General features: G+C 67.4%; 54 protein-coding genes (1 of these 54 cut by a window edge). 27 read left to right on the top strand and 27 right to left on the bottom strand.

Features of this window, described 5'->3' with window-relative positions; translation table 11 throughout:
- The 5 genes from WS61_RS30695 to WS61_RS30675 all read right to left on the bottom strand — a co-directional run.
- Window positions 1-1323, bottom strand: the 5' portion of a protein-coding gene (locus WS61_RS30695) for an NAD-dependent succinate-semialdehyde dehydrogenase (RefSeq protein WP_059506191.1). The gene continues 150 nt to the left of window position 1, outside the view; the window shows 1323 of its 1473 coding nt (coding positions 1-1323); its start codon is at window positions 1321-1323; its stop codon lies off the left edge, out of view.
- 109 nt (window positions 1324-1432) lie between these two features.
- Window positions 1433-1924 carry an Lrp/AsnC family transcriptional regulator gene (locus WS61_RS30690; RefSeq protein WP_006749694.1) on the bottom strand — a complete coding sequence of 164 codons (492 nt, stop codon included), beginning with the start codon at window positions 1922-1924 and terminating at the stop codon, window positions 1433-1435.
- A gap of 85 nt (window positions 1925-2009) precedes the next feature.
- On the bottom strand, window positions 2010-3410 hold the full coding sequence (locus WS61_RS30685; protein WP_059506189.1) for an aspartate aminotransferase family protein: 1401 nt from the start codon (window positions 3408-3410) through the stop codon (window positions 2010-2012).
- 161 nt (window positions 3411-3571) lie between these two features.
- Window positions 3572-4498 carry a glyoxylate/hydroxypyruvate reductase A gene (locus WS61_RS30680; protein ID WP_059506187.1) on the bottom strand — a complete coding sequence of 309 codons (927 nt, stop codon included), beginning with the start codon at window positions 4496-4498 and terminating at the stop codon, window positions 3572-3574.
- A 12-nt stretch (window positions 4499-4510) separates the two neighbouring features.
- Window positions 4511-5371 (bottom strand): GNAT family N-acetyltransferase, encoded by an 861-nt coding sequence (locus WS61_RS30675; RefSeq protein WP_059506186.1) that lies wholly within the window; start codon window positions 5369-5371, stop codon window positions 4511-4513.
- A gap of 465 nt (window positions 5372-5836) precedes the next feature.
- Here WS61_RS30675 and WS61_RS30670 point away from each other — a divergent pair, with 465 nt between their 5' ends.
- The 13 genes from WS61_RS30670 to WS61_RS30610 all read left to right on the top strand — a co-directional run bounded on the left by WS61_RS30670 (window position 5837) and on the right by WS61_RS30610 (window position 21732).
- A complete protein-coding gene (locus WS61_RS30670; RefSeq protein ID WP_059506184.1) occupies window positions 5837-6505 on the top strand; it encodes a haloacid dehalogenase type II in 669 nt (222 codons plus the stop codon).
- A gap of 429 nt (window positions 6506-6934) precedes the next feature.
- Window positions 6935-8518 (top strand): ABC transporter substrate-binding protein, encoded by a 1584-nt coding sequence (locus WS61_RS30665; protein WP_059506182.1) that lies wholly within the window; start codon window positions 6935-6937, stop codon window positions 8516-8518.
- A gap of 79 nt (window positions 8519-8597) precedes the next feature.
- Window positions 8598-9551, top strand: coding sequence for an ABC transporter permease (locus WS61_RS30660; RefSeq protein WP_059506180.1), 954 nt, complete (start codon window positions 8598-8600; stop codon window positions 9549-9551).
- A 31-nt stretch (window positions 9552-9582) separates the two neighbouring features.
- Complete coding sequence (locus WS61_RS30655; protein WP_059506177.1) at window positions 9583-10542, top strand: ABC transporter permease; 960 nt, start codon at window positions 9583-9585, stop codon at window positions 10540-10542.
- On the top strand, window positions 10542-12416 hold the full coding sequence (locus tag WS61_RS30650) for an ABC transporter ATP-binding protein (RefSeq protein ID WP_059506175.1): 1875 nt from the start codon (window positions 10542-10544) through the stop codon (window positions 12414-12416). The genes WS61_RS30655 and WS61_RS30650 overlap by 1 nt, the downstream gene beginning before the upstream one ends.
- 194 nt (window positions 12417-12610) lie before the next feature.
- On the top strand, window positions 12611-13888 hold the full coding sequence (locus WS61_RS30645) for an FAD-binding oxidoreductase (protein WP_059506173.1): 1278 nt from the start codon (window positions 12611-12613) through the stop codon (window positions 13886-13888).
- Between the two features lie 23 nt (window positions 13889-13911).
- On the top strand, window positions 13912-14343 hold the full coding sequence (locus WS61_RS30640; protein ID WP_059506171.1) for a helix-turn-helix domain-containing protein: 432 nt from the start codon (window positions 13912-13914) through the stop codon (window positions 14341-14343).
- Window positions 14344-14463: 120 nt separating this feature from the next.
- A complete protein-coding gene (locus WS61_RS30635) occupies window positions 14464-15198 on the top strand; it encodes a cupin domain-containing protein (RefSeq protein ID WP_059506169.1) in 735 nt (244 codons plus the stop codon).
- A 2-nt stretch (window positions 15199-15200) separates the two neighbouring features.
- A complete protein-coding gene (locus WS61_RS30630; RefSeq protein ID WP_059506167.1) occupies window positions 15201-16526 on the top strand; it encodes an FAD-binding oxidoreductase in 1326 nt (441 codons plus the stop codon).
- A gap of 123 nt (window positions 16527-16649) precedes the next feature.
- Window positions 16650-17927 carry an FAD-binding oxidoreductase gene (locus WS61_RS30625; protein ID WP_059506309.1) on the top strand — a complete coding sequence of 426 codons (1278 nt, stop codon included), beginning with the start codon at window positions 16650-16652 and terminating at the stop codon, window positions 17925-17927.
- Window positions 17924-19381, top strand: coding sequence for an aldehyde dehydrogenase family protein (locus tag WS61_RS30620; protein ID WP_059506165.1), 1458 nt, complete (start codon window positions 17924-17926; stop codon window positions 19379-19381). The genes WS61_RS30625 and WS61_RS30620 overlap by 4 nt, the downstream gene beginning before the upstream one ends.
- Before the next feature lie 65 nt (window positions 19382-19446).
- Entirely contained in the window at window positions 19447-20634 is a 1188-nt protein-coding gene (locus WS61_RS30615) for a M20 aminoacylase family protein (protein ID WP_095211871.1), read from the top strand.
- A 195-nt stretch (window positions 20635-20829) separates the two neighbouring features.
- Window positions 20830-21732 carry a GNAT family N-acetyltransferase gene (locus WS61_RS30610; protein WP_059506164.1) on the top strand — a complete coding sequence of 301 codons (903 nt, stop codon included), beginning with the start codon at window positions 20830-20832 and terminating at the stop codon, window positions 21730-21732.
- Window positions 21733-21809: 77 nt separating this feature from the next.
- On the opposite strand, the gene WS61_RS30605 is transcribed toward WS61_RS30610, so the two are convergent.
- Window positions 21810-22673 (bottom strand): SDR family oxidoreductase, encoded by an 864-nt coding sequence (locus WS61_RS30605; protein ID WP_059506305.1) that lies wholly within the window; start codon window positions 22671-22673, stop codon window positions 21810-21812.
- A 110-nt stretch (window positions 22674-22783) separates the two neighbouring features.
- Between WS61_RS30605 and WS61_RS30600 the strand changes: the two genes are divergently transcribed.
- Window positions 22784-23683: a LysR family transcriptional regulator gene (locus tag WS61_RS30600; protein WP_059506162.1), complete on the top strand. Its 900-nt coding sequence runs from the start codon at window positions 22784-22786 to the stop codon at window positions 23681-23683.
- 94 nt (window positions 23684-23777) lie between these two features.
- Here WS61_RS30600 and WS61_RS30595 read toward each other — a convergent pair whose 3' ends face one another.
- Complete coding sequence (locus WS61_RS30595; protein WP_059506303.1) at window positions 23778-25298, bottom strand: diguanylate cyclase; 1521 nt, start codon at window positions 25296-25298, stop codon at window positions 23778-23780.
- A gap of 324 nt (window positions 25299-25622) precedes the next feature.
- Between WS61_RS30595 and WS61_RS30590 the strand changes: the two genes are divergently transcribed.
- Together WS61_RS30590 and WS61_RS30585 are read left to right on the top strand one after the other, a co-directional pair.
- The gene (locus WS61_RS30590; RefSeq protein ID WP_059506160.1) at window positions 25623-26918 is read left to right on the top strand and encodes an MFS transporter; all 1296 of its coding nucleotides are present in this window, start codon (window positions 25623-25625) and stop codon (window positions 26916-26918) included.
- A 55-nt stretch (window positions 26919-26973) separates the two neighbouring features.
- Complete coding sequence (locus WS61_RS30585) at window positions 26974-27756, top strand: substrate-binding domain-containing protein (RefSeq protein WP_034209133.1); 783 nt, start codon at window positions 26974-26976, stop codon at window positions 27754-27756.
- Window positions 27757-27780: 24 nt separating this feature from the next.
- Here WS61_RS30585 and dctA read toward each other — a convergent pair whose 3' ends face one another.
- From dctA to WS61_RS30510, 15 genes are all read right to left on the bottom strand, one after another.
- Window positions 27781-29112: a C4-dicarboxylate transporter DctA gene (gene dctA / locus WS61_RS30580; RefSeq protein WP_059506158.1), complete on the bottom strand. Its 1332-nt coding sequence runs from the start codon at window positions 29110-29112 to the stop codon at window positions 27781-27783.
- A gap of 34 nt (window positions 29113-29146) precedes the next feature.
- Complete coding sequence (locus tag WS61_RS30575; protein WP_059506156.1) at window positions 29147-30070, bottom strand: LysR family transcriptional regulator; 924 nt, start codon at window positions 30068-30070, stop codon at window positions 29147-29149.
- Window positions 30071-30381: 311 nt separating this feature from the next.
- Entirely contained in the window at window positions 30382-30678 is a 297-nt protein-coding gene (locus tag WS61_RS30570) for a hypothetical protein (RefSeq protein ID WP_059506154.1), read from the bottom strand.
- 172 nt (window positions 30679-30850) lie between these two features.
- Window positions 30851-31276: an Hsp20/alpha crystallin family protein gene (locus WS61_RS30565; RefSeq protein ID WP_059506302.1), complete on the bottom strand. Its 426-nt coding sequence runs from the start codon at window positions 31274-31276 to the stop codon at window positions 30851-30853.
- A 36-nt stretch (window positions 31277-31312) separates the two neighbouring features.
- On the bottom strand, window positions 31313-31756 hold the full coding sequence (locus tag WS61_RS30560) for an Hsp20/alpha crystallin family protein (RefSeq protein WP_059506152.1): 444 nt from the start codon (window positions 31754-31756) through the stop codon (window positions 31313-31315).
- A 369-nt stretch (window positions 31757-32125) separates the two neighbouring features.
- Window positions 32126-33142, bottom strand: a complete 1017-nt coding sequence (gene rfbB / locus WS61_RS30555; protein ID WP_059506150.1) for a dTDP-glucose 4,6-dehydratase — start codon at window positions 33140-33142, stop codon at window positions 32126-32128.
- A complete protein-coding gene (gene rfbD, locus WS61_RS30550) occupies window positions 33139-34023 on the bottom strand; it encodes a dTDP-4-dehydrorhamnose reductase (RefSeq protein ID WP_059506148.1) in 885 nt (294 codons plus the stop codon). Before rfbD ends, rfbB begins: the two co-directional genes overlap by 4 nt.
- The gene (gene rfbC, locus WS61_RS30545) at window positions 34020-34601 is read right to left on the bottom strand and encodes a dTDP-4-dehydrorhamnose 3,5-epimerase (RefSeq protein ID WP_059506146.1); all 582 of its coding nucleotides are present in this window, start codon (window positions 34599-34601) and stop codon (window positions 34020-34022) included. The genes rfbD and rfbC overlap by 4 nt, the downstream gene beginning before the upstream one ends.
- Entirely contained in the window at window positions 34598-35494 is an 897-nt protein-coding gene (gene rfbA / locus WS61_RS30540) for a glucose-1-phosphate thymidylyltransferase RfbA (RefSeq protein ID WP_059506144.1), read from the bottom strand. The genes rfbC and rfbA overlap by 4 nt, the downstream gene beginning before the upstream one ends.
- A gap of 108 nt (window positions 35495-35602) precedes the next feature.
- A complete protein-coding gene (locus tag WS61_RS30535) occupies window positions 35603-37000 on the bottom strand; it encodes an MFS transporter (protein WP_059506143.1) in 1398 nt (465 codons plus the stop codon).
- Entirely contained in the window at window positions 36997-37716 is a 720-nt protein-coding gene (locus WS61_RS30530; RefSeq protein ID WP_059506141.1) for an ABC transporter ATP-binding protein, read from the bottom strand. The genes WS61_RS30535 and WS61_RS30530 overlap by 4 nt, the downstream gene beginning before the upstream one ends.
- On the bottom strand, window positions 37713-38498 hold the full coding sequence (locus WS61_RS30525; protein WP_059506140.1) for an ABC transporter ATP-binding protein: 786 nt from the start codon (window positions 38496-38498) through the stop codon (window positions 37713-37715). The genes WS61_RS30530 and WS61_RS30525 overlap by 4 nt, the downstream gene beginning before the upstream one ends.
- Complete coding sequence (locus WS61_RS30520) at window positions 38495-39382, bottom strand: branched-chain amino acid ABC transporter permease (protein WP_095211869.1); 888 nt, start codon at window positions 39380-39382, stop codon at window positions 38495-38497. Before WS61_RS30520 ends, WS61_RS30525 begins: the two co-directional genes overlap by 4 nt.
- Window positions 39375-40268 (bottom strand): branched-chain amino acid ABC transporter permease, encoded by an 894-nt coding sequence (locus WS61_RS30515; RefSeq protein ID WP_059506137.1) that lies wholly within the window; start codon window positions 40266-40268, stop codon window positions 39375-39377. Before WS61_RS30515 ends, WS61_RS30520 begins: the two co-directional genes overlap by 8 nt.
- 36 nt (window positions 40269-40304) lie before the next feature.
- Window positions 40305-41405, bottom strand: a complete 1101-nt coding sequence (locus tag WS61_RS30510) for an ABC transporter substrate-binding protein (protein WP_059506135.1) — start codon at window positions 41403-41405, stop codon at window positions 40305-40307.
- Window positions 41406-41723: 318 nt separating this feature from the next.
- Here WS61_RS30510 and WS61_RS30505 point away from each other — a divergent pair, with 318 nt between their 5' ends.
- The 10 genes from WS61_RS30505 (at window position 41724) to WS61_RS30460 (ending at window position 50464) form a co-directional block, all read left to right on the top strand.
- Window positions 41724-42074, top strand: coding sequence for a RidA family protein (locus WS61_RS30505; RefSeq protein WP_179949723.1), 351 nt, complete (start codon window positions 41724-41726; stop codon window positions 42072-42074).
- A 23-nt stretch (window positions 42075-42097) separates the two neighbouring features.
- Window positions 42098-43342 (top strand): D-amino acid dehydrogenase, encoded by a 1245-nt coding sequence (locus WS61_RS30500; RefSeq protein WP_059506133.1) that lies wholly within the window; start codon window positions 42098-42100, stop codon window positions 43340-43342.
- Entirely contained in the window at window positions 43339-44136 is a 798-nt protein-coding gene (locus tag WS61_RS30495; RefSeq protein ID WP_059506131.1) for an aspartate/glutamate racemase family protein, read from the top strand. Before WS61_RS30500 ends, WS61_RS30495 begins: the two co-directional genes overlap by 4 nt.
- 90 nt (window positions 44137-44226) lie before the next feature.
- Window positions 44227-44928, top strand: a complete 702-nt coding sequence (locus WS61_RS30490; RefSeq protein ID WP_059506129.1) for a GntR family transcriptional regulator — start codon at window positions 44227-44229, stop codon at window positions 44926-44928.
- 155 nt (window positions 44929-45083) lie between these two features.
- Window positions 45084-45968, top strand: coding sequence for a glycosyltransferase family 2 protein (locus WS61_RS30485; protein ID WP_059506127.1), 885 nt, complete (start codon window positions 45084-45086; stop codon window positions 45966-45968).
- A 78-nt stretch (window positions 45969-46046) separates the two neighbouring features.
- Window positions 46047-46982 (top strand): dihydrodipicolinate synthase family protein, encoded by a 936-nt coding sequence (locus WS61_RS30480; RefSeq protein WP_059506125.1) that lies wholly within the window; start codon window positions 46047-46049, stop codon window positions 46980-46982.
- Window positions 46983-47086: 104 nt separating this feature from the next.
- Window positions 47087-48265, top strand: a complete 1179-nt coding sequence (gene rhmD, locus WS61_RS30475; protein ID WP_059506123.1) for an L-rhamnonate dehydratase — start codon at window positions 47087-47089, stop codon at window positions 48263-48265.
- A gap of 93 nt (window positions 48266-48358) precedes the next feature.
- Window positions 48359-49147 (top strand): SDR family NAD(P)-dependent oxidoreductase, encoded by a 789-nt coding sequence (locus WS61_RS30470; RefSeq protein WP_059506121.1) that lies wholly within the window; start codon window positions 48359-48361, stop codon window positions 49145-49147.
- A 17-nt stretch (window positions 49148-49164) separates the two neighbouring features.
- Complete coding sequence (gene rhaM / locus WS61_RS30465) at window positions 49165-49479, top strand: L-rhamnose mutarotase (RefSeq protein ID WP_034209484.1); 315 nt, start codon at window positions 49165-49167, stop codon at window positions 49477-49479.
- An 88-nt stretch (window positions 49480-49567) separates the two neighbouring features.
- Window positions 49568-50464, top strand: coding sequence for an amidohydrolase (locus tag WS61_RS30460; protein WP_059506119.1), 897 nt, complete (start codon window positions 49568-49570; stop codon window positions 50462-50464).
- A gap of 209 nt (window positions 50465-50673) precedes the next feature.
- On the opposite strand, the gene WS61_RS30455 is transcribed toward WS61_RS30460, so the two are convergent.
- Entirely contained in the window at window positions 50674-51528 is an 855-nt protein-coding gene (locus WS61_RS30455) for an SDR family oxidoreductase (protein ID WP_059506117.1), read from the bottom strand.
- 139 nt (window positions 51529-51667) lie between these two features.
- On the opposite strand from WS61_RS30455, the gene WS61_RS30450 reads away from it, so the two are divergent.
- Window positions 51668-52003, top strand: coding sequence for a helix-turn-helix domain-containing protein (locus WS61_RS30450; RefSeq protein WP_257127382.1), 336 nt, complete (start codon window positions 51668-51670; stop codon window positions 52001-52003).
- Between the two features lie 376 nt (window positions 52004-52379).
- Here WS61_RS30450 and WS61_RS30445 read toward each other — a convergent pair whose 3' ends face one another.
- From WS61_RS30445 to WS61_RS30435, 4 genes are all read right to left on the bottom strand, one after another.
- On the bottom strand, window positions 52380-52694 hold the full coding sequence (locus WS61_RS30445) for a hypothetical protein (RefSeq protein ID WP_059506115.1): 315 nt from the start codon (window positions 52692-52694) through the stop codon (window positions 52380-52382).
- Window positions 52695-52826: 132 nt separating this feature from the next.
- Window positions 52827-54872 carry a transketolase gene (gene tkt, locus WS61_RS30440; RefSeq protein WP_059506113.1) on the bottom strand — a complete coding sequence of 682 codons (2046 nt, stop codon included), beginning with the start codon at window positions 54870-54872 and terminating at the stop codon, window positions 52827-52829.
- A 562-nt stretch (window positions 54873-55434) separates the two neighbouring features.
- Entirely contained in the window at window positions 55435-55818 is a 384-nt protein-coding gene (locus WS61_RS36130) for a PIN domain-containing protein (protein ID WP_095211868.1), read from the bottom strand.
- The gene (locus WS61_RS30435) at window positions 55815-56021 is read right to left on the bottom strand and encodes a DUF2191 domain-containing protein (RefSeq protein ID WP_059506299.1); all 207 of its coding nucleotides are present in this window, start codon (window positions 56019-56021) and stop codon (window positions 55815-55817) included. The genes WS61_RS36130 and WS61_RS30435 overlap by 4 nt, the downstream gene beginning before the upstream one ends.
- Window positions 56022-56902: the final 881 nt, after the last annotated feature.

Raw genomic sequence — 56902 nt, 5'->3', positions numbered from 1 at the left:
AGTCTCCAGCCGCGCCGACACGCGCGCGATGCGCCGCACGTCCTGCGTGTAGAAATACGCGGCGAGCCCGAACGGCGTGTCGTTCGCGGCGTCGACGGCTTCTTCCTCGGACGCGAAGCGAAACAGCGCGGCGACCGGGCCGAAGGTTTCCTCGCAGGTCAGCTGCATGTCGCGAGTGGCGTCGGCGAGCACCGTCGGCGCGTAATAGTTCGCGCCGAGTTCGCTCAGGCGCTTGCCGCCCGTCAGCACGCGTGCGCCGCGCTCGACGGCGTCGCCGACGTGACGCGCGATCTTGTCGACCGCACGCGCGTTGATCATCGGGCCGATCTGCGCGGCCGGGTCGGTCGCCGGCGCGACCTTCAGCGCGGCGACGCGCGCGGCGAGCTTCGCGGCGAACGCGTCGTAGACGCCGGCCTGCACGTACACGCGATTCGGCGACACGCACGTCTGCCCGCCGTTGCGGAACTTGGCGGCCATCAGCCCGTCGACCGCGGCATCGAGCTCGGCGTCGTCGAACACGATGAACGGCGCATTGCCGCCGAGTTCGAGCGACAGCTTCTTCAACGTCGCCGCCGATTCGCGCGCGAGCAGCTTGCCGACGGACGTCGAGCCGGTGAACGTGATCTTGCGCACGCGGCTGTCGGCGAGCCAGTCGGCCGCGGCGTCGATGCCGCGTTCGCGCGACGCGGTAATCAGGTTCAGCACGCCGGGCGGCACGCCGGCTTCCTGCGCGAGAAACGCGAGCGCGAGCGCGGTCAGCGGCGTGTCCTCAGCCGGCTTCGCCACGACCGTGCAGCCGGCCGCGAGCGCGGGCGCGATCTTGCGCGCGATCATCGCGAGCGGGAAATTCCACGGCGTGATCGCGGCGACGATGCCGATCGGCTCCTTCACCGCGCTCAGCCGCTTGCCGCGCTGCTGCTGCGGGATCAGGTCGCCGTACGTGCGCGTCGCTTCCTCCGCGAACCACAGCACGTACGACGCGCCGTACGCGACTTCGCCGCGCGCTTCGGCAAGCGGCTTGCCTTGTTCGCGCGAGATCAGCTTCGCCAGATCGTCGGTGTGCGCGACGATCGCCGCATGCCATGCACGCAGGATCGCGGCGCGTTCGCGCGCGGGCGTCGCGCGCCACGCGGGCAGCGCGCGTGCCGCGGCGTCGGTCGCCGCGCGGGCGTCGGCCGTGCCGCTGTCGGGTGCGTGGGCAACGGTCTCCAGCGTGGCCGGATCGGTGACGGCGAAGCGGCGGCCGTCGAGCGCATCGCGCCAGGCGCCGTCGATCAGGTTGGCGGTGCGAACGAGTTCGGTTCGGGACAGCGTAAGCGGCATGACAGTTCCTTGAATGAAGCGATTCGGCGACGCTGGCGGCGCGCGGCGGGCGCGACCCCGCCCACGCGGACAGCCGGCTGCCGCGTGACGGAGCGACGCACGCCGGTTGTCAGTGACGTTCGCCGAACAGCGATTCGAGCGGGTAGTGCCGTTTGACGAACGGCGACTTGATGATCACGTAACTGAAATACTTCTCGATGCCGATGTTCTGCTCGAGCAGCCCTTCGACGATCGTCTGGTAATGGCTCACGCTGCGCGTGATGAACTTCAGCAGATAGTCGTAGCCGCCGCTCGCGAGGTGGCATTCGACGATCTCGTCGACGTTGCGGATCGCCGCGACGAAGCGGTCGAAATCCTCGCGCCGATGGTCGGCCAGCGTGACCTCGGTAAACACGACCTGCACGTCGCCGAGTTTCTCGAGCTGGATGTGCGCGCCGTAGCCGCCGATGTAGCCGGCCTTCTCGAGCCGCTTCACGCGGATCAGGCATGGACTGGGCGACAGCCCGACCGCATCGGCCAACTCGACGTTGGTCATGCGGCCGCGCTTCTGCAACTGGGAGAGGATGCGCAGGTCGATGCGATCCAGCTTGCTGTCCGTCATGTTCACGTGAAAGGGCAAAAATGGAATGTCCGGTTACTTTAGAGTCGAACGATGGCGGCCACAAGCCCGGCTTTCCCTTGGCCTGTCAGGCCGGCTGCGCGTGCGCGGCGTCGAGCGCGCGCTGCACGCCCGCGTCGGCCAGCACGTCGTCGAGCGTCTTGCGCACGCGTTCGAACAGCAGGTCGAACTCGCCCGCGGTGAAGCTCAGTGCCGGCGCGAAGCCGAGCACGCCGTCGCCGAACGCGCGAAACACCACGCCGTTCGCGTACGCGGCGGCCGCGATCTTGTCCGGCACGTTCAGCGCCGCGTCGAAGCGCGTCTTGCGGGCCTTGTCGGTCACGAGTTCGAGTGCGCCGAGCAGGCCGACCGAGCGTGCGTCGCCGACGAGCGGATGCGCGCGCAGCGCGTCGAGCCCCGCGGCGAAGCGCGGCGCCATCGCCAGGCCGTTCGCGAGCAGCCCGCCTTCGTGATAGAGCTTCAGCACCTCGAGGCCGATCGCCGCGCTGACCGGGTGCGCGGAATACGTATGGCCGTGGCCAACCACGGGCGAATCGGCGCGCTCGCCCGCGATCCCTTCGTAGATTTCGTCGGACATCAGCACCGCGCCCATCGGCGCATAGCCGGCGGTCAGGCCCTTCGCGACGGTCATCAGGTCCGGGTCGACCTGTTCGGCCTCGCATGCGAACAGCGGGCCCGTGCGGCCGAAGCCGGTGATCACCTCGTCGGCGACGAACAGGATGCCGAGGCGCCGGCACGCGTCGCGCATCGCCTTCAGCCAGCCGGCCGGCGGCACGATCACGCCGCCGGAACCCTGCACCGGTTCGCAGAAGAATGCGGCGACGTTGTCCGCGCCGAGTTCGGCGACCTTCGCTTCGAGCGCGGCGACCGACGCGGCGATCAGCGCCTGCGGATCGTCGCCGAGCGGATGGCGGTATGGGTACGGCGACGGAATATGGTGCTGGTCTGCGCGCGGCAGGTCGAAGTGGCGGTGGAACGCCGGCAGCGCGGTGAGGCCGGCGCCGATCGACGACGAGCCGTGATAACCGCGCTCCAGCGCGATCATCTGCTTCTTCGACGGGCGGCCGGTCGCGTTGAAATAATGCGTGATGAAACGCACCGCCGAGTCGATCGCATCCGAGCCGCCGAGCGTGAAGTACACGCGGTTCAGCGACGGCGGCGCGAGCGCGGCGAGGCGTTCGGCGAGTTCGATCGCCGGCTGCGAGCCGAAATGGAAATAACCGGTCGCGTAGGGCAGCTTCGCCATCTGGTCGGCGGCGGCTTTCACGATGCTGTCGCGGCCGTAGCCGACGTTCACGCACCACAGGCCCGAGAACGCGTCGAGCAGCGTGTGGCCCGCGGCGTCGCGCAGGAACACGCCGTCCGCGGATTCCAGCACGGTGACGCCGCGCGCCTCGTGCGCACGGTAGTTGACGACGGGATGGATCAGGTGTTGACGATCGGCTTCGATCAGCGCGGCTTGGTTCATGGGAAGGCAGGACTCTCGTCAGGTGTCAGCGGTGAGTTCATGCTACCGGGCGAGAAATTCGACCGTGTCTTCAATTTGCGGCCCGAAACGTATGCGCGCGGCGTTTGTGCGGGGCGCTTCGGCATTTTCTGCTGCGCGCCCGACAGGGCCGGGCGTGCCCGTCAGTAGCCGCGCGCGCGATCGACGACGCCGATCATCGGCTGGCCCGCGCGATGGCGAGCGAGGTTCGCGAGCACGGCGTCGACCGCGGTGTCGGGCCGCGTCGCGCTGGCGATGTGCGGCGTGATGCGAATGCGCGGATGCGTCCAGAACGGATGGCCGGCCGGCAGCGGTTCGGGATCCGTCACGTCGAGGATCGCGCTGTCGACGCGGCCGCTCGCGAGCGCCGCGAGCAGTGCGGCTTCATCGAGTTGCGGCCCGCGCCCGACCTGCACGAGCGACGCGCCGGCCGGCAGCGCGTCGAACACGCGCGCGCCGAGCAGCCCGCGCGTGCTGTCGGTGAGCGGCAGCAGGCAGATCAGGATGTCGGTGCGGGCGAGAAACGCATCGAGCGCCGCATCGCCTGCATAGCAGTCGACGCCGTCGAGCGTGCGCGGCGTGCGGCTCCAGCCGGCGCACGGGAAACCGAAGCGCCGCAGCGTGTCGAGCACAGCCTGGCCGAGCGTGCCGAGCCCGAGCACGCCGACGCGTCGCGACGCGGCCGCGCGCACGGGATGCTCGCGCCACACCTGGTCGCGCTGCTGGGCCGCATAGTCGAACAGGTCGCGATGGATCGTCAGTACGGCCTGCGTCACGTATTCGACCATCCCTTCGACGATACCTGGTTCGATCATCCGCACGACGGGGACGTGCGGCGGCACGCGCGACAGGTCGAACTGGTCGATGCCGGCGCCGACCGAGAACACGACTTCGAGATTCGGCAGCAGCGCGACCGGATCGTCCGGCGGCTGCCATGCGGCGAGATAGCGGACGGCTTCGGCGTCGCCGAGGTCCGGCCAGATCCGGAACGGCAGGTCCGGCGCCTGTTGCGCGAAGCGCGCCGCCCACTGCGCGCCGCGCACCGGGTCGGCCTTGTAGAGAAAGCTCATCGTGCGCTCCGCTCAGCCGAGCGCCTGGTTCACGATCGCGAACGCGCGCAGCGCCGGGTTGCGTTCGGGCGTCGCGCCGCGCGCCATCGCGACGACGGTGTCGACGCGCGGCAGCCCGAGCCCCTGCAGCCAGTCGGACAGCCCGCTGTCGCCCGGTACGTCGAGCCGCACGAACATGCCTTCGTGCAGCGCGAGCCAGTGGCTGATCAGCGCTTGCGCGCGCAGCGCATCCGGCGCGATCACCGGGCCGATCACGTGGCCGCGGCCGAACCGGCGGAACAGCGCGAAGCCGAGCAGCTCGCCGTCGCGATCGAGCGCGATCCCGTTCGCGACGTCGAGCAGCGCCTCGATCACCGCGCCGCGTTCGTAGCCGGCCGCGCGCGACGCGAGCGCGGCGAGGCGCGGCCCGTCGTTGGTGCCGAGCGGGCGCAGGCGCTCACCCGGCGCGAGCGAGATCAGCGGCGGCTGGAACGCGGCGCCCTGGTGCTGGTCGATCGTGCCGATCGCCTCGAAGCCGAATTTCGCGTACAGCGGCTCGCCCGCCGGCGTCGCATGCAGAAAAATGGTCCGCGTGCCGAGGCTGTCGACGACGCGGGTCATCAGCTCGCGCCCGATGCCGCAGCCCTGGCGTTCGGGTGACACGATGACCATGCCGAGCGACGCGTGCGATTCGCCGAAGCGCCAGCCGAGCGCGGTACCGACGACGCCGGTTTCGTCTTCGGCGACGAAGCCGCTGCCGAGCTGGAACGCGAAGCGCCAGTCGTCGAGCCGGTGCGGCCACTTGACCGCCTCCGACAGTCGATGGGCGGCAGGCAGGTCGGATTCGGCGAACGGGCGATAGATGAGCGTGCGGGAAGGATTGAGGTCGGACACGCCGGACTCCGGATGGGTGGGAACGATCCGTTCACTCTGCCAGCGCGGTGGCGGCACGGATAGGACGATTCGCCTGTTTTCCGGCGGCGGCGGGCGTGCCCGCGAGATCGATGCAAACCGGCGCGATCGGCGCGAACGAACGCGCGGATCGTGCCGGCGCGGCACGTCGATCCGGTCACATGTGCTGTGGAATGCCACTACGATGAAGCACGCCACAGCCACAGCCGCCGCCTGCCGAAGCGCCGCACCGGCAGGCGAGCCCGCTGCGGTAACGAGGCGCCGCTCGGCCGGCCCCGCCGCGCCCGATCGCGCCGCAGATCGTGCTGCATGTGGCGGGCAACACGCGGCGATTCTGCGTTTTGAGCGGCGCGGAACGACGCGCGAACGACTTTTTGCCCTGATTCAATTTCGTTGAACCCAGCCATCCCCGGCCCTGCCGGGGCTTCACACCGACAGGACGTCACCATGATCCAGTTTGAACCGAAGTACATCACCTTCGACTGCTACGGCACGCTGACCCATTTCCGGATGGCCGAGACGGCGCGCGAAATCTATGCGGACCGGCTGTCGCCGGCCGCGATGGAGGCATTCGTGCGCGCGTTCGCCGCCTATCGGCTCGACGAGGTGCTCGGCGCGTGGAAGCCGTACCGCGACGTCGTGGTCAACGCGGTCCGCCGCACCTGCGCGCGGCTCGGCGTGAAGTTCGACGAAACCGAGGCCGAGCTCTTCTATCATGCGGTGCCGACCTGGGGCCCGCACCCGGACGTGCCGGCCGGGCTGTCGCGGCTGGCGTCGAAGTACAAGCTGGTGATCCTGTCGAACGCGATGGACGACCAGATCATGAGCAACGTCGACAAGCTCGGCGCGCCGTTCCACGCCGTGTTCACCGCGCAGCAGGCGCAATCGTACAAGCCGCGGATGCAGGGCTTCGAATACATGTTCGACAAGCTGGGCTGCAAGCCGGAGGACGTGCTGCACGTGTCGTCGAGCCTGCGCTACGACCTGATGACGGCCGAGGATCTCGGCATCAAGCACAAGGCGTTCGTGAACCGCGGCCACGAGCCGGGCACGCCGTTCTACAACTATTACGAAGTGTCGGACATCGGCCAGCTCGCGACGCAGCTCGGGCTGTAAGCGACGCGTTTCTCCGGCGCCGCGCCGCGCACACCTGCCGCCGCCTGTCGCGATTCCGGGGGAAATCCCGCGCAGGCGGCAGGCTGCCGGCGTCGCCACGTCGCGCAAGCCTGCGCGCATTCGCGCCGCGCGTTCGGCATGAGCGCGTCGAGGCCGGCGAACAATCCTCTGAACTTTCACGCGCGTCGGCATGCGGCCGGCACACGCCGGCGGTCCCCGGCGCATGCAGCAAATCATGCTGCGCAGGCTACCCAAAACGGTCGATTCGTATCGTGAGGGCGCCTCGAATCGGGACAACCGGCATTTTGGCGATGCTTAAATGAATTGCATGTGAACGACGTCGTACCCGCCACCAGCAAGCGGGCACGGCGGGATTGAACAACCACGCTGGACCCTTGGACCCACTTTCCACAGTCAGGAGCAGTTCGGATGAGCGACGATATCGACAATGGCGGCAAGGGCGGCTTCACGCGCCGCGACATGATGAAGGTCATGGCGGCGGGCGGCATGATGGCTGCCGGTGCCGGCGGACTGCTGACGACCCCAGGCTCGGCATTCGCCGCGCCCGCGCCGAAGCGCGGCGGCAAGATCCGGGTCGCGAACGAATCCGGCTCGACGGCCGATACGCTCGACCCGGCCAAGGGCTCGACGGGCGCGGACTACACGCGCTTCTTCATGTTCTACAGCGGCCTCACACAGCTCGACGCGAGCCTGACGCCGCAGATGAACCTCGCCGAGTCGCTGCAGACGACCGATGCGAAGACCTGGATCATCAAGCTGCGCAAGGGCGTCACGTTCCACGACGGCAAGCCGGTCGGCCCGGCCGACGTGGTGTATTCGTTGATGCGCCACAAGAACCCGGCCACCGCGTCGAAGGTCAAGCCGCTCGCCGAGCAGTTCGCCGACGCGAAGGCGACCGGCCCCGACGAAGTCACGCTGACGCTCGCGAGCGCGAACGCCGATCTGCCGGTGATCCTCGCGACGCCGCAGCTCGTGATCGTCAAGGACGGCACGACCGACTTCTCGGCCGGCATCGGCTGCGGCCCGTACAAGCTGAAATCGTTCAAGCCGGGCGTATCGACCGTCGGCGTGCGCAACGACAGCTACTTCAAGCCGGGCAGGCCGTATCTCGACGAGATCGAGCTGATCGGCATCAGCGACAGCGCCGCGCGCCTGAACGCGCTGCTGTCGGGCGACGTGCACCTGATCAACGCGATCGATCCGCGTTCGACGCAGCGGGTCTCGTCGACGCCGGGCTACGCGCTGAGGGAAACCAAGTCGGGCCTCTATACCGACCTGATCGCGCGCAGCGACAACCCGATCGTCGCGAATCCCGATTTCGTCGAAGGGATGAAGTACCTGTTCGATCGCGAGCAGATCCGCTCGGCGGTGTTTCGCGGCTACTCGGTGATCGGCAACGACCAGCCGATTCCGCCGGGCCATCGCTACTTCAACGCATCGCTGCCGCAGCGGCCGCACGACCCGGACAAGGCGAAATTCCTGTTCCAGAAAGCCGGTGCGCTCGGCGCCACGCTGCCGCCGCTCTATGCGACCTCCGACGCGAACGGGTCGATCGAAATGGCCGTGCTGCTGCAGCAGGCCGGCCAGAAGATCGGCCTGAACCTGCAGGTCAACCGCGCGTCGCCCGACGGCTACTGGTCGAACCACTGGATGAAGCACCCGCTCACCTTCGGCAACATCAACCCGCGCTCGAGCGCCGACGTGCTGTTCACGCAGTTCTTCAAGTCGGATGCGCCGTGGAACGAGTCGGGCTGGAAGAACGCGAAGTTCGACCAGTTGCTGCTCGCCGCGCGCTCGGAAACCGACGACGCGAAGCGCAAGCAGATGTACGGCGATATGCAGGTGATCGTGTCGCAGCAGGGCCGGGTCGGCATTCCGGCGTTCATCAGCTTCCTCGACGGATACGACAAGCGGCTCGCGGGCCTCGGTTCGATTCCGACCGGCGGGATGATGGGCTTCATGTTCGCCGAGAACGTGTGGTGGAACGCATGACGTTGTCGCTGGCCGCCGTCGCGCGGCCGGTGCGGGCCACCGCGCCGGCCACGCGCGTTTTTTTCGGGAGTCCCGCTCGATGAACCGAATTCTCATCGGACTGATCGGCCGGCGCATCGCGGTCACCGCGCTGACGCTGCTGATCGTGTCCGCGATCATCTTCACGATCACGAACCTGCTGCCGGGCGATGCCGCGCAGGCCGCGCTCGGCCAGTCGGCGACGCCGGAGACGGTCGCCGCGCTGCGCCAGCAGTTCGGTCTCGACATGCCGGCGCACGTGCGTTACGTGCACTGGCTCGCCGGGCTGTTGCACGGCGATTTCGGCCGGTCGCTGTCCGGCGACATGCCGGTGTCGGAGCTGATCGGCGGGCGCCTGCCGAAGTCGCTCGCGCTCGCGGCGATCACGACCGCCGTATCGGTGCCGATCGCGCTGCTGCTCGGGATCCTCGCGGCGGTCAAGCGCGAGTCGGCGATCGACCGCGTGATCAGCCTCGGCACGCTGTCGCTCGTCGCGACGCCGGAGTTCCTGATCGCGACGGTCGCCGTGCTCGTGTTCGCGGTGAAGCTGCGCTGGCTGTCCGCGCTGTCGTACGGCGGCCCGATCGACAGCCTGCACGATTTCCTGCGTGCGTATGCGATGCCGGTGCTGACGCTGTGCGCGGTCGTGATCGCGCAGATGGCGCGCATGACGCGCGCCGCGGTGATCGAGCAGTTGAGCGCGTCGTATGTCGAGATGGCCGTGCTCAAGGGCGCGAGCCCCGCGCGCGTCGTGCTGCGCCACGCGCTGCCGAACGCGATCGGCCCGATCGCCAACGCGATCGCGTTGAGCCTGTCGTATCTGCTCGGCGGCGTGATCGTCGTCGAGACGATCTTCAACTATCCGGGCCTCGCGAGCCTGATGGTCGACGCCGTCAGCAACCGCGATTTCCCGTTGGTCCAGGCGTGCACGCTGATCTTCTGCGTCGCTTACCTGACGCTCGTGCTGTTCGCCGACCTGTGCTCGATCGTGTCGAACCCGCGACTGCGGACCTGAGCGTCCCCGTCCACCTACCGAGATGCCGCCCATGCACCCGACCGAACCCGTTCATCGCAGCAGCGCGCTGCCGCCGTCAGGCGAGCCGCGCTCGCCGTGGGGAGGCGCGACGCCGCCCGCGGCGCCGTCCCCCGACCAGCCGCGCAAGCGCCGCGGCGCACGCATCGGACTGACCGCCGGCGGCCGCGTCGGCCTGTCGATGGCCGGCCTGATGCTGTTCGTCGCGGTGTTCGCGCCGCTGCTCGCACCGCACGACGTCGGCGCGATCGTCACGCCGGACGTGTTCGCGCCGTTCAGCGCGAAGCTGCCGTTCGGCTCCGACTTCCTCGGCCGCGACATGCTGAGCCGCATCCTGTACGGCACGCGGCTGACCGTGCTGCTCGCGCTGGCCGCGGTGCTGCTCGCCGCGGTGACCGGCACGACGCTCGGGCTGCTCGCGACCGTGTCGGGCCGCGCGGTCGACGAGACGATGAGCCGGCTGCTCGACGCGCTCACGTCGATTCCGTCGAAGATGTTCGCGCTGATGTTCGTCGCCGCGTTCGGCTCGTCGCTGCCGCTGCTGGTCCTCACCGCGGCGGTCAGCTACATGCCGGGCTCGTACCGGATCGCGCGCGCGCTGGCCGTCAACATCAGCACGCTCGAATTCGTGCAGGTGGCCAGGGCGCGCGGCGAAAGCGCGCTGTACATCGCGTGCGTCGAGATGCTGCCGAACATGATCCACCCGATGCTGGCGGACACCGGGCTGCGCTTCACGTTCGTCGTGCTGCTGCTGAGCGGCCTGAGCTTTCTCGGGCTCGGCGTGCAGCCGCCGTATGCGGACCTCGGCTCGCTCGTGCGCGAGAACATCGCGAGCCTCGGCGACGGCTCGGCCGTCGCGATCATGCCCGCGGTCGCGATCGCGATCCTGACGGTGGGCGTCAACCTGATGATCGACGGTCTGCCGCATCGCGGCCGCCGCAAGGGCGCGGCCGGCGCCGCCGGAGGACACTGATGCGACACGAATCGAATCCGCTCGTCGAGGTGCGCGGGCTGCGCGTGGTCGGTGGCCGGCCGGGCGGCGAGGAAACGACGATCGTCCACGGCGTCGACTTCGAGATCGGGCGCGGCGAGGTGCTCGCGCTGATCGGCGAATCGGGCTCCGGCAAGACGACGATCGCGCTGTCGCTGATGGGCCATGCGCGCGCCGGATGCCGGATCGCCGGCGGCACGGTGAAGCTCGACGGCACCGACGTATGTACGCTTTCGGCGCAAGCGCTGACCGCGCTGCGCGGCCGCAAGGTCGCGTATATCGCGCAGAGCGCGGCCGCCGCCTTCAATCCGTCGCGCACGATTCTCGACCAGGTGATCGAGAGCGCGCTGATCCACAAGACGATGACGAAGCGCGACGCGCAGGCGAAGGCGATCGAGCTGTTTCGCGCGCTCGCGCTGCCGGAGCCGGAGACGATCGGCAAGCGCTATCCGCACCAGGTATCGGGCGGCCAACTGCAGCGGCTGATGGCCGCGATGGCGCTGATCACCGATCCCGAGCTGGTGATCCTCGACGAGCCGACCACCGCGCTCGACGTGACCACGCAGATCGACGTGCTGCAGGCGTTCAAGAACGTGATCCGGCGCTACGGGATGAGTGCGGTGTACGTATCGCACGACCTGGCCGTGGTCGCGCAGATGGCCGACCGGATCGTCGTGCTGAGCGACGGCGTGATCCGCGAGGCGGGCGACACCGAACAGATCCTGCATGCGCCGACGCACCCGTACACGCAGAGCCTGATCGCGGCGGTCACGCCGAACGATGCCGAACGCGGCGCGCAGGCGCAAGCACCGGAGCCGGCCGCATCGGCGCCGCTGCTCGACGTGCGCGGCGCGATCGCGGGCTATGGCGGCCGCACCGCGAACGGCTGGCCCGCGAAGGTCATCCTGCATGAAGTCGACCTGCGCATCGGGCGCGGGCAGACGGTCGGCGTGATCGGCGAATCGGGCTCCGGCAAGACGACGCTCGCGAAGGTGATCGCGGGCCTCGTGCCGGCGACCGGCGGCGAGATCCTGCTCGACGGCGTGCCGCTCGCGCGCGATATCGGCAAGCGCACCAAGGAGCAGCATCGCCGCGTGCAGATCGTGTTCCAGAACGCCGATACCGCGCTCAACCCGGTGCATACCGTCGAGCGCACGCTCGCACGGCCGCTCGCGTTCTACCACGGGATCAAGGGCGCGCGTGCACGCCAGCGCGTCGCGGAGCTGCTCGAGCTCGTGCGGCTGCCGCCAGCGGTGGCGTCGCGGCGTACCGGCGAGCTGTCGGGCGGGCAGAAGCAGCGCGTGAACCTCGCGCGTGCGCTCGCGGCCGAGCCCGACCTGATCCTGTGCGACGAGGTCACGTCGGCGCTCGACACGGTGGTCGGCGCCGCGATCATCGAGCTGCTGCGCGACCTGCAGGCGAAGCTCGGCGTGTCGTACGTGTTCATCACGCACGACATCGCGAAGGTGCGCGCGATCAGCGACGACATCGTCGTGCTGTATGCGGGCCGCCGCGTGGAGACGGGCAGCCGCGACGCGCTATGCGCGCCGCCTTATCACCCGTATTCGCACTTGCTGGTGTCGTCCGCGCCGGAGTTGCGTTCGGGCTGGCTCGACGATGCGGCCGAGCGTTGTCACCGGCCGCTGGTGCCGATCGGCGAGCGCGAGAACGAGGCCGAGCTGTGTCCGTTCCTGTCGCGCTGCGCGATGCGCGTGGACGGCGTGTGCAACCGGACGGCCCCGTCGCTGCGCACGCTCGGCAACGGCGCGCAGGTGCTGTGCCATCGCAGCGAGGAAGATCTCGCGCGTTTCCAGGCGGAGCCGGTTTCCGCCGGCGTCACGCCGGTGCAGCTGTAGTACGCACCGCGCGAACCGTTCATCGCGCGGTGCGGTGGACGGCCCGCCGCATAGTCTGCTGCGACGGTCGCGCAAAACGGCAATTTGTACGCGTGCCGTGTGCGAATACGCGGCAACCGCGGTTTTTGCCAATGGTTAAATGATTCGCATTGAATGGTTGCCGTTCGTCGTTGCCGGCATGCACAAAGGATCCGATGAAACTGGAATCGTACTGGCTGGATACACGCCCCGCGTTTCGCGCCGGCAGCATTGGCCCCGTCGAAGGGCGGGCCGACGTGGCCGTGATCGGCGGCGGCTTCACCGGCTTGTCGGCGGCGCTCGCGCTCGCGCAGCGCGGCGTATCGGTGGTCGTGCTCGAAGCCGCGCAGGTCGCAGGTGAAGCGTCCGGCCGCAACGGCGGCCAGTGCAATACGGGCGTCGCGCAGGACTACGCGTCGCTGGCCGCGCGCATCGGCGCCGCGCAGGCGAAGCAGTTTTATCTCGCGTACGAAAGCGCGGTGAAGAGCGTCGAGGCGATCGTGACCGAACAGGCGATCGACTGCGATTTCCGGCGCGCCGGCAAGCTGAAGCTGGCTGCGAAGCCGCAGCATTTCGCGGGGCTCGAAAAGACCTTCAACGCGTTGCGGCGCGACGTCGATCCGGATATCGAACTGATCGAGCCGTCGCGGATCCGCGATGAAATCGCATCCGACGGTTTTTACGGTGGGCTCCTGCAGCGCAACGGCGCGCAGATGCACATGGGCAAGTTCGGCGTCGGGCTCGCGCAAGCGGCCGTGCGTGCCGGCGCACGCGTGTACGAGCATGCGGCCGTCACGCAGCTCGAGCGGCTCGACGGCGAGCGCCACCGGGTCGCCTGCACGCGCGGCACGCTCGTCGCCGACCGCGTGCTGGTCGCGACCGGCGCGTCGCAGCACGGGCCGTTCGCGTGGTTCCGGCGGCGCATCGCGCCGGTCGGCAGCTTCATCGTCGTGACCGAGCCGCTGCCCGACGCGCAGTTGAACCGGCTGTTTCCGCATCGCCGTGCGTACGTGACGTCGCGCCAGATCGGCAACTACTTCCGCGTGACACCCGACAACCGGCTGCTGTTCGGCGGCCGCGCGCGTTTCGCGATGTCGAGCCCGCGCTCCGACGCGAAGAGCGGCGACATCCTGCGCGCCGGCATGGCCGGCTATTTCCCCGAACTGGCCGGCGTGCGGCTCGACTACTGCTGGGGCGGCCTCGTCGACATCACCGCCGACCGGCTGCCGCGCGCGGGCCAGCACGACGGGCTCTATTACTCGATGGGCTACAGCGGCCACGGCGTGCAGATGTCGGTGCACATGGGCCGCGTGATGGCGGACGTGCTGTATGGCGCGGCCGCGTCGAACCCGTGGCGCGAACTCGACTGGCCGGCGATGCCCGGCCATTTCGGGCACGCGTGGTTCTTGCCGCTCGTCGGCGCGTATTACCGGATGCAGGATTTCCTGCATTGATGCGAGCGCCGGGAGAACTCGATATGACAGTGCAATTCGTTGGCTCGCCGCGTGTCGCGCGGCCCGTCTCGCCGGCGATCGGCGACGTGCTGCGCACGATCGACGTGTCGTTCGCGCAGCCGCTGAACCTCGATACGCTCGCGGCGGTGGCCGGGCTGAGCGTGTCGCGTTTCACCGCGCGCTTTCGCAGCGAAACCGGGCTGTCGCCGCACCGGTATCTGTGTCTCGTGCGGGTACGGCGGGCGCAGGACCTGTTGCGCGCCGGTCTCGCGCCGTCGGTCGTCGCGACCGACGTCGGCTTCTTCGATCAGAGCCATCTGTGCCGGCATTTCCGGCGCGTGCTCGGGATCACGCCGCGCGACTACGTGGTCGCCCGAACGGGCGGCGCGCCGGCGCGAGCGACGGCGACGCGCGTGCGCAGCGAACGCCGCGATGCGTCGTATCACGCGGCGTGAGCACGGGCATGGACGACGTGCCCCGCTGAGGGCGTCCGGCCGGCGCGCCGGCGAACGACGATTTCCGATATCGCGTGACAGCTTCCGAACGAATCCGTCACGCACCGCACAGGAGCAGAAATGACCGCAGTTTTCGTGTTGCATCGTGCCGACGGCGCACCTTCTTCCACCACGTTCCGCAAGCAGGCGTTCGGGGCGAGCGATCCGTTCGCGTCGCATCGCGAGATCGCGTGGGAAGGCCCCGACGCGATGGCCGCGGGGCGCATCGGCTTCGCGGGCGAACTGGACGTGGCGAATTTTCCGCACATCGAAACCCTCGTCGTCGTCCAGGGCGAACTGACGCTCGAAGCGGCCGGGGCCGCACCGCTCGTGGTCGGCCCGGGACAGGGCGCCGTCATCGGCGGCGGCACGGCGTTGCGCATCGCCGCGCAAGCGCCGGTGCTGCTGATGTTCTGCGCGGCAGCGTGCGCGCACCCGACGAAACGCGGCCTCTTTGCGCTGCGCGCCGAAGCGGACTTCAAACCGTCCGCCACGCTGCCGGCCGAGGTATTGCTCGGCCCCGCGCCGCAATGCCGCAGCGACAACGTGTTCACCGACGACGGCGCCGGGTACTGCGCGGGCACATGGGATTCGACGCCGTATCACCGGATCGTCCGGCCGCATCGCGCGAACGAGTTCATGTTCCTGCTGGACGGTGGCGTCCGGTTCGCGGCGCCCGACGGCAGCGTGCTGGCGCTCGGCGCCGGCGATGCGCTGTTCGTGCCGCGCGGCGCGGCGATCGGGTGGGAAAGCAGCGAGCGCGTGGCGAAGTTCTACGTGATGCAGAACGTCAAACCCTCCACCGAACGAGACTGAGCATGTCCCCTCCGCTGCGTCATATCGAAACCTTGTCCACGCCGCCGGCCGCGGCCGACGTCGTCGTGATCGGCGGCGGCATCATCGGCGTCTTCACCGCCTACTATCTGGCCCGCCGCGGTATATCGGTCGCACTCGTCGAGAAGGGGCGCATCGGCGCCGAACAATCGAGCCGCAACTGGGGCTGGTGCCGGCAGCAGAACCGCGACGCGCGCGAGTTGCCGATGGCGAGCAAGAGCATCGATCTGTGGGAACGATTCGCCGCCGAATCCGGTGAAGACACCGGCTTTCATCGCTGCGGGCTGCTGTATCTCAGCAACGACGAGGCCGAGCTGTCCCGCTGGGCCAGCTGGGGCGAATTCGCGAAGACCGCAGGCGTGACCACGTACATGCTCGACAGCAAGCAGGCGGCCGAGCGCGGACGGGCAACCGGGCGGCAATGGAAGGGCGGCGTGTTCTCGCCGACCGACGGCACGGCCGATCCGGGCAAGGCCGCGCCGGCCGTGGCCGCCGCGCTGATCAAGCTGGGCGGCAGTGTCCATCAGCACTGCGCGGCGCGCGGCATCGAGCTCGAAGGCGGCCGCGTCGCCGGCGTCGTCACCGAGGCCGGCGTCATCAAGACCCGCACGGCCGTGATGGCGGGCGGCGCATGGGCGTCGTCGTTCTGCCGCCAGCTCGGCATCCGGTTTCCGCAGGCATCGATCCGTCAGTCGATCCTGAGCGTGTCGCCCGTCGAAACGCCGCTGCCGGATGCGATGTATACGTCCGGCGTGTCCGTGACGCGCCGCAGCGACGGCCGCTACGCGTTGGCGATCAGCGGCCGCGCGCGCGTGGACCTGACGCCGCAGTTCCTGCGCTTCGCGCCGCAATTCGTGCCGATGTTCGCGAAGCGCTGGCGCAACCTGCTGCCGGGCGGGCTCGAAGGCGTGCGCGGCGGCCATGAAACGTTGAAGCGCTGGCGCCTCGACGCGCCGACGCCGATGGAAGCGGTACGCATTCTCGATCCGAAGCCCGACATGCCGACGGTCACCGAAACGTATCGCCGCGCGGCCGAACTGTTGCCCGAACTGCGCGACGCGAAGATCACGCACGCGTGGGCCGGGTACGTCGACAGCACGCCGGACGGCGTGCCGGGCATCGGCGAAGTGCCGGGCGTGCCGGGGCTGATCCTGGCGGCGGGTTTTTCGGGGCACGGCTTCGGGATCGGGCCGGGCGCCGGACACCTGATCGCCGATCTCGCGTCCGGTGCGCAACCGTTCGTCGACCCGACGCCGTACCGGCCCAGCCGGTTCAGCGAGTCCGCATGGGGCAAGGTCGCGGATTTCTAGTGCAAGGCCGTCACGCGGGCGACGCGCGCCGATCCGGATCGCATGCGCGGCCGGATCGGTGCGGCGAACGTCCGCCGGCCCGACAGTGCGGTGCAATGCGATGCGGTAACTTGGGAGTTTCCGATGCGTTTCAGTTCCTATTGGCTCGATACGTCGGAGCCGTTCGCGAGCAACTCGCCGGCGTTGCATGACGGAAGTTGCGACGTGGTGGTGGTGGGCGGCGGGATCACGGGCTCGGCGGCCGCCCTGGCGCTGGCGAAAAAAGGCGCGCGCGTGATCGTCTGCGAGGCGGGCACCGTCGGGCAGGCGGCGTCGGGGCGCAACGGCGGCATGTGCAACAACGGCTTCGCTCAGGATTACGCATCGCTGTCGCAGCGCATCGGCACGGAACTGGCCAACCGGCTCTATCTCGCGTTCGACGCGGGCGTCGACACGGTCGAGCGGCTGGTCAGGGAGGAGTCGATCGATTGCGATTTCGTGCGCCGCGGCAAGCTCAAGCTCGCGGCGAAGCCCGAGCACTACGACAAGCTCGTGCGCAGCCAGGCGCTGCTCGCGGCGAGCGTGGACCCCGACACGCGCATGGTCACGAAGGCCGAACTGCGCGACGAGATCGGTTCGAACCGATATCACGGCGGGCTGCTGTTCGGCAAGAGCGCCGGGATGCATGTCGGCCGTTATGTGCGCGGCCTCGCGCGCGCCGCGCAAGCACGCGGCGCGCACATTCTCGAGCATGCGCCGGTGCTCGGCCTGAAGCGGCAAGCGGGCGGCGCTTACGCGGTACGTACGCCGCTCGGCGAGATCCGCGCGCGTCAGGTGCTGCTCGCGAGCGGCATTTCGCAGGTCGGGCCGTTCGGCTGGGTTCGCCGCAGGATCGTGCCGGTCGGCGCGTTCATCATCGTCACCGAGCCGTTGCCGAACGACCTGCTCGACCGTTTGCTGCCGACGCGCCGGATGGTCACCGACACGAAGAACTTCGTGAATTTCTTTCGCGTCACGCCCGACAACCGGATGCTGTTCGGCGGGCGCGCGCGTTTTGCCGCGTCGAATCCGCGCTCCGACGAAAAGAGCGGGGCGATCCTGCGGCAGCAGATGGCCGCCGTGTTTCCCGAGCTGGCCGACGTACGCATCGACTACTGCTGGGGCGGGATGGTCGACATGACGGCCAACCGGCTGCCCCGCGCGGGCGAGCGCGACGGCGTTTACTACTCGATGGGCTATAGCGGTCACGGCACGCACATGGCCACGCTGATGGGCACGCTGATGGCCGAGATCATGGACGGACGCGCCGACCTCAACCCGTGGAAAGGTTTCGACTGGCCCGCGATTCCGGGCCACTTCGGCAAACCCTGGTTCCTGCCGTTCGTCGGCGCCTGGTATCGACTCAAGGACACCTTGCAATGAATTCACCTGTTGTTCGCCTGATGCAAGCCGGCCGGCTCGATCGCTTTTTCATCGACGGCGACTGGGTCATGCCGGACGGCCGCGACCGGTTCGCGGTCGTCAGTCCGTCCACCGAAGACACGCTGTGCGAGATCCCGCTCGGCAACGCGCGCGACGCCGACCGCGCGGTGCAGGCCGCGCGCCAAGCGTTCGAACGCTGGTCCGCGACGTCGCCGCATGAACGCGCGGCGCTGCTCGACCGCGTGCATGCGCTGATGCTGGAGCGCGCCGAGCTGTTCGCGACGGCGCTCGCGCTGGAGATGGGCGCGCCGATCGGCTATGCACGGGGCGCGCACGTGCCGCTCGCGGCCGAACATATCCGCGTCGCACGCGACAACCTCGCGCGCTACCCGTTCGTCGAGCGGCGCGGGACGACTGCGGTCGTGCGCGAGCCGATCGGCGTGTGCGCGCTGATCACGCCGTGGAATTGGCCGATCTATCAGATCACCGCGAAGGTCGGGCCGGCGCTCGCGGCCGGCTGCACGGTGGTGCTGAAGCCGAGCGAGCTGTCGCCGCTCAGCGCGCTGCTGTTCGCGGAAGTGCTCGCCGATGCGGGCGTGCCCGCGGGCGTATTCAATCTCGTGAGCGGCAGCGGCGAGACGGTGGGGGCCGCGCTTTCGTCGCACCCGGCGGTCGACATGGTGTCGATCACCGGATCGACGCGCGCGGGCGTGCTCGTCGCGCAGGCGGCAGCGCCGACCGTCAAGCGCGTCGCGCAGGAACTGGGCGGCAAGTCGCCGAACGTCGTGCTGCCGGATGCGGACCTGTCGCGCGTGATCCCGCCGGGCGTGGCCGCCGCGTTCCGGAACATGGGGCAATCGTGCAGCGCGCCGACCCGCATGATCGTGCCGCGCGACGCGCTCGGCGAGGTCGAGGCGTTGGCTGTCGCGGCGATGCAAACGCTCGTGGTCGGCGATCCGTTCGACGAGGCCACGACGCACGGGCCGCTGGCCAATCGCGCGCAGTTCGGGCGGGTTGCGCAGATGATCGACGTGGGCATCGACGAACGCGCGAAGCTGATCGCCGGCGGCCCGGGCCGGCCCGCGGGTTTCGACAAGGGCTTCTATGCGCGGCCGACGATTTTCTCCGACGTGCGCACCGACATGGCCATCGCGCAGCAGGAGATCTTCGGTCCGGTCCTCGCGATCCTGCCTTACGATACCGTCGACGAAGCGATCGCCATCGCGAACGACACGGTCTACGGGCTCGGCGCGCACGTGCAGGGCACCGACAAGGAACGCGTACGCGCGGTGGCCGCACGCATCCGGGCAGGGCAGGTGCATCTGAACTACCCCGCATGGGATCCTCAGGCGCCGTTCGGCGGGTACAAGCAGTCGGGCAACGGCCGCGAGTACGGAGTCGAAGGGATGGAGGAGTACATGGAGGTCAAGTCCGTCCTGGGCTTTTACGATTGATGCGGCTGCCGCGTGCGATGCGGCGGTCGCGATGTGAACCGGTTTGCTTTGCAAGGGTGCCGAGAGTGGAAAACGCCATCATCCCCGACGCGTCGCTGGACGCGCATCACGCGCACTGGGCGACACTTCGCCGCGACCTGCACGCGCATCCCGAGTTGCGATTCGAAGAACACCGGACGGCCGACGTCGTCGCCCGCGAGCTCGAGGCGCTCGGCTATGCGGTGTCGCGCGGGCTCGGCGGCACGGGCGTCGTCGCAAGCCTGCCCGGCGCGGATCCGCGCCGCGGCATCGTGCTGCGCGCCGATCTGGACGCGTTGCCGATCCACGAAGCCAACGACTTCGCGCACGCGTCGTGCACGCACGGGATCATGCATGCGTGCGGCCATGACGGCCATACCGTGATGTTGCTCGGCGCCGCACGCGTACTGAAGGCGTTGCCGCAGTTGTCCGGCACCGTCCATTTCGTGTTTCAGCCGGGCGAAGAGGGCGGTGCGGGCGCGCGCAGGATGATCGACGACGGGCTGTTCGAGCAATACCCGACGGAGGCGGTATTCGGCATGCACAACTGGCCCGGTCTGCCGGCCGGGCATTTCGGGTTGCGCACCGGCCCGATCATGGCTGCGGGCTCGCGCTTCAGGATCACGGTGACGGGCAAGGGCGCGCATGCGGCGCAGCCGCATCTGGGCATCGATCCGGTGCCGCTCGCGTGCTCGATGGTGCTGCAGTGCCAGACCATCGCCGCACGGCACAAGGACCCCGTCGACCCTGCGGTCATTTCCGTCTGCATGTTCCATGCGGGCACGACGGACAACGTGATTCCCGACACCGCCGAACTGCGCGGCACGATCCGCACGCTGTCGTCGGCATTGCAGCAGAAGCTGCAGCGCGACGTGCGGCTCGCGTGCGAGGGGCTCGCGGCGGCCTATGGCGCGCAGGTCGACGTCGAGTTTTTCCAGTACTACCCGGCAACGGTCAACACGCCGGCCGAGACGGCGCTGTGCGAAGCGGTGATTCGCGACACGTTCGGCGACGCGCGCGTCGACCGCGACGTGCCGCCGAACATGACGTCCGAAGACTTCGGCTTCATGCTGGAGGAGCGGCCGGGCGCTTACGTGCTGATCGGCAATGCACGGGACGGCGCGGCCTCTCCGGCACTGCACCACCCGAAATACGACTTCAACGACGACATCATTCCGGCCGGCGTCCGCTATTGGGTCGCGCTGGCGCAGCATTACTTCGCGCGATCGCCGTGATGCGTCGGGGCGGCGTGGAAACCGGTGGACGTCTGGTCGATCGGGCGCCGAGTCCGGGGCACGCGTGCTTCCGGATCGTCGTGCGCCCATGCCAGCCGGCGTGAACCGTGCAATCTATCGTCGCTTCGGTGTGATCGCCGCGTATTTTTCCGACGTACCGTGTCGCACGACCACATTGTTCGAAAGGACTGCTTGATGAATCAGGAACCTGAAGTGAAGGAGCAAGGCGCGGCGTCCCCGCTTCGCTACCGCAGATTCACCGCGGCGGACATCCCCGCCGCCCATGCGCTTTCCACGGCGCTTCGCTGGCCGTTCAGGGCGGAAGACTGGCAGTTTTCCGCTGAAACGTCGACCGCGTTCGCGGCCGAGGAAAACGGCGTGGTCATCGGCACGGCGATGTGCTGGAAGTACGGTGCGGATCGCGCGGCGATCGGGCATGTGATCGTCTCCGACGCGCATCAGGGCCGCGGAATCGGCCGCAAACTGATGGAGACGCTCCTGGACGAACTGGGTCAGCGCATCACGTTTCTGCATGCGACGCCGGCCGGTCGGCCACTCTACGAGAAACTGGGGTTCACCGTGTGCGGATCGCTGGGCCAATATCAGGGCAACGTGGATCGGCCCGCCGCGGTTGCCGTGCCCGACGGCGAGCGGCTGCGTGCCGGTGCGCCGGCCGACTGGCCGCGCCTGGTCGAACTCGATGCGCGTGCGTCCGGTCTCGAACGCGACGCGCTGTTGTCCGCGTTGCAGACGCGGGGCGAAAGCGTGGTGCTCGAACGCGACGGCGAGGTCGTCGGGTTTTCGGTGCTGCGGCGCTTCGGTCGCGGTGACGTGATCGGCCCGGTGGTCGCGCCGCGTTCGAGCGACGATGCGCGCGCGAAAGCGCTGATCGGCTATTGGCTGACGAAACGAGACGGCGAATTCGTGCGTATCGACGTGCCTGACGGGACCGGTCTGCCGGCGTGGCTGAGCGAGCAGGGCTTGAAACAGGTGGATACCTGTTCGAAGATGGTTCGCAACGCATCGGCCGCGGCGCATGAGGGCGCGGCCGATCCGGCCTGGGGACTGTACGCGCTGGTCAGTCAGGCCATGTTGTAAACCCCGGCCGCGCACGGCGGCCGGCTCTCCCGGGGCTGCCCGCGCAGCCGCCCCGGCTTGAAGGCGCGGCATCGCGCTCAGCGGACAAGCGCAGCCGCGAAGTCGCGATACGTCCGCAGCGGGCGGCCGAGGATCGCGGTCAGCCGCTCGACGTCACCGGCCTCCGGCACCATCCCGTCGCTGACGTAGCGTTCGGCCATCAGCCGCATTTCGTAGGCCATCCATTTCGGCATGAACTGCGCCAGATTGCGTTCGAACGGCGTGGGATCGTCGCCGCCATACGTAACCGGCCGACCGAGCGTGTCCGACCAGATCGACGCCAGTTGCGGGCCGGTCAGCGTGTCGGGCCCGACCAGGTTGAGGGTTTCGACCGGCAGCTTGCCCGGCGCATCGTTGCGGCGGATCAACTCGATCGCCGCGACTTCCGCGATATCGCGCACGTCGACCATCGCGACGCCCTTGCCGCCGATCGGCATCGGGTACACGCCGTGCCCGACGATCACGTCCTTGACCATCGATTCGTTGTCCATGAAATACGCGGGTCGCAGGATCGTCGCGCTGAACCCCATCTGCTCGATCATCCGCTCCGCGCCGGATTTCACCGCGAAGTGCGGCACGTTCACGAAGCGATCGGCATGGAGGACCGACAGATAGACGGCGCGCTCGATGCCCGCTTCGCGGGCCAGGTTCAGCGCAATCAGCGCCTGCGTGAATTCGTCGCCCGCCACGCCGTTGAGCAGGAACAGCGTGCGCACGCCGGAGAAAGCCGCCCGCAGCGCGTCGACGTCGAGCATGTCGCCCTGCGCGACGGTCACGGCCGCCGGAAAATCGGCCTTGGCCGGATCGCGCACCAGCACGCGCACGTCGGCGCCGCGATCGACGAGTTGACGGACGACCTGGCGGCCGACACGGCCGGTGGCGCCGGTAACGAGAATGGTCATGATGTTCACTCCTGAGGTAACGATGGGATGGACTGCCCACCCAAGTTATGTGATCCACCCATGATCCGGAAGATGTGATAAATAGACATGGCGTCTCACTGGTGGAACACATGGACCTGCTCGCTCTCGCCGATTTCAATCTCGTCGCCCGCCATGGCAGCTTCGGCGAGGCCGCTCGGGTCGCGGATCGCCCGAAGGCGACGCTGTCGCGCCGCGTGGCGGAACTGGAGAACAATCTGTCGTTGCGCCTGTTCGAGCGCGGCTCGCGCGGCGTGAAGCTCACGCAGGAAGGGCGCGCGCTCTACGAGCGGACGGGCGCGCTGCTCGCGGAGCTGGCCGACAGCGCGTCGGCGATCGCAGCGGGGAGCGAGCGGCCGCGCGGCCGGCTGCGGATCAGCGCGCCGATGCTGTTTTCCCAGTTCGCGATGGGGAAGCTGGTGGCGACGTTCGCGCTGAGATACCCGGACGTCCGGCTGGAGGTGACGACCGAAGATCGGCCCGTCGACATGATCGAGGAAGGGTACGACCTCGTGATCCGCGTGAATCCGGACCCGGACGAGAGCCTGATCGGGCGCGTGATCCTGCGCGACCGGTTGGTCGTCGTCGCGACGCCCGAACTGGCGCGGCCGAGCGGCGACGCACCTGCGCCGGCCGTGGTTCGCGGCGCGCACGACACCCGCGCCGTATGGGAGATCACGGGCCCGGCCGGGCCGGCGCGCATACCGGTCGACCCCGTGGCGCGGCTGTCGTCGCTGGTCATGGTGCGCGATACGGTCCGCCTCGGCTTGGGCGCCGCATGCCTGCCGATATCGCTCGTGAGCCGCGACCTGGCCGCCGGCGCGCTCGTCAGTTGGGGCGACGTGCCGGGGTCCGATATCGCCCTGTGGGCGCTGTATCCGTCGAGGCGATTATTGAGCGCGCGCGTGTCCGCGTTTCTCGATCACCTGAAGGACGCGTTTCCGTCGGGCGAGCCGGAAGAGTTGGCGGCGTATATCGAACCCGGGCAGTGAAACGGCCGCGGTCGCGACAGCGATGTCCTGACGGGGATGCCGTCGCAATCGGCACGAGCGGTGCCGTCGTCCGTCCCGACTCGAACCGGGGCCTTCACGCCGGCTGCGCGACCGGCTCCGTCTGCGCGCAACACACGCGGTTCCTGCCTTCGCGCTTGGCGCGATAGAGCGCCATGTCCGCCTGATGCGTCAGCGCGTGCACGGAAGCATGCCGCGCGCGCCGACCGGTCGCACAACCGATGCTGACCGTGAAATCCGGAACGGTCTCCGCAAACCCGTCGAGCCGGTTGCGTTCCACCTCGCGGCGAATCGCGTCGGCCACCTGCGCGGCGCCGTTTTCGTCGGTATCGGGCAACACCGCGACGAACTCCTCGCCGCCGTAGCGCGCGGCGAGGTCGCCGCGCCGTCGCGTATGCGTGCGGATGCATTCGGCGAGAAAGCGCAGCGCGGTGTCGCCCTGCGCGTGCCCGTGCCGGTCGTTGTACTGCTTGAAGTGATCGGCGTCGATGAACAGCACCGACAGGCTGCCGCCGCTGCCGCGCTGCAGCCGCGCCCATTCGTCGGCCAGCGCGGTATCGAGCGCGCGACGATTGCGCAGTCCGGTCAACGGATCGGTACGCGTGAGATCGGTCAGCAGCGTCTGCTTGCGGAAGTTGTCCCGCAATGCGAAGGCAAGCAGCCAGACCGCCGCGCAGAACGATGCGCCGATCACGGATGCCGATACGCCGACCGTCCACGACAGGCGCCGGACGCCGGCCAGCACGTCGCTCTCGGCCGGCGCGACGACCGCGATCAGCGGCGTGCCCTGTATCCGCTGATAGGTATACAACCGCACGATGCCGTCGATGCTCGAGCGCGCGGGATAGAAGCCCGATTCGCTGTTCACCATCCGCTTGAAGGATGTCGAGCGACGCAGGAGGTTCATCTGGCCATCGTTCAACGACGGGTTTCTCGCGAGGATCGTGCCGTCCGCGCGCACGATCGCGCTGACCCCGTTCGGCCCGACGTCGAGGCGGGACAGCAACTGCTCGAAGTAAGCGAGATCGACGGCGACGACGGCGATCCCGTCGAACGCATGGTCCGGCCGCTCGATGCGCCGCGACAGCGCGATGGATTCCTTGCCGCCGCGCGAGCGTGCGCGATAGGGCTGGGAGACGTAGAGCCCGACGTCGTCCGCATCGCGATGGACCTTGAAGTAGTCGCGATCGGCGAAGTCCCACCGGTGGGTCGTGCTGCAGCATCCGTCGATCAGCCGGCCGTGCCTGTCGGTCACGCCCATGCCGGTCACGTATTGCGCGGCGGTTCGCTCGAACAGCAGGTCGTGCCGCAGCCCGGCGTCCATCCGCTGGACGGCCGGCTTGCCGAGGTCGGCCGCCAGCGCGATCAACGCGTTGTTCGACGTTTCGACCGTCCTCGCGATCTGGCTCGCGAGCACGGCCGCGACGTTGCGCGACGTCTCGTGCGCATGCTCGACGACTTCGCTGCGCGCCACCCACAGCGTCACCGCGCTGATCGCGAGCATCGCGAGCGACATCAGCGTGCCCAACGCGCCGACGACGAACGGGTGACGTCCGGCCCAGTCGGCGATTTTCTCGATCGAAGTGAATGCGGGCATGCTCGGGCTCGTTTTGAGATGCCGGCTGCACGTGCGCCGGCGCGGGTCCAATCCCGGTTAACGGCACGGTTAACGAAAAATCGAGGCCGGCATGACCGCCAGTCGACGATCCCGCCTGACTCGGCGACGCAAACGTGTGCGGCCGTGCGGCGATACGGCCCGAGCGCGGCCCGGATTCGCGCAGATCGCGCGGATTGATAACACTGCTGCATCAAGCATTCCAAAAATTGCACTTATCGTTTGATCGATCCCGCGCCAACATGCCGGAAAACGACAATCGACCAGCCCCTCCCGCGTATTCCAGGATTTTCAGGAGACACCCCGATGCATCCCTCGTCCCGCCTTCCGGCCGAACGCTCGAAGGCCGCCGCGATCTTTCGCGTCACGGCCGGCAATTTTCTCGAGCAGTTCGACTTCTTCCTGTTCGGCTTCTACGCCACGCAGATCGCCAACGTCTTCTTTCCCGCGCAAAGCGAGTTCGCGTCGCTGATGATGACCTTCGCCGTGTTCGGCGCCGGCTTCCTGATGCGGCCGCTGGGCGCGATCGTGCTGGGCGCGTACATCGACGAGGTCGGCCGCCGCAAGGGCCTGATCGTCACGCTGTCGATCATGGCGAGCGGCACCATCCTGATCGCGTTCGTGCCGGGCTACGCGACGATCGGGCTGCTCGCGCCCGTGCTCGTGCTGATCGGCCGGCTGCTGCAGGGCTTCTCCGCGGGCGCCGAGCTGGGCGGCGTGTCGGTCTATCTCGCCGAGCTCGCGACGCCAGGCCGCAAGGGCTTCTTCACGAGCTGGCAATCGGCCAGCCAGCAGGTGGCGATCGTCATCGCCGCGGCCCTCGGCTTTGCGCTCAATCAGTGGCTGAGCGGATCGCAGATCGCCGCGTGGGGATGGCGCGTGCCGTTCTTCGTCGGCTGCATGATCGTGCCGTTCATCTTCCTGCTGCGCCGCAACCTGGAGGAAACCCAGGAGTTCAAGGCCCGCAAGCATCGTCCGGGCATGAAGGAAGTGTTCGGTACGCTGGCCCAGAACTGGGGCGTCGTGATCGCCGGCATGATGCTGGTCGCGATGACCACCACGAGCTTCTATCTGATCACCGTCTACGCGCCGACCTTCGGCAAGACGGTGCTGCATCTGAGCACCGCCGACAGCCTGCTCGTGACGCTCTGCGTCGGCGTGTCGAACTTCGTGTGGCTGCCGATCGGCGGTGCGCTGTCCGACCGGATCGGCCGCCGGCCGCTGCTGGTCGGTATGACGATGCTCACCGTCGTGACCGCCTACCCGGCGCTGTCGTTCCTCGCTCACGCGCCGTCGTTCGCAAACATGCTGCTCGTCCTGCTCTGGCTGTCGTTCATGTACGGCGTCTATAACGGCGCGATGGTCGTCGCGCTCACCGAAGTGATGCCGGTGCAGGTGCGCGTCGCGGGCTTCTCGCTCGCGTACAGCCTCGCGACGGCCGTGTTCGGCGGCTTCACGCCGGCCATCTCGACCGCGCTCATTCACGCGACGGGCGACAAGGCCGCACCAGGCTACTGGATGAGCTTCGCCGCCGTGTGCGCGCTGCTCGCGACGTTCGCGCTCTATCGTCATCGCACGGCGACGTTGACGCCCGCGCATTGACGTCGAGCGCATCCGGAACGTTCACTCACACCCACCCATCCGCACGATCACGACCATGAGAAACCTGCTCCTGAAATTCTGCGCGACCGCGCTCGTTGCTACCGCGGCGGTCGCGGCCAACGTACAGGCCGCCGAACTGCACGTGATGAGCTCGGGCGGCTTCACCGCCGCCTACAAGGTGCTCGGCCCGCGGTTCGCGTCCACGACGGGCAATACGCTCGCCACCGCGCTCGGCCCGTCGATGGGCAAGTCGCCCGAAGCGATTCCGAACCGGCTCGCGCGCGGCGAGCCCGCCGACGCCGTGATCATGGTCGGCTACGCGCTCGACGATCTGATCAAGCAGGGCAAGGTCATCCCCGAATCCCGCGTCGAGCTGGCCGACTCGCGCATCGGCATGGTCGTGCGCGACGGCGCGGCCAAGCCCGACATCAGCACCGCCGACGGCCTCAAGCAGGTGCTGCTGCACGCGAAATCGATCGCCTATTCGGACAGCGCGAGCGGCGTGTATATCGAACGCGAGCTGTTCAAGAAGCTCGGGATCGAAGAGCAGGTGAAGTCGAAGGCGAAGATGATTCCGCGGATTCCGGTGGCGTCGGTCGTCGCGAACGGCGACTACGAAATCGGCTTCCAGCAGGTCAGCGAGCTGCTGCCCGTCAAGGGCGCGACCTTCGTCGGCAAGATCCCCGAATCGCTGCAGTCCGTCACGCGCTTCGCTGCCGGCATCCCGGTCGGCGCGCAGCATCCGCAGGAAGCGAAGGCGCTGCTCGACTATCTTGCGTCGCCTGACGTGCAGGCCGACGTGAAATCGACCGGCCTGGATTCCGTTTCCGCGCATTGAGCCCGATCGACGGGAGGGCGCGCATCAGATCGTCTTCCCGTCACGACCGCCGCCGTCTGCCGCGGCACTGTCTTCATCGGCCCCGTCCGGCAAGGACGGCCCGGCCGCCGCGAGCCGCTGCACGAGACGCGACCGGTCGCACGCACCTTCCCACGACGACACGAAGATCACCGCGCACGCATTGCTGATCACGCTGGTCAGTGCGCGCGCTTCCGACATGAAGCGATCGATGCCGACCAGCAGCGCGACCCCGGCGACGGGCAGGTCGGGCATCACGGCGAGCGTCGCAATCAGCGCAACGAGCCCGCTGCCGGACACGCCGGCCGCCCCCTTGGAGGTGAGCAGCATGATCGCGAGCATCGTCGCGATCTGCGGCGCGGAAAGCGGGACGTCGCAGGCCTGCGCGATGAACAATGCCGCGAGCGTCAGATAGATCGCGGTGCCGTCCAGATTGAACGAATAGCCGGCCGGCAGCACGAGCCCCACGACGCCTTTGTCGCAGCCGAGCGCTTCCAGCTTGACGATCAGGCGCGGCAGGACCGGCTCCGTGGACGACGTCGCGAGCACGATCAGCAACTCTTCGCGCAGGTAGCGCAAGAGCCGCCACAGCGCGAAGCCGTGCAGTCGCGCGAGCGGGGCGAGCACCAGCGCGACGAACAGCGCGCAAGCCACGTAGAAGGACATCATCAGCTTCGCGAGCGAGCCGACCGAGCCGATGCCGAAGCGGCCCACCGTGAACGCCATCGCGCCGCATGCGCCGAGCGGCGCGAGCCGCATGATCATCGCGAGTACGCGAAAGACGACCTGGGCGATGCCGTCGATCAGCGCGAGCACGGGTCGGGCGGCGCGCGGATGCGCATTCAGCGAGAAGCCGAACAACAGCGACAGCAGCAATACCGGCAACACTTCGCCGGTCGCGAATGCGCCGAGCATCGTCTCCGGAATCACGCCGAGCGCGAACGCCACCAGGCTGCGCGGCTCCGCATGCTTCGCATACGGCGCCAGGATGCTCGCATCCAGATGATGGACGTCGATGTGCATGCCGGCGCCCGGTTGCAGCACGTACGCGGCGACGAGCCCGAACGCGAGTGCGGCGGCCGTCAACAGATAGAAGAGCGCGAGCGCCCGCACGATCGTGCGGCCGATGGCCCGCCCGTTCGACAACGACGTGATGCCCGACACGATCGTGCAGAAGACGATCGGCGCGATGGTCATCTTCACGAGCGCGACGAAGGCGTCGCTGAGCGGCTTGAGCATCGCGCCCGCCGTCGGCCACACGTGACCGATGCCGATGCCGAGCATCATCGCGAGCAGGACCTGCACGTAAAGCGATTTGAACAGCCGGGCCCACCTCACGATGCCGTCTTCCTTCGTTTCCGTTCTGTCGTCGTCATGCCGATGCGCCGCTGCCGGCGGCGTCGCCGCGCTTCGCGTCGACGATCATCCGGTGAAACGCCTCGGCGGCCGGTGTCAGCGAGCGCCCGCGCCGCTTGACGATGCCCACGCGCCGTTTCACGGCCGGCTCGACGAGCGGCACGCTCGTGAGGACAGGGTGGTCGTGGCCCGGCATCGCCATCGACGGCACCGCGGCGACGCCGAGCCCCGCCTCGATCATCCCGAGCAGGGTCGTGACGTGGCGCGCCTCGCACACGCTCGGCTTGCGCGGCGCGACGGCGGCCAATGCCTGGTCGAGCAGCAGGCGGTTCCCGGAAGTCTTGTCCACCGATACGTAATCGTGTTCGTAAAGTTCGTTCCAGGTCACGCGCTTCTTGCGCGCGAGCGGGTGGTCGCGGCGACACGCGGCGACGAACCGTTCCTGGAGCAGCACCTTGAACTCGATCTCCGCCTCCTGGCTGCCGATGAAGCTCACGCCGAAATCCGCCTCGCCGCTGATCACGGCGCCGAGCACCTCGTTGGCGCCGGCGTCGAGCAGCTTCACCCGGATGCGCGGAAAGCGCCGATGATAGCGGGCGATGATGGGCGGCAGGAAGTAGTAGGCGACCGACGGCACGCAGGCGATCGTCACATGGCCCAGGCGGCTCGACGACACGTCGCGGATGCCGAGCAGCGCGGCGTCGAGATCGTCGAGCAGTTGTTCGGCGCTCTGCGCGAACACGCGGCCGACGGTGGTGAGCGCCACGCGGCGCGTGGTGCGCTCGAAGAGCCGCACGCCGAGCGCGTCTTCGAGCTTGTCGATCCGGCGGCTCAACGCAGGCTGCGAGAGGCTGACCGCTTCGGCGGCCTTGCGGAAACTGCCCGTTTCCACGACCGCACGGAACGCCTGCAAGTCGGTCAAATCGAAATTGATGCCCACCGGTCTCTCTCCACCACTCAGATGGGCAGCATTGTGCATGATTCCGTCCACGCCATGCGTGGCGCGTCGTCCGGGCGGCAGCGTTGAATACGATTACCGTTTCGATCAGGTCGTGGCTCGGGTAATCGATCGATGCGAAGCGGTCGGGAATCGGCCGCGACGGGGCGCATGCCGGCATTGGCGAGCGTCGGGCCGTCAAATACCGGTGCGCGGCGGTTCGAGCATCGGCGAGCGACCGGGCTGCTCGCGCACCGCACCCCGATGCGCTGGCGTGGCAGCCGGGCCGTCGCCGATAGCAACCGCAATCCGCGTCACGCTTGTCGGCGTACGCGCGGTACGTTGCCCAAAGCGCGGCTCGGCGCGGCTCGATTTCGTCTCACATAACGGTCCGACACGACCGACCGTCGCTGGATCCATGCGAGAGCGAGTTCGATTGCCTGGTCGCACGCTTCGCGGGTATCGGCGAAGTCGCCGTCGACGCCGAGCGCCCGGGTTTCACCGTCGCGATCCATGAGGATCGCCGTCGCCGAATAGCGGCCCGTCTCCGTGTCGGTCACCACGGCCCGGACCGCATATCCGCCATGTTCGATCGTCGTGTGGGTATGCATCGGATGCCTCCTGCACTGAAATGCGACATGTGCGGCGACTCGCCGGCGCCGAGCAAGCGCGGCGCCGGCACTTCACGTCGGGAGCGTAAGCGCGGGAGACCCACACCCGGCGGTTGACGCGTCACAAGCGCGCGCACCGCGTCGGGTCGATGACAGACTCCCGCGCGTCCACTTACCCCGCCGTCACCGCGATCCGCCGCGGCTTCGCTTCCTCGCGGCGCGGGATGCTCAGTTTCAGCACGCCGTCGCGCAGTTGCGCGTCGATGCGCGACACGTCGAAATCCGCGCTCAGCGTAAATGCGCGCGAGAAGTGCGGATGCTGCACTTCGCCGTGCTGCAGACGCAAGCCCGCCGGCGTCGGCACGACGGCCTCCGCTTCGATGGCGAGGCTGCCGTCGTGCACGCGGACGTCGAGCTTGTCGCGCGGCACGCCCGGCAGGTCCGCGTACAACGTGATGCCGTGCGCATCCTCCACGATGTCGACGGCTGGCGCAATCCGCGTGCGCGGCGTGTCGCGCTGAGCCGATTCACGGTTCGTCACGGCCGTCCGCGTATCGGCCGCACGGGTGGTCAGTTCGGTCGTGTTGGTGTCGCTCATGATGTCCTCCGTCATGCGTTCGTGACGTCGTGCTGTTTACTGGACGGTAATCGCCCGCGGCTTCGATGCTTCCGACTTGCCGACGCTGATCGTCAGGCAGCCGTTCGTATAGCGTGCCTCGATCTTGTCGGGGTCGGCGTGCTGCGGCAGTTCGACCACGCGGCGGAACGCGCCCATGAACCGCTCGTTCGCGTAGACGCGTCGCTCGTCGTCGGTCGTGCCGTCGTCCGGGGGCGTGCGCTCGCCGCTGATCGTCAGCAGCCGGCGATCGACGGAGATGTCGATTTTCGCGGGGTCGAGCCCCGGCGCGAAGGCAACGATCTCGACCGTGTCGTCGGTGCTTCCGATATTGACCGGGGGAAATGCACCGGGACGCGGAGCGCGTAGACTGGCTGGCAAGCCCGTGAACATGCTTGCCATCTGCCGTTGCAGGCGGTCGAATTCCGCCAGCAGGTCGGTAGGGAAGAGGATATCGCTCATGACTGGCTCCTGTTGTGCCCCCTGCGAGGGGACGAACCGGACCACGCGCTCCAGTTCGTCCATCCGCGAGAAGCTCGCTGACTAACAAATCGAAACACGCAGCGCGTCAACCGCGACTGCCTTGAGCGATACCTAAAATAGGATACGTCGAGTGAATTTCAAGGGGGGGAGGGCGTCATTCCGGCCCAGGCCGGTCGACCTTCGCGCCGATTGCATTCAGTCGTCGAACGGACGGCGCAGAGTCGTAGCCGGCGGGCCGCATACAAAGCTTTCAAATCGAAAGATTCGCGGGCGCCGCAGCAACCGGGCTTGCCTATCGGCCTCGCTCAGAAGCACGGCGCGACATCGACGTGCCGTGCGCCGCCGCCTCTACACATACCAATCCAGCGTCTTCACGATCCCCGTTTCGAAGCTCTCCACCGGCCGCCATTGCAGTTCGCGGCCGAGCTTCCCTGCGTCGATCGCATAGCGCCGGTCGTGACCCGCGCGATCGGTGACGAACCGCACGAGGCGCGCATGCGGCGCGTGTTCGGGCCGTCGCGCGTCGAGCAGCGTACAGATCAGCGCGACGATGTCGACGTTGCGCCATTCGTTGCAGCCGCCGACGGTGTAGGTCTCGCCGACCGTCCCGCGCCGGATGACCGCATCGATCGCGCGGCAATGGTCGTCGACGTACAGCCAGTCGCGCACGTTCGCGCCGTCGCCGTACACGGGGATGTCGGTGCCTTCGATGCAATGACGAATCACGGTCGGAATGAACTTCTCGCCGTGCTGGCGCGGCCCGTAATTGTTCGAGCAGTTCGTCGTGGTGACGGGCAATCCGTACGTATGAAAATAGGCGCGCACGAGATGATCCGAGCTTGCCTTGGTGGCCGAGTACGGAGAATTCGGCGCATACGGCGTCGTTTCGGAAAACGGCGGGTCGTCGGGGCCCAGCGAGCCGTACACCTCGTCGGTACCGATATGGTGAAAGCGGCGGCGCGCGTGAGCGTCGGCCTTGCCCAGTTTTTGATCGTTCAGCCACAGCTGGCGGCACGCATCGAGCAGCGTCCAGGTGCCGAGCACGTTCGTGCGGACGAATTCGCCGGGGCCGTCGATCGAGCGGTCGACGTGGCTTTCGGCCGCGAAGTGGACGACGGTGTCGATCGCATGGTCGCGCAGCAGCGACTCGACGAGCGGTCGGTCGCAGATGTCGCCGAGGACGAACCGATGACGATCGGCGCCCGGCAAGTCGTCGCCGAGATTGTCGAGGCTGCCCGCATAGGTCAGCAAATCCAGCGTGGTGACGCTGAGCTGCGGATCGCTTTCGAGCAGATGACGAACGAAATTGGCGCCGATGAAACCGGCGCCGCCCGTCACGAGAACATGTTTCGGTCGATAGCTCATGTGGTTCGCTTCCAGGTGGCAAACACTTCGGTGAGACCCGCGATCCACGAAGGCGATTCGACCCCGAAGTGTTCTCGCAGGAGGCTGCAGTCGAGCGCGGAATTCGCCGGTCTCGGCGCAGGCAACGGATAGGCGTCGGTCCGGATCGGCCGGACCCACGGCACGCGATCGATGAGGCCGGTGCGCCGCGCACCGGCGAAGATCGCTTCGGCGAAGCCGTGCCACGTGGTCACGGGCGTGCCGCACAGGTGATAGGTGCCCCAGCGCAGCCCTTCGCCGGCCCGGTATCGCGCCGCGATCGTCAGCAGCGCGTCGGCGATCGCACCGGCATGCGTCGGCCCGCCGTACTGATCGGCGACGACGCCGACGACCTCGCGCTCGCGCGCCAGGCGCAGCATGGTGCGCACGAAATTGCTGCCGTGCGCGCCGAACACCCATGCGACTCGCAGAATCAGATGACGGTCGGGCAGCCGCTCGCGCACCGCTTCCTCGCCCGCGAGCTTGCTCCGGCCGTACGCGCCGAGCGGCGCGACGGCGGCGGTTTCCGCATACGGGCCGGGCATGCGGCCGTCGAACACGTAGTCGGTCGACAGATGAATCAACGGAATGCCGAGCGCGGCGCACGCGTCGGCCAGCACGGCCGGCCCGTCGCGGTTCGCGCGCCAGGCTGCATCGGGCTCGGCCTCCGCGCGGTCGACGGCGGTCCATCCGGCGGCATTGATCACGAGCGAGGCCCGGTGTTCGTCGAGCGCGCGGCGCACCGCGCCTGCATCGGCGATGTCGAGCGCGGCGCGCGACAGCCCGACGAGCGGCTGCCGACCCGCGCGCAGCACCAGTTCGCGGCCGACCTGGCCGAGCGCGCCGGTCACGACGATCGTCATCGCGCCTCCCCGTATGCCGGCAGCAGCGCCGGCTCGCCGGCGGCCAGCTCGGCGAGCGGAGGCTGCCGACGATCCTTGTCCGACAGCTGATACGGCGCGCCGGCATCCGGCCAGTCGATGCCGATCTCCGGATCGTCCCAGCGCACGCCCGCATCCGAATCGGGATCGTAGTACTGCGTGCACTTGTACGTGAAGTCGGCCTCGTCGGACAACACGCAAAAGCCGTGTGCGAAGCCGGGCGGAATCCATAGCATCCGGTGCGATACGTCGTCGAGCTGCGCACCGAACCAGCAGCCGAAAAACGGCGAGCCGCGCCGGATGTCGACGGCGACGTCGTACACCGCCCCGCGCGCCGCGTGCACCAGCTTGCCTTGCGGATTCACCCGCTGGTAGTGCAGCCCGCGCAGCACGCCGCGACGCGAGCGCGACTGGTTGTCCTGGACGAAGGTGGCGTCGACGCCTGCGTCGCGCAGCCAGCTTGCGCGGAAGCTTTCGACGAAGAAGCCGCGTGCATCGCCGAACACGCCGGGCTCGATCACCAGCACGCCGGGCAACGGCGTTTCGATCACGCGTGTCATGCCGCGACCTCCTTGCTCAGCAGATCGAGCAGATAGCGGCCGTACCCGCTTTTCGCGAGCTTGTGGGCGAGCGTTTCGAGCCGCTCCGCATCGATCCAGCCGAGCCGGTACGCGATTTCCTCCGGGCACGCGATCTGCAGGCCCTGCCGTGCCTGCATCACCTGGATGAAATTGGCCGCGTCGAGCAGCGATTCGTGCGTGCCGGTGTCGAGCCATGCGTAGCCGCGCCCGAGGATCTCGACATTCAGCGCGCCGCGCGCGAGATACGCGAGATTCAGGTCGGTGATTTCCAGTTCGCCGCGCGCCGACGGTCGCACGGCCTTCGCGAGTTCGACGACGTCGTTGTCGTAGAAATAGAGGCCGGTGACCGCATAGTTCGACTTCGGCTCGCGCGGCTTCTCCTCGAGGTCGATCGCGCGGCCATCCGCGTCGAACGACACGACGCCGTAGCGTTCCGGATCGCGCACGTAATAGCCGAACACGGTCGCGCCGGTCGTCCGCGCGGCGGCCTGTTGCAGCAGCGACGACAGCGCTGGCCCGTGATAGATGTTGTCGCCGAGCACGAGCGTCGCCGCGTCGCGACCGATGAACGGCGCACCGATCACGAACGCCTGCGCAAGACCGTCTGGGCTCGGCTGCGCCGCATACGAAAAGCTCATGCCCCACTGGCTGCCGTCGCCGAGCAGTTGCTGGAACGCGTCGAGATCGCGCGGCGTCGAGATGATCAGCACGTCGCGGATGCCGGACAGCATGATCGTGCTGAGCGGGTAATAGATCATCGGCTTGTCGTACACCGGCATCAATTGCTTCGATACCGAATGCGTGAGCGGATGGAGCCGGGTGCCCGAGCCGCCCGCCAGAATCAGTCCTTTACGGCCAATCGCTGTTTGCATGAGGTCCCTCGCTGCAAGAGGAAAAATGCGTGCGTGATACGCGGAATACACCGAATGCTTCGATTGCACCGACTGCGCCCGATGGCCGTCGATACCGTGCGCGCCCGGCTACGGCTGCTCGGCCCCCCCGGCGTGAATCGCGCGAAATACGATCGCGAAGCCGAACGCGTACAGCGCGGCGATCACCGCGAAGCCGGCGGCCGTCGCGCGGTCCGGGTCGTCGATCACGTGCAGGATCACCGACGCGATCGCGATGCCGACGAGCGAACCGATCTGCCGGCTCGCGTTCAGCGACGCGGCGGCAAGGTTCGCGTCCGCCGCATCGGCCGACTGCATCACGACGAGATTCATCGCCGGAATGGCCTGCCCGGCGCCGAAGTTCGCGAGGCCGACCGCGACGGCCAGCACCGGATACGGCATCGCCGAGACGCCGACGAGCGCCACGCTGCCGAGCGCGGCGAGCGCGAGCCCGACGAGCAGCGTGCGGCGCGGGCCGAGCCGGGCGCTGACCTTCGCGGACGCGAGATTGCCGATGCCGAACATCGCCATCAGCGGAAACAGCTCGAATCCGGCGACGAGCGCGCTCGCGCCGCGCACGTTCTGCAAATAGAGGCTCAACAGAAAGATCTCGGCGAGAATGCCGAAGTTGATCGCGAGGCCCAGCATGCTGCCCGCGACGAAACGCCGGTTCGCGAGCAGCGCCGGCGACAGGATGCGCGAGTGCGCGTAGCGCTCGCGCAACGCGAATGCCGCGGTGGCGGCCAACGTCGCGGCCACGCCGGCGACGATCGACGGCGAGCGCCAGCCGGCGCTGGGCCCTTCGATCAACGTGAAGCTCAACGCGGCGAGCGCGAGCGCGCCGAACAGATGGCCGAGCGCGTTCAACGGGCCGGGATGACGCGGCGCCCGCGCGATATGCCGGTGCGTGAGCCACAGGCCGGCCGCACCGACCGGCAGGTTCACCCAGAAGATGCCGCGCCAGCCGATCGCGTCGACCAGTACGCCGCCGACGCAGGGGCCGAGCGCCATCGCGGCCGACACCAGCGCGCCCCAGATGCCGATCATCCGCGTGCGCATCGGCCCCGGTGGGAACGCGAGCGTGAGCAGGCTCAGCGAGCTCGGCATGAAGAGCGCCGCGCCGACCCCCTGTGCGAGGCGCGCCGCGACCAGTGCGCCGCTGGACTGCGCGGCCGCGCACAGCACCGATGCGCCGACGAACAGCGCGAGGCCGGCGACGTAGACGGCCTTCGACCCGTAGCGGTTCGCGAGCGCGCCGCCGAGCAGCAGCAGCGCGGCGAAGCTGAGCGTGTACGCATCGACGACCCACACCAGCGCGGTCAGCGACATCGACAGGCTGGTTTCCATGGCCTTCAGCGCGACGTTGACGATGGTTACGTCGAGCATGGCCATCACGAAGCCGCACGCGAGCGCGACCATCACGAGCACGGGGCGCGCCGCGGCGGATGGGTATGCGCCGGCGGCCGGCGTGACGCTCCCGCCGCTCATGCGGCTCTCCCGCCGAGGTACAGGCGTCGCATCTCGTCGCTGTCGAGCAACGCGGCCGCGGGGCCTTCGAGCGCGACGCGCCCCATCGTCAGCACGATGCCGCGATCCGCGATGCGCAGCGCCTCGATCGCATTCTGTTCGACCATCAGCACGCCGATGTGCTCGGTGTCGCGCATCCGGACGATCGCGTCGAACACCTCGTCGACCATCTTCGGCGACAGGCCGGCCGACGGCTCGTCGAGCAGCAGCAACACCGGGCGCGGCATCAGTGCACGCGCGAGCGACACGATTTGCCGCTCGCCGCCGGACAATGCGCCCGCGAGCGACTGGTAGCGACGCCGCAGGACCGGGTACTGCTCGCACAGTTCGTCGATCCGCGCCTCGCGCGGAAACGCGGACATCGACTGGCCGCCGAGCATCAGGTTTTCCCGCACGGTCAGCGACGCGAACACGTTGTCGGTCTGCGGCACGAAGCCGATCCCGTACTCGCGGATCTTTCGATGAACCGGCACGCGTGCCACGTCCGTGCCCTGGATCGTCACACTGCCCGCACGCGGCAGCACGAAGCCCGCGATCGCCTTCAGCAGCGTCGATTTTCCGCAGCCGTTCGGGCCGAGGATCGTCACGATGTCGATGGCGCCGACCGTGAGCGACACGCCATGCAGGATGTCGACTTCAGGCGTATAGCCGGCGACGAGTTCGCGCACGTCGATCATGACGCCTCCAGCGGACGAGGGGCGGCATGGGCACGCCCGAGATACGCGTCGAGTACGCGACGGTTGCGCTCCAGCTCGGCCGGCCGGCAGTTCGCGATCGTCACGCCACGGTCGAGTACGACGCAGCGGTCGCACAGCTCGCGGATGAAATGCATGTCGTGCTCGATGACGACCAGCGTGACGCCCTGTTTGCGAATCCGTTGCAACTCGTCGATCAATTCGCCGCGCAGGTTCGGGTGCACGCCGGCGGTCGGCTCGTCGAGCAGCAGCAGTTTGGGCTCGGTCATCATCGCGCACGCGATGCCCAGCAGCTTCTTCTGGCCGCCGGAAATCGACGCGGCGCCAAGGTGCGCGACGCCGGACAGTTTCAGTTCGTCCAGTAACGCGGCGGCGCGTGCACGGGTATCGGCATCGAGCGCGCGCGTCGCACGGCCGCGCCAGAGGGCGGCGGCGATTCCGTGGCGGGCGGACGAAGCCGCCATCGCGAGTTCGAGCACCGACATGCGCGCGGGCATCGACGGCAACTGGAACGTGCGGCGTACGCCCAGCCGCGCGATCTGATGCGGCGACAGCGTGTCGATCCGCCGACCGTCGAAGCGGATGGCGCCCGCCGCGAGCGGCGCGAAGCCGGTGATCGCGTTGAGCGCGGTGCTCTTGCCGGAGCCGTTCGGGCCGAGCAGTCCGACGATCTCGCCGCCGTCGACCGACAGCGTGACGCCGGACAAGACGACGTTCTCGCCGTAGCGGATCGTCACGCCGTCGAGATCGAGCAGCGCGCTCATGGCCGCACCTCCAGGCGTTCGGGCACGAGCCCGTGCGGCCGCCACAGCACGCACGCGAGCAGCATCACGCCGACTAGGCCCAGCCGCACCGCGCCGGTCAGGTCGCTGCCGACGTCGAGCCAATCCTTGAGAAACGGCGCGAGCGCGTAGACGGCCTGCACGATCAGCGTGCCGACCAGCACGCCCAGGTGGCTGCCGAGGCCGCCGACCATCACGACGGTCCAGAGCGCGAAGGTCTCGGACGCGATCATCGCGTCCGGCCCGACATAGCCGATGTACCACGCGGCGAGCGCCCCGGCCAGTGCGGCGGGAAGCGCACCCGCGATGCATGCACGCGTCTTCAACGCGAGCGGATCGTAGCCGAAGCAGACCGCGAGCGCAGGTTCTTCGCGCATCACCTTCAGCGCGCGGCCGAAGCGGCTCGCGGTCAGGCGCCGGTACGCCGCGTAGGTGAGCGCGAGGCAGCCAGCCGTGACCGCGAGAAAGGCGAGATCGGCCCACGGCGCGCGCAGCCCGGGGAACAGCGGCGCGATCCCGCCGATGCCTTGTGCGCCGCCGGTGAGCCAGCTTTCGTTGAGCGCGATCGTGCGCAGGATCTCGGCGATCGCGAGCGTCGCGATCCCCCAGTAGTCAGCGGAGAGCTGCCGCCCGAGCCGCGCGACGACGACCGCCAGCGCACCCGCGGCGGCCAGCGCGAGCGCCAGGGCCGACGGCAACGGCCAGCCGAGCTGCGACGCGATGCCGGCCGCGTACGCGCCGAGCCCGCTGAACGCAATGAAGCCGAAATTGACGAGTCCCGCATAGCCGGCCTGCAGGTTCAACCCGAGCGCCATCGTCGCGTACAGGCAGCCGACGGTCAGCAGATGGATGACGAAGCTAGACACGCCGCACCTCCCGATCGAAGATGCCATAGGGCCGGAAGATCAGTGCGGCGAGCAGGATCGCGAACGACACCGCGCCGACGTACTCGACCGGAAAGAATTGCATCGGCCGATCGACGAGCCCGCCGAAATCGACGTTCAGTGCGACGGTTTCGGCCACCGCGATCAACAGCGCGCCAGCCGCGGCGCCGAGCGGGTTGCCGAGCCCGCCCAGGATCGCCGCGGAAAACACCGGGATCAGCAAGCCATAGCCGAGATTCACATGCACGCTTTCGGTGGCGCCGAGCATCGTGCCGCCGAGCGCCGCCAGCACGCCGCTCGCGAACGTGATCACGTTGGTCACGCGCGTCGCGTCGATGCCGGTCGCGAGCGCCAGCGCGCGATTCGACGCGAGCGCACGCATCGCCCGCCCGAGCCCGGTGCGGTACAGCAGCGCCGCGAATATCGCGAGCGCGCCGGCGCCACATGCGATCGAGCCCAACTGCGGCGTGGACAGCGCGACGCCGGCAATCACCATCGGCGGATGCACGTCCTGCGCATACTGCTGCGGCCGCGAGCCGGCGACGCCGAGCACCAGCGCGACCGCGAGCATCGAGATCGCGAGCGAGCCGATCATCGCCACCGCGCTGCCGGAGCGCAGCAGCCTCGCGAAAACGAGCAGGTTCAGCAGCGTCGCGGCGGTGCCGACCAGCGCGCAGGACACGGCCGTCGCGAGCGCGAACGGCAGCCCGGCGCGTTCCAGCCAGAGCGTCGCGAATGCGCCCAGCATCGCGTACTGGACATGTGCGATGTTGGGAAAACGGATCAGCGAATAGAGCGTCGACAGGCCGACCGACACCAGCAGCAGATCGGCGGTGCGGATCAATACGTCGACAATGAATGACAGCATGGCGATGTCCTCGGGTTCGTCCAGGCGGGCGGTCGTTCACTGCTGCGCGACGACCGATTGGCGATAGACCACCTTCTCGTACGGCTGGACTTCCCGCTGGCCGTCCGCATCGAACGCAATCGCACCGGTCACGCCGGTATACGATTTGCCCAATGCCGCGAGCGCCGTGCGAATCTTCGCCGGGTCGACGGACTGCGCGCGGCCGATCGCCGCGGCGGACAACAGCGTCGCGTCGTACGCATAGCTGCCGAACGCCGAGCGCGGCGCCTCGTTGTATGCGGCCTGATAGGCGCTCGCATACGCTTTCGCGCCCGCGCCGAGCGCGGCGACTTCGAGGCCGATCTGGCCTTGCGCGATCTGCGCGGGCGTGTCGCTCGTGCACATCGTCAGGTAGATGCCGTACCACGGATGCTGGTTGAGCCGCATCTCGAATGCCTGCCGGTTCAGCGTCGCGGCCTCCTGGCCATAGGCGCTGTAGACATACGCGTCGGGCTGCGCGCGCGATGCCTGCTCCAGTTCGCGGCGATAGGTCGATTGTCCTTCCGTGTAGAGCACGGTCGACACCACCGTGCCGCCGAGCGCCTCGAAACGCTTCTTGAATTCGCCCGCGATGCCCTGGCCGTAGCCGTTGTTCGGCGCGATCAGCGCGATGCGGCGCAGCTTGCGGGCGTATACGTCCTGCGCGGCGAAGCGCGCGGACAGGTCGTCCAGCCCGATCACGCTGAACGAGCCCGCGCCGATCTTGCGCACCTGCTGACTCGACGAGCCGATGTTGATGTGCACGTCGCCCTGACGCACCAGGAACTGTCCGACCGGAATCGTCACCGACGACGAGAACTCGCCGAGCACGACGGGCACGTGTTCGACGGTCGCGAGCTTGCGCGCGGCGTCGAGCGCGGTATTGGCCGAGCCGCCCGAATCCTCGATGCGCACGGCGAGCTTCTGGCCCAGCACCCCGCCTTTCGCATTGATTTGCGCGACGGCGAGTTCGATGCCGCGGCGCTGGTCTTCGCCGATGGACGCACTCGCGCCGGTCAGCGGCAGCACCGCGCCCACGCTGACGTCGGCCCGCGCAGCGCCCGACGCAAGTGCACCGAGCGCGATCCAGACACCGACACTCCACTGACTTGCCTTCATCTTCGTTCTCCCGTCGCATGGTCGGCCGCACGGTTGGCGGCATGGTTTGATATACAGAAGTGTCGACAGAATCACAGATCAAAAATCGTTTGCAAATAAATTTTCAAGTCGCTGCGAGGAATCGCGGAATTCTTGTTGTCGGCAGAAAAATCGCCCTGTTTTCATGCATTTATGCACGCCTATAAAGAGCGTGGATAGTCGTGGTGCACGGGCGCGCCAATCTGGCGCAATCGAGAATATTTCTGAAAAAAGTGTATACAGAGGTGAATTGCAGTGCTTAAATCAGCCCAACTCGACACGACCTTGGAGGACTGTCAGATGGTGGAGATCAAGCGATACGGCGCAGGTGAACGGATGAGCCAGTTGGTGGTCGTGGGCGGGCTGGCATTCGTCGCCGGGCAGGTGGCGGACGACACGTCGCTCGACGTTGCGGGGCAGACCCGGCAGATTCTCGACAAGATCGACCGGCTGCTCGAAAGCGCGGGGCTCGACAAGCGCCGGATCGTGTCCGCGAGCATCTGGCTGGCCGACTATCGCAGCTTCGCCGAGATGAACAGTGTGTGGGACGCGTGGGTGCCGAAGGGCGAGCCGCCGGCGCGCGCGTGCGTCGAATCGAAGCTCGCGTTTCCGCAGTACACGGTCGAGATCGCGGCGATCGCCGCGAGCTAGGACCAGGACAGGAGAACCGGACGATGAAGACGATCGTGCTCGGCGGCGGCATCGTCGGCGTGACCACTGCGTATTTTCTCGCGAAGGCAGGCGACGAGGTGACGGTGATCGAACGTCGCGACGGCGTCGCGCTCGAAACGAGCTTCGCGAATGCGGGGCTGATCGCGCCGGGCCATTCGTATACCTGGGCATCGCCGCGCGCGCCCAGGATTCTCTTCAAGTCGCTGTTTGCCGACGGCCAGGCGCTGCGGCTCAAATGGACGCCCGACTGGCGCATGTGGGCCTGGTGCGCGCTGTTCCTGCAGAACTGCACGGCCGAGCGCTCGCGACGCAATACGTCGATCAAGGTGCGGCTGTGTCGTTACGCGCAGCAGCGGCTTCAGCAGGCGACGCGCGACGAACGGCTCGAGTACGACCGGACGAGCGGCGGGCTGTTGTACCTGTATCGCGATCCGGCGTCGTTCGAGCGGGGCGTCGCGAACATGCGGATTCTGACCGACAACGGTCTGCCGCTCGACATCCTGGATGCGCGGGCCACCGTCGAACGCGAGCCGGCGCTGCGCCACGCGGCGGCCGGGATCGCGGGCGCGATCCATTGTCCGAGCGACGAGAGCGGCGACGCGCATCTCTTCACGCGCGCACTCGCCGAGCGCTGCCGCGCGCTCGGCGTCGAATTCCGCTTCGGCGCGTCGATCGACGGCGTGCGCGCGAGCGCCGATGCGATCGACTATGTCGAGACGTCGCAGGGGCGCGTGACCGGCGATCGATACGTGCTCGCACTCGGTGCGTACTCGCCGTTCGTCGCGCGCGCGCTCGGCTACCGGCTGCCGATCTATCCGGTCAAGGGGTACTCGGTCACGCTGCCGATCGGCGACACGCACGAGCCGCCCGCGCTCGGCGGCGTCGAGGAGAACCAGCTCGTCGCATGGGCGCGCTTCGGCGACCGGCTGCGGCTGACGGCGACCGCCGAGTTCAGCGGCTACGACACCACGCATTCGCCGCACGATTTCGCGCACATGCTCGCGACCGCGCAGGCACTGTTCCCGAACGGCGCGGACTACGCGAAGCCGTCGTACTGGGCCGGGCTGCGGCCGATGACGCCGGAGGGCACGCCGATCATCGGCGCATCCCGGCACCGCAACCTGTTTTTCAACACCGGCCACGGCCATATGGGCTGGACCATGTCGTGCGGCACCGCGAAGATCGTGGCGGATCTGATCCACGGCAAGCGGCCCGACATCGACATTACCGGGATGACCCTGCAATGAGCGAACTTCTGTCACCCTCCGAGGCGTCCGATCCGGGCGTCGGCGCCTACGCCCGCTTCGATTTCTCGCTCGACGCCGGCATCGCGCGGCGCGCGGCGATCGGCCTCGTCGTGCTGGCGACCGATCATACGATCGAATACGAGTGGCGGCGTCTGCTCGCGATCGATGGCGTCGCGTTCTACGAAAGCCGGATCGCGAATTCGGCCGAGATCACAGCCGAGACGCTCGCGCAGATGGACGGCGGGATCTGCGCCGCGGTCGAGTTGATCCGGCCGGGCGAGCGGCTCGACGTCGTTGCATTCGGCTGCACGTCGGCGTCGATGGTGCTGGGCGAGGAGCGCGTCTTCGAGCGCATCCGCGAGGCACGGCCCGGCGTCGCGTGCACCACGCCGATCACCGCGGCGCGCGTCGCGCTGACGGCGCTCGGCGCGCGTGGCGTCGCGCTGCTGACGCCGTACGAGCGCACGATCAACGATGCGATGGCCGCGTACCTGCGCGCGCGCGGCGTCGATATCGTGCGGGTCGGCTCGTTCGAGCACCGCGACGACAACGAGGTCGCCCGCATCGAGCGCGCGTCGATCGAGCATGCGGTGCTGACGCTCGCCGCCGATCCGGCCGTCGATGCCGTGTTCGTATCGTGCACGAGCCTGCGCATCGTCGATGCGCTGGCCGACATCGAGGCGCGCGCAGGCAAACCCGTATTGTCGAGCAATCACGCGCTCGCGTGGCACGCACTGCGGCTCGCGGGCATCGACGATCCCGTGCCGGGCTTCGGCAGCTTGCTGATGCGCTGACGCATGGCTCGTGCATGTAACAAGACGCGCGCGGGCGAACTGCCGGTGGATAATGACGCGCGGTGACAACAGGTGGATCCAGGAGACGAGATGTCGACTTCCGTTATGGCTGGCCGGGAGACCGCGGCGCCGATGCGCACGGGCCTCACGGTCAACGAGATTTACGAGCAGTTGAAACAGATGGCCGTGCTGTACGAGATCCGGCCGGGCGAACGGTTCAACGAACTGGAGCTCGCCGAGCGCTTCAACGTGAGTCGTACGCCGATTCGCGAGGCACTGAACCGGCTCGTTGCCGAAAACCTGCTGGTGTTCGTGCCGAACCGCGGTTTCTTCATTCGGGAACTGGAGGGGAAGGATGTGTTCGATCTGTTCGAATTACGTCGCTCGATCGAGACGACCGCGGCGATGCTCGCGTGCGAGCGCGCATCGGACAACGACATCAAGGCGCTGCGACGCTTCTGGAAGCAGGTGATGAAGAATGCCGCGCGAATGTCGTCGTCGGAGCTGGTCGTCAAGGACGAGGAGTTTCACCTGGAGCTGGCCGCATTGTCGGGCAACGCCGAGATCGGCCGGGTGCTGCAAGGAATCAACGCGCGGATTCACTACGTGCGCTGGGTCGATGTCGATCAGCGACGCAACGAGGCGTTTACCGAGCATCTCGAGATTCTCGACGCGCTCGCGGAACGCGATGCGGCACGTTGCGCGGCGCTGACCGACACGCATATCCGCTGGCGGATGGAGGAGATCACGCGCGTCGTCCAGGCAAGCGTCGTCAAGCTGTACGCAAAATAAAACCAGACCGGCCGCGGCGCCTGCGACGCTCGCGCGCAGCACGCGAGCGAGGCAGCGCGGGCCGGTCGACGAGACAAGCAGTCGTGCAAAGGAGGACGGGCCGCCCGGATCGACCGGCGCGGCGCATCGCTACTTGATCGTCACGAGGTGCTGTCATGACACACGGTACGTTGGTCACGCTGTACAAGCCGTCCGCAGCGCAGATCGAGCATTTGCTGACAATGCCCGCGAAAAGCCCCGCCGTCGTCGCGGTCGACAATTCGCCCGTCGCCGATCGTGCGCTGTACGCACGGCTTGCCGAAGGCGGCGTCGACGTGATCGCGAATCACAATCGCGGCGGCATCGCCGGGGCGTTCAACGCCGGCGTCGAATTCCTGATCGGCCGCGGCTGCGACGTCTTCTTCATCTTCGATCAGGATTCGTACGTTCCGGACGACTATTTCGACCGAATGCTGGCCGGTTGCGCGCGGGTGGGCGACAGCCGCTTCCTGGTCGGGCCGCGGATCTTCAACCGCAATTTTCAGCGCGACCTGCCGTTGTTCACGGTGCGCCGCTGGTCCGCGCAGATCACGCCGATCCACGGCGGCGCGCATGGCTTGCTGTCGTGCTCGGTCATCATCTCGTCGGGCACCGCGATCTCGCTCGACGCGTATCGCGCGCTCGGCCGCTTTCGCGAGGATTTCTTCATCGACCACGTCGACGCCGAATACTGCATGCGCGCGCAAGCGCACGGCGTGCCGGTATGCGTCAACGCCGACGTGTCGCTGCCCCACGAACTCGGCAGCCCGTCCGTGCAGCAGCACTGGCCGCGTGTCGAGATATTCGACCAGAGCCCGCTGCGCCACTACTATGCGGCGCGCAACTGCATCCTCGTCGCCCGCGACTACTGGCGGCGCTATCCGGCGATGCTGCTGATCAATCTCATCACGCTCAAGCACGTCGCGTTCGTGCTGCTGCATGCGCGCAACAAGCGTCTGAAGCTGAAGGCGATCTATTGCGGCGTGACGGACGGGCTGCGAGGACGGTACGGGCGCGTGTGACGCGTGATTTATCGTGGTATTGGCGCACGATCCATGCGCCATTAAATTCGGATCACTTATTACAAGAGAGGATTCCAGATGAGCTTGACCAAGCCGATTCACCGCCGCTATACGGGCGCGTTCTCCGTCGCGCCGACGATCTTCACCGAGTCGGGCGAGATCGACATGCCGGGCCAGAAGCGCTGCGTCGACTTCATCATCGACGCCGGAGCGGACGGCCTGTGCATCCTCGCGAACTACTCGGAACAGTTTTCGTTGACCGACGACGAGCGCGAGCGGCTCATCGCGGCGATCCTCGAGCACGTGGCGGGGCGCGTGCCGGTGATCGTGACGACCACGCATTTCAATCCGGCGATCTGCGCGGCGCGCAGCCGCGCCGCACAGGCGGCCGGTGCGGCGATGGTGATGGTGATGCCGCCGTACCACGGCGCGACGATCCGTTGCGGCGAGGCCGCGATCGAGCAGTTCTATGCGGAGCTCTCCGACGCGATCGCGATTCCGATCATGTACCAGGATGCGCCGATGAGCGGCACGCAGGTATCGGCCGCGTTTCTGGCGCGCATCGCGCACACGATTCCGAATCTGCGCTATTTCAAGATCGAGGTGCCGCAATCGGCGGCGAAGCTGCGCGAGCTGATCGCGCTCGGCGGCGATGCGATCGAAGGGCCGTTCGACGGCGAGGAAGCGATCACGCTGCTCGCCGATCTCGATGCGGGCGCGACCGGCAGCATCCTCGGCGGCGGCTACCCGGACGGGCTGCAGCCGATTCTCGCCGCGTATCTGGCCGGGCAGCGTGACGACGCGGTCGCGCGCTATGAGCAATGGCTGCCGTTGATCAATTACGAGAACCGTCAGGCCGGCCTGCTGGCGGCGAAGGCGCTGATGAAGGAGGGTGGCCTGATCGCATCGGACGCGCCGCGCCGCCCGCTCGCGCCGCTGCATCCGGCGACGCGCGCGGGCCTGATCGAGATTGCGCGACGGCTCGACGCATTGGTGCTGCGCTGGGCACGCTGACGCGGCCGCCTCGCGGCACGACGTGGCGATTTGCGCCGTAGCCGGTGCGCACGACGCGTACGGGCGGCCTTCGCACCCGATAACCCAACCAAGGAACCCGAAGAATGAGCATGCCGACGATACGCGCGGTCCGCGCGCTGACGGTGCGTGGTGGCGGTGCCGACTATCACGATCAGGATACCGGTCACTGGATCGACGACCACATTGCGACGCCGATGTCGCGCTACCCCGAATACCGGCAGAGCCGCCAGTCGTTCGGCATCAACGTGCTCGGCACGCTCGTGATCGAAGTCGAGGCCAGCGATGGAACGGTCGGGTTTGCGGTGACGACCGGCGGCGAGATCGGCGCGTTCATCGTCGAGCGGCATCTCGCGCGCTTCATCGAAGGGCAGCGCGTGACCGACATCGAGAAGATGTGGGATCAGATGTTCTACGCGACGCTGTACTACGGACGCAAGGGCGTCGTACTCAATGCGATTTCCGGCGTCGATCTCGCGCTGTGGGATCTGCTCGCGAAGGTCCGGCGGGAGCCCGTGCATCAGTTGCTCGGCGGCAAGGTGCGCGACGAGCTCGAGTTCTACGCGACCGGTGCGCGGCCCGATCTCGCGAAGGAGATGGGCTTCATCGGCGGCAAGCTGCCGTTGCATCACGGCCCGGCCGAGGGAGAGGCCGGCCTGCGCCGCAATCTCGAGGCGCTGGCCGAGATGCGTTCGCGCGTCGGCGCCGATTTCTGGCTGATGCTCGATTGCTGGATGAGTCTCGACGTGCCGTATGCGACGCGGCTCGCGCACGAAGCGCACGCACTCGGTTTGAAATGGATCGAGGAATGCCTGCCGCCCGACGACTATTGGGGCTACGCGAAGCTGCGCCGCGACGTGCCGCGCGGCATGCTCGTCACGACCGGCGAGCACGAGGCGACCCGCTGGGGCTTCCGGATGCTGCTGGAGATGGAGTGCTGCGACATCATTCAGCCGGACGTGGGTTGGTGCGGCGGGCTCACCGAGCTGATCCGGATCTCGGCGCTCGCCGACGCGCGCGGCGTGCTGGTGATTCCGCACGGCTCATCGGTCTACAGCTACCACTTCGTCGCGACGCGGCACAACAGCCCGTTCGCCGAATTCCTGATGATGGCGCCGCAGGCGGATCGTGTCGTGCCGATGTTCGATCCGCTGCTGCTCGACGAGCCGGTGCCGGTCGGCGGACGGATGAAGGTGCCCGACACGCCCGGTTTCGGCGTGCGCCTGAATCCGGACGTGCGCATGCAGCGCCCGTACGAACACTGAGCGCGCGCAGGCGTGCACTCGCATCGTGAGGCCGGCCGGCTCGAACGGCGGCGGCCGCTGCCGAACGCGTGATGGTCGAGAGAGGAGGGCGCAATGACGAAGTTGCTCGAAGACAGGATCGTCGTCGTGACAGGCGGATCGCGCGGGATCGGCCGCGCGATCGCGCTGGCGTGTGCGCGGCATGGCGCCGACATCGTCGTCAACTACTGGACGAACCCGCTGCTGCCTGCGCAGGCCGATCACGAGATCGACGCGCTCGTCGACGCGATCCGCGCGACGGGGCGCGATGCGCTGGCCGTACCGGGCGACGTCGCGCAGCCCGACACGGCCAGCGCGCTCGTCGCGGCCGCGGTCGAGCGATTCGGCCGGATCGACGTGCTGGCGAGCAATGCCGGAATCTGCCCGTTCCATGGCTTCCTGGACTTGCCGCCAGAACTGCTGCAAAGAACGATGGCAGTGAACCTGCACGGTGCGTTCTACATGACCCAGGCCGCCGCACGTCAAATGGCCGCGCAAGGGCGTGGCGGCGCGATCGTCGCGACGAGTTCGATCAGCGCGCTGGTCGGCGGCGGCATGCAGACGCACTACACGCCGACCAAGGCCGGCGTCCATGCGCTGATGCAGTCGTGCGCGGTTGCGCTCGCGCCGCATCGGATTCGCTGCAATTCGGTGCTGCCCGGTACGATCCGCACCGAGATCAACGACGACGATCTCGCCGCGCCCGGCAAGACCGAGTACTTCGAGCGCCGGATTCCGCTCGGCCGCCTCGGCGAGCCGGACGACGTCGCCGACTGCGTCGTGTTTCTCGCGTCCGACATGGCGCGCTACGTGAATGGCGCCGCGCTGCTCGTCGACGGCGGCATGTACGTGAACCTGCAATGACACCGCGAGGCATGGGCATGGAAACGATCGCCTTCAGGATGCGCCTGCACCCCGGCAAGCAGGACGAATACCGGCGCCGGCACGATGCGATCTGGCCGGAACTGGCCGACGCGCTTCGTGCAGCGGGCATCTCGGACTACTGGATCTTTCTCGACGACGACACCCATCACCTGTTCGCCGTGCTCAAACGGCCGGCCGATCATCGGATCGCGCAACTTGCCGAAACGGACGTGATGCGTCGCTGGTGGGCGTACATGGCCGACCTGATGGCGACCGGACCGGACGGACGTCCTGTGGAGAAAGCGCTGGCGCCGATGTTTCATCTGGAATGAGGCCGGCCCGTTCAACGGATCGGCAGCGCTCGACGTGTGCCGAACCGTTGCAGCGGATCATCGTGTCGCATGAACTCACGGAGCCCACATGCAGGTTGTCGATCCCCATGTCCATTTCTGGGACGCCGATGCGCTGAGTTACGGCTGGCTCGATCGCGCTCAGCCGGCATTCTCCGGCGCGGTGGCGGATTTGCCTCGCCGCTACCTGCCCGCGGACCTGCGTGCGGACGCCGGCGCGGATATCGACGTGCTGAAGGTCGTGCATGTCGAGGCGATCCACGATGCGTGGACGACGCCGAGCGAAGTCGACTGGCTGCAGGCGCTTGCCGAGGCGCCGGCGAGCGGCGGGATGCCGGACGGCATCGTCGCCGGCGTCGACCTGTTCGCGCCGGACGCACGCATCCGGCTCGCCGACGCAGCGGCGCATCCCAACGTGCGCGGCATCCGGCAAGTGTTGAACCGGCATCCGGACCCTTGGTACAACTACGTCGACGTGGACTATCTGGCCGAGCCGCGCTGGCGCGAGAACTTCGGCATGCTGAGCGAGTTCGGCTTGTCGTTCGACCTGCAGCTGTACCCGGCCCAGGTCGGCGCCGCGCTCGCCGTCATCGATGCGCACCCGGACACGCCCGTGATCGTCAACCATACGGGCATGTTCGTCGACCGGACCAGCGTGCACGGCTGGCGCGAATGGCGCGACGGACTGCGCGGGCTCGCGCGGCGAGCGAACGTGACGATGAAGCTGTCCGGGCTCGCGATGTTCGACCATCGTTGGTCGGTCGAGAGTTTCCGCCCGTACGTGCTGGAGGCGATCGACGTGTTCGGCGCGGCGCGCTGCATGTTCGCGTCGAATTTCCCGGTCGATCGGCTTCATGCCGGCTATCAAGCGCTCTGGCACGCTTATGCGGAGATCGTCGCGGGCGCCCGCGACGATGAGCGCGAAGCACTGTTCGTCCACAATGCGCTGCGAACTTACCGGTTGTGAGCCACGTGCCACTGTGAACGTCAACGGACGTGCAATGCGCGCGTCGTCGATCGGCGTGATTTGCACCGCGCCGCAACGCGCGCATCCGCCGGTTCCGACGGGCCGCGAGCAGCGGGGCAGCCGGCGAGATCGATGCGGCTGTGCAGGCGCCGGCCACACTGCCCGACGTCGAGCGGTGCTGGCCCGCGCCTTCCCGGAGCTTGCCTGCTTTAACCGCGCAACGCAGTCGCGACGACGTTCGCCAACGGCGTCGTGGGTCGACCGATCAGTCGCGCGAGGGCGCCGCCGTCGTCGAACAGCGCACCGCGCGAGGCGGCCACGTCGGCATCGGCCAGGATGCCGGCAAGCTCGGGCGGCAACCCGGCGCTCGTCAGCGCGTCCGCATAGGCGTCCTGCGCAAGATCGTTGTAGACGACGGTCTTGCCGGACTGCCGCGAAACCTCCGCGGCCAGCTGCGCCAGCGTGAACACATCGTCCGCCGCGAGTTCATACGTCTTTCCTGCGTGGCCGTCCGTCGTCAGTACCACGGCTGCCGCCTCGGCATAGTCCTTCCGCGCGGCGGCAGAGAAGCGCCCCGCCTTGGCGGCCCCGATGAACGCGCCGTGCTCGAGCGCCGCTGGAAGGGCCATCATGTGGTTCTCGGTGTACCAGCCATTGCGAAGGATGACGGCGGGGAGGCCCGACGCCGCAATGACTTCTTCCGTCTGCCGATGCTCGATCGCGAGCCGGGCAGGCGAAGTGTCGGCGTGCAGCATGCTCGTATAGGCGAGCAACGAGACGCCGGCCTGCCCGGCCGCATCGATCACCGCGCGATGCAACGGCAAGCGGCCGGCGACTTCGGTCGACGAGATCAGCAGGAGCTTGTCGACACCGACGAACGCGGTGGCGAGCGTTTCAGGCCGCTTGTAGTCGGCCTCGCGCACCACCACGCCGCACGCCTCGAGGTCGCGCGCCTTCGCGGGATCCCTGACCGCCGCGACGATCCGGCTGGCCGGCACGGTTTCAAGCAACGCGTCGATCACAAGGCGCCCGAGTTGTCCGGATGCTCCCGTTATTGCGTACATGTTCGTTCTCTCCGTGTATCGGTAGGTGAGGTTCCAAGTGTAGGGATGAAGGTTTCCATTGGAAACCACCTATCCATCGGTTACCATCATTTTCAAGTAACCAAATGGAAACCTCGGTGGGACGACGATGGGCTTGAGAATGCGAAAGAAGGTGGAGCCGCTTCCCGGCTGTCCGATGTCGAAATGCATGGCGTTGATCGGCGGCCTGTGGACGCCCGAACTGATCTGGTGCCTGAGCAACGGCCCGCGTCGGTTTTCGGAGTTGCGGCGCGACAACCCGACCATCACCGCGAAGGTGCTGACCGGCAGGCTGCGTGATCTCGAGGAGCGGGGCGTGATCCGGCGAAGCGTGTTGCCGACGTCGCCGCCGTCCGTGGAATACGAGTTGACGTCGCTGGGCCGGGAACTGCTGCCGGCGATTACGTCGATCGTGGAAGTCGGGTCGCGTCTGCTGCTTCGCGACCGGCCTCGCTAGCCATTCGTAACGAGACCGAGAGCCAGCGCTTCAACGAGATTGGTTGAGGAAGATGATGGGCGCTCAGGAAACTATTTCGCGCGACACAGTGCCGGCTGGTCGAAGCAATCGCTCGAAGACGAACGGGTTGGGCGCGCGCCACCTCGTCTTCGTCGGTACTTTCGAGAAGTAAGCATCGCGCGGATTGAGTTCGTCTCCACGGACCTGCTCGGCGCGGAAGGGCGCCCACCATGCTGAAGAGGGCGTGTACGACATTGGCGAGACCTGCACCGGCAACCGCACAGCCCACGATCATGACAAGCGGGTCGCGACTCAACGGGCCGGCCAACAGCCGGCTCGCGGCAATCAATCCGCCCGATCCCGCCGACGCAACGCTTTACGCGTCTTTCAGCCAGGGCATTTCCACGGGTGACACGACCAGTTGCCGGAATTCGCGTTTCAAATCGAAGATGAAGCCGACGAGGATCATGGAGTCGGCGTAAGGAATCGGAAAGACATGCGGATTTTCCGGCGTACGCAGCGGGCGCTCCGGCGTGTCCGCCGTCGCCGCGGCGTTCTCGCGAACGCTTTCCAGCTCGTCGGCCATGGCCGCGCCACTGACTTGTAGCACACGGCTACGCAGGTCGCTGAAGGGCTCGATGCGCGCAGCGTCTTCGTGGTATTCGGGCACTTCATAAACGAACCAGGACATTATCGTCTCCCATGAGAAGGGGCGCTATTCTAACGCTACGCGAGAATCCGCCGAAAATCGACCGCGCCCACTTCTCCAGGCACATCCACGAACCCTGCGAGGTCATCGCATCTCGAGCGGATCGCAGCAATGTCACACTTCGGATAACACCTGATGCGCCGCGCGAACAACCGCATCGACCGTAATGTCGAACTTGTCGTACACGTCCTTGATTTTCCCGGACTCGCCGAAGCTGTGCATGCCGACGAAGCGGCCTTCCGGACCGATGTACCGCTCCCATCCCAGTTCGACCGCCGCCTCGACCGCGACCCTCGCGGGAGAAGCGCCCAGCACGGCCCGTTGGTAATCGCGTGGCTGCTCCTCGAACAGCAGGCGGCACGGCATCGATACGACGGCCGTCGGCACGCCTTCGTGCTGCAGGACGTCGCGTGCCTGGACGGCGAGGTCGACCTCCGAACCTGTCGCGAGCAACGTGAGTTGGCGCGGCCCGCCATCGGCCTCCCGCAAAATATAGGCACCGCGTGCCGACTTGTTTTCGTTTCCAGGCTCGTTGCGCAGGAGCGGGACCGGCTGTCGTGACAATGCGAGGAGGGCAGCCCGGCGGGGCTGTTCGAGAATCAGTTCCCAGCACTCTGCCGTTTCGACTGGGTCGGCTGGCCGATAGACCGCGAGTTGGGGAATGGCCCGAAGGGCGGCAAGGTGCTCGACGGGTTGATGAGTCGGACCGTCTTCTCCGAGGCCGATGGAATCGTGCGTCATCACGAAGATGGACCGCACCCGCATCATCGCGCTCAACCGGATCGCCGGTCGGCAGTAGTCCGAAAAACAAAGGAAGGTGCCGCCGTACGGAATCAGGCCGCCATGAAGGGCAATGCCGTTCATGGCGGCGGCCATGCCGTGTTCGCGGACACCGTAATGAAGGTACGAACCGTTGAACCGGCCGGGCTCGATCGCGACTTGATTCTTCGTTTTCGTATTGTTGGACTGCGTAAGGTCGGCCGAGCCGCCCAGCAATTCCGGAATCGCGTCGACGAGATAGTCGAGCACCGCACCGCTGGCCTTGCGGGTGGCCATGGCACTGCCACCGGCAATAAACGCCTGCCGTGCCGCCGCAATCGCCGCCTTCCAGTTATCTGGAAGCTTTCCGGCATTGCGCCGGTCGAATTCGGTACGCAGCGCATGCGGCGCCTGGCGGACGCGCTCCTCCCACGCGAGCCTCGTCTTGAGGCCACGCGCGCCGATCTCCCGCCATGCTTGCAGCAGGTCATCCGGGATTTCAAACGGCGGCGAATGCCAATCGAGCGCCTGGCGTGCGCCCGAGATTTCACCTTCGCCCGGGGCATCGCTATGGGCTTTCTCGGTTCCAGCCTTCGTCGGAAAGCCGAATCCGATGATCGTCCTGCATGCGATCAAGGTCGGTCGATCATGCGTTGTCCGGGCGGTCTCGATGGCGCTCCGTATCGCATCCGTGTCGTGGCCGTCGATTTCCAGGACGTGCCATCCAGCTGCGTGAAAGCGCTCGATCTCGTTGTCCGAGACCGCGAGTTTGGTGGCGCCGTCGATCGAAATCGAATTGTTGTCCCAGAACGCGATCAGTCGGCCCAACCGGAGGTGGCCAGCCAACGAAATGGCCTCGTGGCTGATGCCTTCCATCAGGCAACCGTCACCGAGAAATACATACGTGTAGTGATCGACGAGATTGTCGCCGAAGTGCGCATTCATGACGCGCTCGGCCAACGCCATGCCGACGGAGTCCGCAATGCCTTGTCCGAGGGGGCCGGTAGTCAGTTCGATTCCCTCGGCGTGCGAGTACTCCGGATGACCGGGTGTCTTGCTGCCGACTTGCCGGAACCGCTTCAGCTCGTCGATGGTCATGTCCGAATAGCCCGTCAGATAGAGAAGGCTGTAGAGGAGCATCGACGCGTGTCCGTTGGAAAGCACAAACCGGTCTCGGTCGATCCAGTGAGGGTCCGATGCATCGAATTGCATGAACTCCTTGAACAGGACCGTCGCGACGTCAGCCAACCCCATTGGCGCACCAGGATGACCGCTGTCGGCTTTCTGGACTGCATCCATGGCGAGGAAGCGGATACAGTTCGCCAGCGCGCGCAGATGGGGGTCTCGTGGGGACGGCACCGCTTTCGCAGTCGTCCCGGAATTTGCGGTGGGATCGCTCATCGGTTCTCCTATGTTGGCTGGGAAAGATGAGGCCACGGTGCAATATGCATACCTTCTCGGCGATGGCGAGGATATGGGGAGATGTTCGAAGCGTTTGCCTTCGACTTAATCGTTGATGGGGGGCGCGTCCCCGTCATTGCCTGGATGCAACGTGTCGGGAAGGATGTCGACCTCGTCTCGGTATCCACACGAGATCCACGCCAACTGCCCCTGCTTTAATAGCGGTTCAGTTCGATTCAGCCCGCCGCGCGACCAACTCGACGCATGCGAAACTTAACGCAGCGTCCGGGATGGGGCGCCACCACACTATGTCCCCAAAGCAGAAAGAGATGGAGCAGGCGCTAAAAGGCATTCTGGATTGGTAACGGGCCGTGACCTATCAACGCCACGCACTGCGGACGTGCAACGAATGGGTAGGCCTGCAGTCTGATCTGGTTTTTCTGGCACTTGCCGCACGGATGGGCGGCCCGCCCAGAAGCGGGCGGCCTAATCGCGAGGAGCGAAGCGGGACCGCGCCTAGGCACGGCGACAGACCGCGCAAAGAAGTCGTCAACTGCTTCGCTCAATGCAGGTCAGGCGGTACGTAGTGAACCCCGAATTGCTCTGCCAGTTGCGCGAGCCGCCGATCGCGCGTCCAGAGTCGGGTGTTCGGGGTCAACAGCACCGATGCAAGCAGCGTGCAATCCACGACACCGCATCCGCGCCCATACAGCCGTTCCCGCTCGATCCAGTCCGCTACTTCGCCTGGCGTCGCGCGGCGCGTTTGGCGCAATAACGCGAGATCTCCCAGCGTTCGTGCCCGCGGTTCGGGCGGCGTCCCGCACGTGAGCTCAAGTATCACCAGTGGATGTGTAAGGACGTTATCGACGCTCAGAAGTTGGATAAGCACTGGTAGTGGCCGCCGGAAATGCTGGGCCCACACAGACGTGTCGACCAACACACTCATCGGACGATTACCTCGGGAGCGCGGCGCGGGACATCTGCCATGTCGGGCGCGCGACCGCCCAGGGCGGCCAGGCGTTGACCGGCCTGGACGCGCACGAAGGTTTCAAGTGCCGTCCGGAATAGGTCGGCCGGCGGCATGCCAGGTTCGGCGAGTTCGAGTGCGCGCGCATAGAGAGCGTCGTCGACGGTGACGGTGGTACGCATGATGGCTCCTTTGATGCTTTCCCGCATCAATTTTAGCATCAATTCAACAGCGATTCGGTCATTGACAAGCGGATCACCAATCGGCCTGAAGTGGGGCCGTGACGCTTTCGCCAAGGAGATCCGACTACGGTGGCGTTAGAAGTTGGCGAACGTCGCTGGCGCCCGCATGGGCAACCGTTTCGATCTCTATGCTCGCACCAAGGCGGGTGTGAGGTGTCGTCAAGCATGTCGTGCCACCACGATAATTGTGTAATGGGCTGCTGCACAATTACCGGCACTGGAAAGCCGTTGCGATTGAAGGCTTATTTGTATTATTTCGGCATAGCCGGAAACCGACATGCCTGCCTAGTCCGGACTGTAAATTTTAACTCGGACCCCAATAAAGCGATAAACAGCATTATGTTAAGTCATTCTGCCAACAGAACCGGTAGGGCTGTCAACATGCCCGCGCTGTCCGATTTGCCCATGATGCTGCGGCTGCCAACAGAGCTTCGGCTCTCGACGAATAGCTCGTGTACTCAGCTACGCAACGCCACGCGCTCGGCGTCAACGCGCTGGGCACGCTCTCGGTACGCATACAGGCAAGATCGCGATACGTCGAATACCGCTCCAGATCGATTCGACTGATTCGCTTGACCGCCCTGACCGACCGGCGTGCCTGCTGCATCTGCGCCCGAAGTGGTCCTGCTTGAAGCGCGTCTACACGAACGGCGCGGCCGATCAGTCATTTGGCGCGGGTGAGGTGCTGGTGCGCGTTAATGTCGGAGTCCGGAAAGGGCGGCGCGTCACGCGTCGCGATAGAGGGCGGCGATCGCGTCCGTATAGGCCGCGACGTTCTCGGGGTTGTAGATGCTGACCGAGTCGAGCACGTGCTTCGCTTG

The organism is Burkholderia sp. ABCPW 11, assembly GCF_001523445.1.
GTDB lineage: Bacteria > Pseudomonadota > Gammaproteobacteria > Burkholderiales > Burkholderiaceae > Burkholderia.
Note: the sequence above shows the minus strand (reverse complement) of the source record. Positions and strands in the feature narration are given on the sequence as shown.

Excerpts from the sequence above, each read along its gene's own strand:
- WS61_RS30690 (WP_006749694.1), bottom strand. The coding sequence starts at position 1,924 with ATGACGGACAGCAAGCTGGATCGCATCGACCTGCGCATCCTCTCCCAG.
- WS61_RS30685 (WP_059506189.1), bottom strand. The coding sequence starts at position 3,410 with ATGAACCAAGCCGCGCTGATCGAAGCCGATCGTCAACACCTGATCCAT.
- WS61_RS30680 (WP_059506187.1), bottom strand. The coding sequence starts at position 4,498 with ATGAGCTTTCTCTACAAGGCCGACCCGGTGCGCGGCGCGCAGTGGGCG.
- WS61_RS30670 (WP_059506184.1), top strand. The coding sequence starts at position 5,837 with ATGATCCAGTTTGAACCGAAGTACATCACCTTCGACTGCTACGGCACG.
- WS61_RS30665 (WP_059506182.1), top strand. The coding sequence starts at position 6,935 with ATGAGCGACGATATCGACAATGGCGGCAAGGGCGGCTTCACGCGCCGC.
- WS61_RS30660 (WP_059506180.1), top strand. The coding sequence starts at position 8,598 with ATGAACCGAATTCTCATCGGACTGATCGGCCGGCGCATCGCGGTCACC.
- WS61_RS30655 (WP_059506177.1), top strand. The coding sequence starts at position 9,583 with ATGCACCCGACCGAACCCGTTCATCGCAGCAGCGCGCTGCCGCCGTCA.
- WS61_RS30650 (WP_059506175.1), top strand. The coding sequence starts at position 10,542 with ATGCGACACGAATCGAATCCGCTCGTCGAGGTGCGCGGGCTGCGCGTG.
- WS61_RS30645 (WP_059506173.1), top strand. The coding sequence starts at position 12,611 with ATGAAACTGGAATCGTACTGGCTGGATACACGCCCCGCGTTTCGCGCC.
- WS61_RS30640 (WP_059506171.1), top strand. The coding sequence starts at position 13,912 with ATGACAGTGCAATTCGTTGGCTCGCCGCGTGTCGCGCGGCCCGTCTCG.
- WS61_RS30635 (WP_059506169.1), top strand. The coding sequence starts at position 14,464 with ATGACCGCAGTTTTCGTGTTGCATCGTGCCGACGGCGCACCTTCTTCC.
- WS61_RS30630 (WP_059506167.1), top strand. The coding sequence starts at position 15,201 with ATGTCCCCTCCGCTGCGTCATATCGAAACCTTGTCCACGCCGCCGGCC.
- WS61_RS30625 (WP_059506309.1), top strand. The coding sequence starts at position 16,650 with ATGCGTTTCAGTTCCTATTGGCTCGATACGTCGGAGCCGTTCGCGAGC.
- WS61_RS30620 (WP_059506165.1), top strand. The coding sequence starts at position 17,924 with ATGAATTCACCTGTTGTTCGCCTGATGCAAGCCGGCCGGCTCGATCGC.
- WS61_RS30610 (WP_059506164.1), top strand. The coding sequence starts at position 20,830 with ATGAATCAGGAACCTGAAGTGAAGGAGCAAGGCGCGGCGTCCCCGCTT.
- WS61_RS30605 (WP_059506305.1), bottom strand. The coding sequence starts at position 22,673 with ATGACCATTCTCGTTACCGGCGCCACCGGCCGTGTCGGCCGCCAGGTC.
- WS61_RS30600 (WP_059506162.1), top strand. The coding sequence starts at position 22,784 with ATGGACCTGCTCGCTCTCGCCGATTTCAATCTCGTCGCCCGCCATGGC.
- WS61_RS30595 (WP_059506303.1), bottom strand. The coding sequence starts at position 25,298 with ATGCCCGCATTCACTTCGATCGAGAAAATCGCCGACTGGGCCGGACGT.
- WS61_RS30590 (WP_059506160.1), top strand. The coding sequence starts at position 25,623 with ATGCATCCCTCGTCCCGCCTTCCGGCCGAACGCTCGAAGGCCGCCGCG.
- WS61_RS30585 (WP_034209133.1), top strand. The coding sequence starts at position 26,974 with ATGAGAAACCTGCTCCTGAAATTCTGCGCGACCGCGCTCGTTGCTACC.
- WS61_RS30570 (WP_059506154.1), bottom strand. The coding sequence starts at position 30,678 with ATGCATACCCACACGACGATCGAACATGGCGGATATGCGGTCCGGGCC.
- WS61_RS30565 (WP_059506302.1), bottom strand. The coding sequence starts at position 31,276 with ATGAGCGACACCAACACGACCGAACTGACCACCCGTGCGGCCGATACG.
- WS61_RS30560 (WP_059506152.1), bottom strand. The coding sequence starts at position 31,756 with ATGAGCGATATCCTCTTCCCTACCGACCTGCTGGCGGAATTCGACCGC.
- rfbB (WP_059506150.1), bottom strand. The coding sequence starts at position 33,142 with ATGAGCTATCGACCGAAACATGTTCTCGTGACGGGCGGCGCCGGTTTC.
- rfbD (WP_059506148.1), bottom strand. The coding sequence starts at position 34,023 with ATGACGATCGTCGTGACCGGCGCGCTCGGCCAGGTCGGCCGCGAACTG.
- rfbC (WP_059506146.1), bottom strand. The coding sequence starts at position 34,601 with ATGACACGCGTGATCGAAACGCCGTTGCCCGGCGTGCTGGTGATCGAG.
- rfbA (WP_059506144.1), bottom strand. The coding sequence starts at position 35,494 with ATGCAAACAGCGATTGGCCGTAAAGGACTGATTCTGGCGGGCGGCTCG.
- WS61_RS30535 (WP_059506143.1), bottom strand. The coding sequence starts at position 37,000 with ATGAGCGGCGGGAGCGTCACGCCGGCCGCCGGCGCATACCCATCCGCC.
- WS61_RS30530 (WP_059506141.1), bottom strand. The coding sequence starts at position 37,716 with ATGATCGACGTGCGCGAACTCGTCGCCGGCTATACGCCTGAAGTCGAC.
- WS61_RS30525 (WP_059506140.1), bottom strand. The coding sequence starts at position 38,498 with ATGAGCGCGCTGCTCGATCTCGACGGCGTGACGATCCGCTACGGCGAG.
- WS61_RS30515 (WP_059506137.1), bottom strand. The coding sequence starts at position 40,268 with ATGCTGTCATTCATTGTCGACGTATTGATCCGCACCGCCGATCTGCTG.
- WS61_RS30510 (WP_059506135.1), bottom strand. The coding sequence starts at position 41,405 with ATGAAGGCAAGTCAGTGGAGTGTCGGTGTCTGGATCGCGCTCGGTGCA.
- WS61_RS30505 (WP_179949723.1), top strand. The coding sequence starts at position 41,724 with ATGGTGGAGATCAAGCGATACGGCGCAGGTGAACGGATGAGCCAGTTG.
- WS61_RS30500 (WP_059506133.1), top strand. The coding sequence starts at position 42,098 with ATGAAGACGATCGTGCTCGGCGGCGGCATCGTCGGCGTGACCACTGCG.
- WS61_RS30495 (WP_059506131.1), top strand. The coding sequence starts at position 43,339 with ATGAGCGAACTTCTGTCACCCTCCGAGGCGTCCGATCCGGGCGTCGGC.
- WS61_RS30490 (WP_059506129.1), top strand. The coding sequence starts at position 44,227 with ATGTCGACTTCCGTTATGGCTGGCCGGGAGACCGCGGCGCCGATGCGC.
- WS61_RS30485 (WP_059506127.1), top strand. The coding sequence starts at position 45,084 with ATGACACACGGTACGTTGGTCACGCTGTACAAGCCGTCCGCAGCGCAG.
- WS61_RS30480 (WP_059506125.1), top strand. The coding sequence starts at position 46,047 with ATGAGCTTGACCAAGCCGATTCACCGCCGCTATACGGGCGCGTTCTCC.
- rhmD (WP_059506123.1), top strand. The coding sequence starts at position 47,087 with ATGAGCATGCCGACGATACGCGCGGTCCGCGCGCTGACGGTGCGTGGT.
- WS61_RS30470 (WP_059506121.1), top strand. The coding sequence starts at position 48,359 with ATGACGAAGTTGCTCGAAGACAGGATCGTCGTCGTGACAGGCGGATCG.
- rhaM (WP_034209484.1), top strand. The coding sequence starts at position 49,165 with ATGGAAACGATCGCCTTCAGGATGCGCCTGCACCCCGGCAAGCAGGAC.
- WS61_RS30460 (WP_059506119.1), top strand. The coding sequence starts at position 49,568 with ATGCAGGTTGTCGATCCCCATGTCCATTTCTGGGACGCCGATGCGCTG.
- WS61_RS30455 (WP_059506117.1), bottom strand. The coding sequence starts at position 51,528 with ATGTACGCAATAACGGGAGCATCCGGACAACTCGGGCGCCTTGTGATC.
- WS61_RS30450 (WP_257127382.1), top strand. The coding sequence starts at position 51,668 with ATGCGAAAGAAGGTGGAGCCGCTTCCCGGCTGTCCGATGTCGAAATGC.
- WS61_RS30445 (WP_059506115.1), bottom strand. The coding sequence starts at position 52,694 with ATGTCCTGGTTCGTTTATGAAGTGCCCGAATACCACGAAGACGCTGCG.
- tkt (WP_059506113.1), bottom strand. The coding sequence starts at position 54,872 with ATGAGCGATCCCACCGCAAATTCCGGGACGACTGCGAAAGCGGTGCCG.
- WS61_RS36130 (WP_095211868.1), bottom strand. The coding sequence starts at position 55,818 with ATGAGTGTGTTGGTCGACACGTCTGTGTGGGCCCAGCATTTCCGGCGG.
- WS61_RS30435 (WP_059506299.1), bottom strand. The coding sequence starts at position 56,021 with ATGCGTACCACCGTCACCGTCGACGACGCTCTCTATGCGCGCGCACTC.